Below are 53,949 nucleotides of genomic sequence, written 5' to 3' on the forward strand. Positions count from 1 at the left end.
CGCCGGGCTCGTCGGGCGCCTCGCCCGCCGGCTGCCCTCCGGCAGCCACGTGGTGATCTCCCATCGCGTTCCAGCACGACCGTCCGGTCGGCGCCGATGAGCCGGGCCGGCTCCGGCGCCTTCGGCCAGTGCTCCAGGACGAGCTCCAGCAGGTGGAGCTGCTCGTCGTAGGCGTTCTGGCGGCCGGCGCGGTCGGCGGCGTGCCACGCGGCGGGCAGGGCCCGCGCGAACTCGCCCGCGGCGGTCCAGTGCTCGGCCAGGGCCGTGCCGCCCGCGGCGGGACCGGCGGGCGCGGCGCGGGCGGCGAGCGCGGCCGCGTACCGGGCGTGCATGCGCCGGCGGCGGGGCGGCGGCAACGCGTCGTAGACCGCCTCGCGGATGAGGTCGTGGCGGATCGCGTACCCGTTCTCCCGCGCCACCACCAGCTCCCGCTCGGTCAGGTCGCCGAGGGCGTGCCCGAGGTCGCGGCCGGGCCCGCCGGCGACCGCGCTCACGAGGTCGTCGTCCAGTTCGGCGCCCGCCACGGCCATGGCCTCCAGCGCCTCGCGGGCCGGGTCCGGCAGGTCGGTGACGCGGGCGAGCAGGAGCGTCCGCAGGTCGCCCGGCGGCGTCTCGCCCGCGGTGCTCAGGGCCTCGACGAACAGCGGGTTCCCGCCGCTGCGCCGGTGGATCCGGACGCTGCGCGCCGGGTCGGGCGGCCGCCCGTCCGCGGCGGCCAGCAGCGCGGCGACGTGCCGGTGCTCCAGCGGGCCGAGGTCGACGCGCGACACCGCGTCGCTGCGGCCGAGCTCGGCCAGCGTCCGCCGGTTCGGATGCCCGGCGGCCAGCTCGCCGGTGCGGACGGTGCCGACCAGCAGCACCGCGACGCCCGCCAGGTTGCGGGCCAGGTAGGCGAACAGCTCGCGGCTCGACGCGTCCGCCCAGTGGAGGTCCTCGACGAGCACGACGACGGGCCGCGTCTCCGCCGCCCGGCCCAGCAGCGTCAGCATCTCCTCCAGCAGCCTGGCCGGGCCGTAGCGCGCGGGCGCCGGGCCGAGGTCCGGGAGCAGGTCGCCGAGGGCGGCCCCGCCCGGCGGGAGCAGCGCCGCCACCCGGTCGCGGCCGAGGCGGCGCACCAGATCGCGCAGGACGGCGACGAACGGCACGTACGGGGTGCCCTCCGAGCCGAGCTCCAGGCATCCCCCGGACAGCACCAGCGGGTCGCCGGGCAGGTCCCCCACCGCCGTCGCGACCAGCCGCGACTTGCCGATCCCCGCCTCACCCGAGACCAGGAGCGTCGCGGGGATCCCGGCCCGGGAACGCTCGTAGGCCGCCCGCAGGACGGCGATCTCGTCGTCCCGTCCGATCAGGACGGGGCTGACGACGGAACCGGTCATCGCCCCCTCCAAGCCCGGACCGGATGTCACCAACTCTGACGACGACAGCCTGCCATCGGTGCCGCCACTGTGAGGGGTATTGCCCACGACCGAAAAGGAACCGTCCGATGACCGGACAGAACGCCCGCCGCACCGTCACCGCCAACATCACGCTGTCCCTGGACGGCCGCGTCAACGGCGCCGGCGGCGAGTACGACATGAGCTGGATCGTCCCGCACGCCATGGCGTCCGCGTCCCGCGACCACATGGTGGCGGTCACCGGCGCGGCCACCACCGCCCTGCTCGGCCGCAAGAACTTCGAGGGGTTCGCCGGGTTCTGGCCCGCCGTCGCCGACGACGAGAGCGCCGACCCCAGGGACCGGGAGTTCTCCCGCTGGCTCAACGCGGTCGAGAAGGTCGTCTTCTCCACCACCCTCAGGGAGGCCGCCTGGGACAACGCGCGCCTCGCCGACACCGACCCCGTGACGGCGGTCAAGCGGCTCCGCGAGGAGGAGGGCGGCGACATCATCGTGCTGGCCAGCGCGAGCGTGATCCGCGGCCTCCTCCAGGCGGGCGAGGTGGACCGGCTGAGCATCACCCTGTGCCCCGAACTCGTCGGCGGCGGCGCCCGGCTGTTCCCCGACGGCCCCTCCGCGTCGTGGACGCTGGCCTCCAGCCGGGTCACCGAGAGCGGCGCGATCTGCCTCCTGTACGACCGGGCCGAGCGCTGAGCGGCCCCGACCGGACGGACCAACCGATGATCAACGAGGGGGACACATGAGCAGGGTCGTCAGCGCCCACGCCGTCTCGGTGGACGGCTACATCAGCGGCCGAACGCCCGACGGGGAGGAGGAGCTCGGACGCGGACTCGGCGACGCGGGAACGCTCTTCGACTGGTACTTCGACGGCGACACCCCGAGCCGGGAGTTCGGCGGGTTCAAGCTGAGCGAGGAGAGCGCGCGCGTCTTCGACACCGCCGCGGCACGCGTGGGAGCGGTGGTGGCGGGGCGCGTCACCTGGGAGCACTCCGGGCGCTGGGGCGGGGGCGGCCCCCACCCGACGGCGCCGCTGTTCGTCCTCAGCCACCGGGCCGTTCCCGGGATCGGCGAGCGGCAGACGCTCGTCACCGGCGGGATCGAGGAGGCGGTCGCGGCGGCACGCGAGGCGGCCGGGGACAAGGACGTCGCCCTCATGGGCGGCGGGGTGCTGACCTCCGCGCTGGAGGCGGGCCTGGTCGACGAGCTGATCCTCCACCAGGTGCCCGTCCTGCTCGGCGGCGGCCACGGCTACTTCCGCGCGTTCCCGAAGCACGTGAACCTGCGGCTGCTGGAGGCCGTCCCGGCGCCCGGCGTGACCCACCTGCACTACGAGGTGATCCGATGATCCTCGTCACCGGCGGGCTGGGCATGATCGGCGCCCACACCGCACGCGCGCTCGCCGACCTCGGGCACGACGTCGTCGTCACCTCGCACCGGCGGAGCGAGGTCCCGTCCTTCCTCGCCGGACGGGTCACGGTGGAACGCCTCGACGTCACCGACCGGGACGCCTTCCTCTCCCTCGGCGACCGCCACGACATCGGCGACATCGTCCACCTCGCCGGCAGCGTCCCCGGCGAGGACCCGGTCGGCTACTTCCGCACGGACATGTCCGGCCTGCTCAACGCGCTGGACGCCGCCCGCTCCTGGGGCGTCCGCAGGTTCGCCGTCGCGAGCAGCCTCGGCGCGTACATCGGCCGCCCGGAGATCCCCTGGCGGGAGGAGCTCGCGCTCCCCACCGCGGACCTGCCGCACCTGATCATCGCCTTCAAGAAGGCCGTGGAGCCGCTGACCACGCACGCCCTCCAGGGCAGCGGCGTGCAGCCGGTCGTCCTCCGGATCGGGACGATCTGGGGACCGCTCGTCGACCCGGAGTCCCCGTTCTTCCACGTCCCGCCGTACGTCAGCGCGGTGCTCCGCGGTGAGCGGCCGCCGCCGCTGCACGCCGAGGACGGCGGCGACTGCTGCTACGCACCGGACGCGGGGCGGGCGATCGCCCTCCTGATGACCGCGAGGACGCTGGGGCACGACACCTACAACGTCTCCAGCGGGCGGCCGTTCACCAACCGCGAGGTCGCCGACGCCCTGGAGGCGATCACGCCCGGCCTGCGGCTCGACCTGCTGCCCGGCAGGCGGAACGGCCCCGGCGAGGACCCCTACCTCGACATCGGCCGGCTCACCGGCGACACGGGGTTCACGCCGGAGTTCGACGTCGCCAAGGCGGTCGCCGACTACGTCGCCTGGCGCGCCGGCAACCCCCGCTGACCGGGACCTCCCGCCCCTCCCGGCCCGCCCCCGCTCGCGCGGGGCGGGCCGGTCAGGCGTCTCGGGCGAGGGCGTCGACGGCGGCGACGTCCTCGTCCGTGAGGGCGAACCCTTCGAGGTCGAAGTTGGCGGCGATGTGCTCCCGGCGCGACGACCTCGGAAGGATCACGATGTCGTGCTCCAGATGCCAGCGGAGGACGACCTGGGCGGGCGTGACTCCGTGCCGCCGGGCGATCCCGGTGAGGACGGGGTCGCGCAGGTCGGTGTTCTTCAGACCGCTGTAGCCCTCGACCACGATCCCCCGGCGCCGGTGCTCGTCCAGCAGCGCCGGGTCGTGCTGCGCCGGGCTCCACGAGATCTGGTTGACCGCCGGCCGCCGCCCGGTGGCCTCCGTCAGGCCGTCGATCAGCGCCGGGCTGTAGTTGCTCACCCCGGCATGGCGGACCAGTCCCGCGTCCTGGGCGTCCAGCAGCGCCCGCCAGGTCGGGACGAGCTCGTCCGCGCCGGTCGGCCAGTGGATCAGCCAGAGGTCCACGTAGCCGGTGTCGAGCAGGCGGAGGCTCGTCTCCAGGGTGCGGCGGGCGTCCCGCGCGTCCTGCGGGCGCAGCTTGGTCGTGACGAAGACCTCCTCCCGGTCGACGCCGCTGTCCTTCAGGGCCCGGCCGACGTCCGCCTCGTTGCGGTACAGCGTTGCGGTGTCGACGTGCCGGTAGCCGATCTCCAGCGCCTCCCGCACCGATGCGTACGCCGCCTCGGGCCGCAGCTGCCAGGTCCCGAAACCGATCATCGGCAGCGCGCCGCCGCCGGGCAGAGTCACAGTCCGCGTCATGCATCGCATTCTTCCCCGCGATCAGCGTCCCGCAACGATTTCCGTTTCCTGACGCCCGGTGCCCCGGAGGGGCCTTCCGAGCCGGGCGTCCCGTCTGTCAGATCGTGTCTACGTCTGTACGGAATCTCCTGGCGGACAGGCTGACAACAACGATCTTCTTGTGAACACGTGAGCAGCCGGGCGACCGTGGAATCCGCCGCGGGCTCTGCGCCCAGTCCCCTCCCCAGGAGACCCGATGAAGCTGCCTTCGTACGCCGCCGCCGTCGTGACGGCGACCCTGCTCACCTCGTTCACCGGCCCGGCCGAGACGCCGGCGGCCCGGGCGGCCGGCGGCCAGGCGCCCGGCGTCCGGGCCCTGCCGAGCGTGAACATGGAGGCCACCGTCAAGGCCGCCCAGATCGACCCGCGGCGGGCGGACGACACGCTCACCCCGGGCGCCAAGGCCAGCGTGCTCCTGGTCGAGCAGGCACTGCGCGACCGGAACCTGCTCGACGCCGCGTGGGTGGACGGCTACTTCGGCACCACCACGGTCGCCGCCTACGCGAAGTACCAGAAGTCGCTCGGCTACACCGGTCTCGCCGCCAACGGGCTGCCGGGCAAGACGTCGCTCGCCAAGCTCGGAACCGGACGCTTCACCGTCGCCGACGTCATCGAACCGGGTGCGCGCGTGCCCGCCGACGGGGCCGTCGTCAACACCCGGACGCGGAGCATGCTGGCCGAGGCGGAGCGGCTGCTCGGCCGCGACCTCGTGCTGGACCAGGGCTCCTACAACCCCGGCGGCGACCCCACCTCCGCGGGCACCCACGACGGCGGGGGCGTCGTGGACGTCTCGGTGCAGGGGATGGACTCCGCCACCCGCACCGCGGTCGCCCGCACGCTGCGCCGTGTCGGCTTCGCCGCATGGGTGCGCAGCCCCGCGCAGGGCGACTGGCCGTGGCACATCCACGCCGCCGCCATCAGCGACACCGACCTCTCGAGCCAGGCCCAGCACCAGACCGGCGACTACTACCTCGGCCTGGACGGCCTCTCCGGCCGCGGCCCCGACGACGGCCCGAAGGTGACCATCCGCACCTGGGAGGAGTACCAGCGCACCTGACCCGTCCGTACCCCCTGACAAGAGAACCGAAGGAGAGAACGGCATGAACAAGCTCACCAAGGCCATCACCGCCACGGCGACCGGCGCGGTCACGCTCGGCGGGATCGCGTCCGTCTACGTCCTGCCCGCCTCGGCGGCGGCCCGCGACGGCAAGTGCGACAGCGGCGAGTTCTGCTACTACTACAACAGCGACAACCAGGGCTCGATCTCGGACTTCACCGGATCCATCGCCGACTACGGCACCACACAGCCCTCCTGCTACGACTTCAAAGGCGACGGCAACGGCAAAGGCCTCTGCGTCAAGAACAACGCCGCCTCCGTCTGGAACAACACCGGCAAGACCGTCCGCGTCTACTACAACAGCAACTACGGCGGCAGCTACCAGGACTTCAGCGCCGGCGCCAAGGGCAACCTGAACGCCACCCTCAAGAACCAGAACGCCTCCCACGAGTTCTCGCCGTCGGCGCGCACGAACATGTCGTACGGGCTGTACGCGGCGAGCGGCGGGAGCATCACCTGCGGCTTCGACGGCTACACCACCACGCCCGGACGGCACGAGGGCATCGACATCGCCCGCGGCATCGGCTCCGACGTCCACGCCCTGGTCGCCGGTAAGATCATCTACATCGCGCGCGGGGCGACCGGCAGCTCGGGGCTCTCCACCATCTCCGTCTACAACGCCTCGCTCGACAAGACGGTGATCTACCTGCACTCCGCTCCGCGGTCCTCGCTGAGCGTGGGGCAGTCGATCAGCCGCGGCCAGGTCATCGCCGACGAGTCGTGGCACGGGGTGTCGTCCAGCTCGGGCGCCCACACCCACGTCGAGATGCGTCTCGGGCAGCAGACGCACGCGGCCAAGAGCGTCAACGACCCGACCCTGGACAACCCGAACCCGACCACGTTCTGGAACTCCCAGGGCTACAACGTCCGATAGAGCGCAGCGGCCTCCACCAGAGGGGAAGACGACTGTGTCGAAACGAAGCGTGCGGCTGATCTCGCGGGTCACCGCGACGACCGCCGCGACGGCGCTCGGCGGGATCGCCCTCGTCCCCGCCTCTCCCGCCTCGGCCGCGGCCCGCGACGGCAAGTGCGACAGCGGCGAGTTCTGCTACTACTACAACAGCGACAACCAGGGCTCGATCTCGGACTTCACCGGATCCATCGCCGACTACGGCACCACACAGCCCTCCTGCTACGACTTCAAAGGCGACGGCAACGGCAAAGGCCTCTGCGTCAAGAACAACGCCGCCTCCGTCTGGAACAACACCGGCAAGACCGTCCGCGTCTACTACAACAGCAACTACGGCGGCAGCCACCAGGACTTCAGCGCCGGCGCCAAGGGCAACCTGAACGCCACCCTCAAGAACCAGAACGCCTCCCACCAGTTCCTGGGCTCGACGCCGCCGCCGACCGGCTGCAAGACCGACGGCACCGACAGCAGGCTCCCATCGACGATCCTGGTGTACCGGGTGTCGCTCGGCCGGGTCGACCGGGTGACGTTCAAGAGCTACGTCAAGGACGTCCTGCCCAACGAGTGGGTGCCGAGCTGGCCCGCGGAGTCCCTGAAGGCCGGCGCGATGGCCGTCAAGAGCTACGGCTGGTACTGGGCGCTGCACTCGACCCGCACGACGTCGGGCGGCCAGTGCTTCGACGTCTACGACACCACGTCGAGCCAGGTCTACAAGCCCGGATCCGCGAAGGCGTCGACGAGCGCCGCGGTGGACGCGACGTGGGACACCCGCATGACCCGCGGCGGGAAGATCCTTGAGGCCCACTACTGCTCCACGACGACGGCGTGCGGCGGCTGGGTCACCGGGGACTGGATGTCGCAGTACGGCTCCCGCGACAAGGCCGAGGCCGGCTGGAGCTACTCCAGGATCCTCAACGCCTACTACACCGGGATCACGCTCTCCTGATCCCCCGACCGTTCGACCGGCCCCCGCCGTGCCCCTCGCGGCGGGGGCTACGGTCCTTCGACGATGACCTGGAAGTTGACCGGACGGCTTCCGGGGAACGCGACCTTTCCCTCACCGTCCACCATCTTGAACCGCACGTAACATAAGCCCGGCTTCCGCGGCGTGGTGATCTCGGCCCGGACGTCGACCGTGCGGCCCGGCTCCGTGTCGGCGATCGGCACGTCGGAGATGGTCTGGCAGTCGCCGGCCTTCTGCGGGAGGTCGAGACGGCGCAGCGAGTAGCCGTCCCATGGGACCGTTCCGGTGTTCTTGAGCCGCCAGACCTTGGTGATGTTCTGGCCGGCGCCGACGCGCGTGCAGTCGGGCAGGGTGATGTCCGCGACGAAGCTGGCGGCGTCGCCCTTGTGCCTCGGCGAGGCCGGCGCCGGGTTGGTCGGCTGCACCGGGCAGTCGGCAGGAGTGAGCGCGTTCTTCGCCCGGTTCCCGTACTCCTCCATGCCGTCCTTGCCGGAGTCGTGGTCGACCACGATGAGGACCACGGCCCACGTACCGATGACCGCCGCCGCCAGCGCCACCGCGCCCGGGCTGCTCAACCGGTATCTTCCCCGGCGTTTCGGGGCCGGGTAGAGCGCCCGCACGTCCCCCGCGCCATGCCCGGGCACCGGCGCGGCGGACCGGGGAGCCGAGGTCTCGTCATGCTCCGAGGGCCCCGGCGGCTCCAGGGCGATGTGCAGGGCCTGGGCCTCGGCCGTCTTCGGGACGGAGGCTTCGAGCGCGGCGGACGCGGGCCTCTCGGCGTTCGCCGACCTGACCGCCTGGTTCGCCCTCTCCCAGCGTTCCCGGTACGCGGCCGGATCCCCGCCGCACGCCTTGACGAACTCGACGGTGGTCCCCCAGCTCGGGAGGCGGTTGCCCTTCGTGGCCTCGTGCAACGTCGTGTGCGAGATGGCCCCCGACCTTCCGGACATCTCACGGAAAGGCGGGTTGCCGACCGATTCCCGCAGTTCTCGTAGAACCGCCGCGAAGTCCTCGATCGCCTCCGCCTGTGCACGCATGTGGTCCACCGGGTGAAGCTAACAGCGCCCGGTCCTCCCCTCAAGCACATGTTTTTATCGGTTTTCTACCGTTCCGGTCGCTTCGTCGTGACCTGTGCGCGGCCCCACCGCGTCCACGGGCTGGAACCGCACGCGATGATCATCGGGCGCCGCGACCACACCGCGACCGCCCGCCCCGGCGACGCCCCAGAAAAAGTTCGGCCTGGTAAACGAAGGCAAAGGCCGACCTATCTAAATTTGTCCGGAGGCACTCCTCCGGAGCGTTTCACATGCTCGCCGCTGCCCATACCTCAATGGTGTCGCCTTAAGCCAGGAGTTGATGCATGAGTTTTGGGTTGAATACCGGCGATTCAGCATGGGTGCTCGTCAGCTTCGCCATGGTGCTGCTCATGACGCCGGGACTCGCCCTCTTCTACGGCGGCATGGTCCGGGCGAAGAATCTCGTCAGCGTCCTCTACATGAGCTTCGTCTCGATCGCCGTGGTGACCGTCGTCTGGTTCGCCTACGGGTACGGCCTCGCGTTCGGTGACGACGTGGGAGGGGCCGGCCTCATCGGCTGGGGCAGGTGGCAGTTCCTCAAGACCACCCCGTCGGTCCTGAGGGGCGTCATCCCGGAGTACGTGTTCTCGATGTTCCAGCTGGTCTTCGCGATCATCACGCTCGCACTGATCAGCGGCTCGGTCGCCAACCGCGTCCGGCTCGGGCCCTGGATGGTCTTCGGCGTGGTCTGGGTGACCCTCGTCTATCTGCCGGTCGCCCACTGGGTGTTCTCCAAGGGGGGCTGGATCAACCGGTGGGGCGCGCTGGACTTCGCCGGCGGCCTGGTCGTCGAGCTCAACTCCGGCATCGCGGGCCTGGCGCTGGCGCTGGTGCTCGGGCCGGGCCTGCGCTTCCGCAGGGAGGGGCCTCCCGAGCCGAAGAACATCCCGCTGGTGATGGCGGGCATGGGGCTGCTGTGGTTCGGCTGGTTCGGGTTCAACGGCGGATCGGCGCTGACGGACGGCGCCCTCGCGGCCAACGCCGTGGTCAACACCATGATGTGCGGGTGCGTCGCGATGCTGGCCTGGATGCTGCTGGAGCGGGCCCGGTTCGGGCGGTTCTCCAGGCTGGGGGGCACGACCGGCGCGCTCGCCGGCCTGGTGGCCATCACCCCCGCCTGCGGATACGTCAACCTGTTCGGCGCGACGGTGCTCGGGATCGTCGTCGCCGTCGTCTGCACGTACGCCGTCGAGGTCAAGACGTCCGTCGGATACGACGACACCCTGGACGTCGTGGGCATCCACGGCGCCGGCGGCATCGTCGGCGTGGTCCTGCTCGGGTTCTTCGCCACCGGCAAGTACGGCAGCCCCACCGCCGGGCTCGTCTACGGCGGCTCGATCTCCCTGCTCGGGAAGCAGATCGTCGCCATTCTCGCCGTCGGCTGCTACAGCTTCGTGCTGACCTACGTCATCGGCAAGGTCGTGGACGTCCTGCTGGCCTTCCGCCCGAGCGCCCGCGAGGAGGCCGAGGGCCTCGACACGGAGCTGCGGATCGGGTGAACGCGCCCGGCCGTCACAGCGGAAGGGTCCTGTGCAGACGGCGGATCTGGACGGCCGCCTCGCCGAGGACGCCCTCGCCGGACGGGCCGGGCAGGCGCGGTGTCCGCGGCGGCCGTCCGTCGCGCACCGCCGCCGCCATCTCCCGGAGATCCGCCGAGATGGCCCGGGCCGCCCGCCGCGGCGGCGGCTCGGCGCCCCCGCGGACCTTGACGGACGCGGCGGTGACGGTGTCCACGAGCGCGTCGAGGGCGCCCAGGACCGGCCACCAGGCGGCGCCCGCGCGGCCGGCCGGCGGGGGTTCGGACTGCACCTCCCGCAGGTCGGCCCGGACGGCGTCGAGGCTGCGGTGCAGGGCCCTCCGGTCCCGGGCCCGGACGTTCCGGGGGCCGGTGAAGGCCTCGTCGAGGTAGTCGGCGAGCGCCCCGAACCCCGCGGTGAACCGCTCGCCGATCCGGACCCGGCGGCTCCACGGCCAGAGGGCGTATCCGAAGACCATGACGATCAGGCAGCCGAGGAGGGTGTCGGACAGGCGGGCCAGCACGAGCTCGTCGGACGGCTGCGGCGAGGTCATGTCGAACAGGAAGAGCATCAGGGGGGTGACCGCGACCGTCCGCATCGCGTAGGACCGTGCCTTCAGCACCGGGATCAGCCCGCCGAACAGCGCCGCGAGCGGGACCGCGGCCCAGCCGCGCGGGACGGCCACCAGCACCAGCAGGGTGGGGACGGCCGCCGCGACCGTGCCGACCGCGCGCAGCAGGGACCGGACGAAGACCGAGCCGAAGTCGGGTTTCAGGACCACGGCGACCGTCAGCGGAAGCCAGAGGGAATGCACCGTGGGGATCCAGAGGTCGTGGAGCACGCCCGGGAACTCGACGAACGCCGAGGCGATCGCCATGCACAGGGCCAGCCGGAGCCCGTACCGCCAGGCCGCAGCGGAGGTGAGGGCCATCCGGGCGGCCCGGTACGCCCGGGCCGGCAGCGGTCTCGGCAGCCCGAGCCAGTCGGGGTCCTCGGGGTGCGCCTCCGACAGCCGCCGGCGGGCGAACTCGACGGGCCGGGCGAACGCCGGGTCCCCCCGGAACGGCGCGGTCCCCGCGTCCCGGTTCCCGCTCCGGACGGCGTCCGCGATCCGCCGCACCGCCTCGGCCAGTCCCGGCGGCGCGGGCCGCGCGGACCGGATGAGCAGGGTGAGCGCCTCCAGGAGGGGCGTGGCCGCGTTGAGCATGGCGACCAGCCACCGCGTCTCCTCGCCCCAGTGCTCCTTGTCGCGGACGCGATGGCACATCAGCGCGTCCTGGGCGGTGTCCACCGCCATGCTGAGCGCCGTCCGGGCGCCGCCCGGATGGGGGGCGGCGTCGACCAGGTCGGCGGCCCTGCCGTAGACGTCGGCGACGGCCCGGTGTTCGGGGCCGGGGCGGCGTCTCCACGGCCGCCAGCTCAGCACCGCCAGGACGATGTAGAAGGCTCCGCCCGCGAGCTGGAAGAGCAGGGGGAGCCACCACTCCCCGGGCCCGGGCAGGCCGGTACCGATCACGTTCATGAACAGCAGCGCCAGCGAGGCCCCCGACGCGATGGTGCCGATCGAGCTGACCAGCCCGGACAGCAGCGCGACCGCCGTGGTCGCCGTGACCGTCCCCCAGCCGTGCCCGTGGGCGAACTGGCCGACGACCAGGCCGGCCGCGCCCGCCAGTTGCGAGGCGGCGAGGCCGAGCGCCCTCGACCGGTAGGGGCCGGTGTCGGGCCGCATCGTCGCCAGCACCATGCCGGCCGCCGCCAGCAGTCCGGCGCGGGGTTCGTCCAGGGCCAGCGCCACCGCGGTCACCGTGCCGAACGCGACCGCCGCGCGGGCGGCGCCGAGCCAGGGCAGGGGCTCCCTGGACGGCGCGAGGGCCCGGCTCAGCCAGTTCCCGGCAGCGGCCCGCGTGGCGCCCATCGGCAGGGACGGCCCGCGTCAGACCGCTTGGAAGGCGGCGTACAGGAGGCTGAACACGCCGATGCCCAGCCCCAGGGAGAGGAGCACGTTCGCCGCGCCCCTGGCGTACTCCCCGTCCTGGAAGAGATGGACGGTGTCCAGCTCGAAGGTGCTGAACGTCGTCAGCGCACCGCAGAAACCGGTGCCGACCAGGCCGTCGGGTCCCGCGCTCGTCGTCACGCCGTGCAGCGCGCCCAGGATTCCCGTGCCGAGGAGGTTGACCGTCAGCGTCCCCCACGGGAACGCCTTCCCGAACCGGTTCTTGACCGTCGTGTCGAGGACGAAGCGCAGCATGGCGCCGCACGCTCCCCCGATGAGCACCAGCAGAGCGATCATGTCGGCGCGCCGCCCTCCGGTCCTGCGGCGCGGTACGGCAGGAGCCTTCCGCCCCAGAGGCCGGCGGTGACCGCGATCCACCCGCCCACCACGCTGACCACCGCGTAGACGGCGCTCTGGTCCCAGGCGCCGGCGCGGCCGAGGGCGTGCACGCCGTCGATGAGGTGGGAGAACGTGGTGAACCCTCCCAGGTACCCGGTCACCAGCAGCGGCCGGGCGACGGGGTGCGGCCTGCCCTTGAGCAGGTACGTCGTCAGGATCCCGATGAACAGGCAACCGAGCATGTTCACGAGGAGGGTCCCCCAGGGGAACCCGTGCCGCGCCCCGGGCATCGCCTTGATGAGCAGGTCACGGGCCAGCGCCCCGACCGCCCCTCCGATCGCGACGTCGAGGAGCGCGCGCGGCCTGATCCCGGGGTGGCGGGGCGGCCCCTTCCTGCGCCGGTCCAGGACGGTGGCCTCGGCCGCCTCGCGGCGGAGCAGCCGCCCGGCCCGCCTTCGCGGATCCCCCATGGCCGGTGTCACCATCTGCGCCGCTCGGGGGCGGGCACGCCGAGCAGCAGCCGGCGGACGGCATCCCAGACGTGCATGAAGGCGGTCTCGACCTCGGGCGACCGCTCCCCCAGGACGCGCGCCCAGGCGCCCCGGTCTCCCGGCAGGACGCTGGCTCCGGCCCGCAGCCCCGTGCGGGCGAGCGCCTCGTGCATCGTGTCCGCCACGGCCTGCGCGGGTCTCCGACCGGTGACGACGTACAGGGACGCCAGGACCCCGAAGTCGTCCATCACCGCCGGGCCCGTCACCGCCCGCTCCCCTGGCACCAGGTGAAGCGGATCCGCGAACAGCAGCCGTCCCGCGGTGTCGTGCACCTCGACGTCGCTGCAGTACGCCGTGTAGGCGTGCCGTTCCCCGCGGGCGAGCCGGCCGGCCAGCAGCGTCTCGCCCATCAGGACAGTGGAGTCGGGAGGGGCAATGACGGCGATGTGCTGGTAGAAGCGGGCGCCCCCGAAGGGGATCGTCGTGTCCGGCATGTACTCCAGGTAGCCGCCGGGGCCCACCGCGAGCCGGACGAGCTGCGTGGCGTAGTCCTGCTCCATCCGGTAGAGCCGGGTGGCGCCCTGGGTGGTCACGTGCACGGACGCCCCCGCACCGCAGGAGACGTCGACGCGGTAGCGGTCCCCTTGGAGGACACCGCCTCCGGACGACATGAGCATGACGTACGGCAGGTCCGGCGCCCCGGGATCGGGGCGGAGCGGGCGGGTGATGTGCAGCGGCGCCTTCTGGTAGTGGCCGGTCAGCTCCGTCCGGTCGCCGACCAGCTCGAACTCCAGGTCGAGGACGCCGACCTTGCCGGGGCTGCCGGCCGGGAGCATGTCCACGGCGCGGGCGTGCCGCCGCACGGGCTCGGGCACCCAGCGGGGCAGGTACCGCTCGGGCGAGAGGCGGTCGGTCCCCCCTGCGCCGCCCGCCGCCCCTACACCGGCGAGGTACACGCCGCCCCCGCCCGCGCCTCGATGAAGTCGACGACCTCCGCGACGCCGGTGCCGGCGAGGCAGTCGGTCAGCGCGACCGGGCCCTCGCCGCGCACCGCCCGCGCGTCCCGTTCCATGACCGCCAGGTCGGTGCGGACGTACGGGGCGATGTCGATCTTGTTGATGACCAGCAGGTCGGAGTCGGTGGTGCCGGGGCCGCGCTTGCGCGGCATCTTCTCGCCCTCGGCGGTGTCCAGGACGAAGATGTACACGTCGGCCAGCGCCGGGCTGAAGGTGAGCGTGAGGTTGTCGCCGCCGCTCTCGAACAGCAGGAGGTCGAGTTCGGGGAAGCGGTCGAGCATCTCGGCCGCCGCCGCCAGGTTCATGGTCGGGTCGTCGCGGACGGCGGTGTGCGGGCACGCGCCCGTCTCGACCCCCACGATCCGCTCGGGGTCGAGCGTCCCGGCCAGGGTGCGGCGGACGTGCTCGGCGTCCTCCTGGGTGTAGATGTCGTTGGTGATGACGCCGATCTCGTGGCCCAGCGTCCGCAGCCTCGGCACCAGCGCCTCGATCAGCGCCGTCTTGCCGCTTCCGACCGGGCCCCCGATGCCCACCTTGAAGACCTTGTCGAGCTCCATCCCGCCTCCTTCGTGTCAACGGATCAGGTGACGAACAGGCGGGCGTCCGCCCGCTCGTGCGCGGCCGAGACGACGTCGGCGACGGGCACCGAGCCGTGCAGCTCCCGCGGGTCGCGGACGGCGAGCGCCGCCCGCGCGACCCGGGCGAGGTCCGGGCGGACCTCGCACAGCAGCCGCTGGGCGCGGCGGAAGTCGGTGCGCCCCAGCCGCACCGCCGCCGCCGTCCAGCTCGCGGCGAAGGCGTACAGGTCGGCGGCGACCGCGTGCGCCGCGGACACGCCGAGCCCCGCGTAGAGCGCGCCGACCACGACCGCGTGGTTGCCCGGCGTGGTCCTGTCCGCCACCAGCTCCGCCAGCCGGGCGGTCTCGGGCGCGGGGAACGCGAAGGCCGCCGTGTCCAGGACCTGCCGTCCGGTCCGGGTCGAGGCGGCCCGCTGCTCGCGGTTCAGCTTGATCGCGTGCAGCCGCCGGTCGACGCGGACCAGCTCGTCCCAGCCGGCCTCGCGGGCCGCGCGGTGCGCCAGGACCAGGGCGGCCGCGTCCGCCGGGCCGACCGCGTTGTCCAGCAGGTCGGTCAGCAGCTCGCGCAGGTTCTCCGGCCCGGTGATCTGGAGCTGGACGTACCCCTCCAGACCGTGCGACAGCGTGTACATCCCGCTCGGGAAGCCGGAGTCGGTGAGCTGGAACTGGGCCAGCAGCGGATCCAGGTCCGCGGTGGCCGGACGTGCGCTCATGCCAGGAAGAAGAGCCGGTTCAGCGGCAGCTTCGTGGCCGGCTCGATGTGCGCGGGCTCCCCGTCCACCGTCACCTTGTAGGTCTCCGGATCGACCTTGATCTCGGCGAGCGTCGAGTTGCGGAGCATGTGGCGCTTGTCGACGGTCCGGCACTGGCGCACCGGCCGGATCAGCCGCTTCAGTTCGAGGCGCTCGGGCACGCCCGCCTCGATCGCGGCGCCGGACATGAAGGTCGCGCAGGTGCTCGACAGCGCCCTCCCGAAGGCCCCGTACGTCGGCCGGTAGTAGACGGGCTGCGGCGTCGGCAGGGACGCGTTCGGGTCGCCCATCTGCGCCCAGCTCACCATGCCGCCCTTGACGACCATGGACGGCTTGGCTCCGAAGGAGTGGACCGGCCACAGCACGATGTCGGCGAGCTTCCCGTCCTCCAGGGAGCCGATCGTGTCCGCGATCCCGGAGGCGCGGGCCGGGTTGATGGTCAGCTTGGCCAGGTAGCGCAGCACCCGGAAGTTGTCGTTGCGGGACGAGTCCTCGGGCAGCGCGCCCCTCTTGTCCTTGTTGTGGTGGGCGACCTGGAAGGCGCGGGTGAACGACTCTCCCACCCGGCCCATCGCCTGGGAGTCCGAGCCGATGATGCTGATGACGCCGAGGTCGTGCAGCACCGTCTCGGCCGAGATCGTCTCGGCGCGGACCCGGCTGTCGGCGAACGCCACGTCCTCGGGTACGTCGTAGCTGAGGTGGTGGCAGACCATCGTCATGTCCAGCAGCTCGTCGACCGAGTTGGCGGTGTAGGGCAGTGTCGGGTTCGTGGAGGCCGGGAGCACGTTCGGCTCGCCGGTCACCCGGAGGATGTCGGGGGCGTGCCCGCCGCCCGCGCCCTCGGAGTGGTAGGTGTGGATCGCGCGGCCGTTGATCGCGTTGATGGTGTCCTCGACGAAGCCGGCCTCGTTCAGGGTGTCGGTGTGGATGTTGATCTGGATGTCCAGCTCGTCGGCGACCGACAGCGCGCAGTCGATGACGGCCGGGGTGGCGCCCCAGTCCTCGTGCACCTTCAGCCCGGCGGCGCCCGCGGCGATCTGCTCCTCCAGCGGGCCCGGGAGGCTGCTGTTGCCCTTGCCGTAGACGGCGATGTTGATCGGGATGTCCTCGTAGGCCTGGAGGATGCGGGAGATGTTCCACGGGCCGGGGGTGGTGGTGCAGCCGCGGCTGCCGTCCGCCGGACCGGTGCCGCCGCCGACCAGGGTCGTGATCCCGTTGCTCAGCGCGTGCTGGGCCTGCTGGGGCGTGATGAAGTGGACGTGGGTGTCGATCCCGCCGGGCGTGGCGATGAGGTTCTCACCGGAGATCACCTCGGTCGTCGCGCTGATGATGAGACGCCGGTCGACGCCGTTCTGGGTGTGCGGGTTGCCCGACTTGCCGATTCCGGCGATCTTCCCGTCCTTGATGCCGATGTCGCCCTTGACGACGCCCAGCACCGGGTCGAGGACCACCGCGTTCGTGATCACCAGGTCCAGGGCGACCGACCGCCCCGACGCCGGGTCGGCCGACATGCCGTCGCGGGCGGTCTTGCCGCCGCCGTACTGGGCCTCGTCCCCGTAGTGCCCCTCGGTGTGGTCCTTCTCCACCTCGACGACGAGGTCGGTGTCCCCGAGGCGGAGCCGGTCGCCGACCGTCGGGCCGTACATGGACGCGTACTGCTGACGGCTCATCGTGGTCATGGCGACTCAGCCCTTCTTCCCGGAACGGGAGGATTTCGTCTTCCTGGACGTCTTCTTCGGCGGCTCGACCGGCTCGTCGAGATAGCCGCGCTTGTGCATCCGCCGCAGCGCCGTGCGGTGGGCCTCGCTCGACCGGACGCTGCCGTTGAGCAGGCCCCCGAACCCCACCAGCCGCAACCCCCCGCCGTACTCGACCAGCGTCACTTCCTTGGTGTCTCCGGGCTCGAATCGGACCGCGGTTCCCGACGGGATGTCCAACCGTTTCCCGAACGCCTTGTCGCGTTCGAATCTCAGCGCCCGGTTGGTCTCGAAGAAATGGAAGTGCGAACCGACCTGGACGGCGCGGTCGCCCGTGTTCTGCACCAGGATGGTCTCCCTGGGCTGACCGGCGTTCAGTTCGATATCGCCCTCGCCGTACATGTAGACGTCATCCGACATGGACCTCTCCTTTCATGTCCGCCATCACCCGACGTGGATCTCCCGGAGATGACCGTGATCCTGCTCATGGCCGTGCCCGTGGCCGTGGCCGTGGCCGTGCCCGGGAGCGGCGGGCGCCAGCCCGTCGTCGCCGTCGCCGCTCCACCGGCGTTCCGCTTCGGCCACCCGTGCGCGGACCAGCGCGGCGAGCGAGGCCGGTCCGAGGAGCGGGCCCGCTGTCCGCACGCCGTCCCGCCGGGGCGCCGGCACGAAGGAGGCGGGCACGAGGACGACGTCGTCCGCCCCGAGCCGCCGGCAGCGCTCGACGCCCTCGTCCACGTCCGGCTCACCGCCCGTCAGCGCCACCTCCACCCACCGGACGGGCGTGTACTGCCACACCAGCCGCGCCACCCTGAACAGCTCGGCGTCGGGCTCGGGCCCGGCGGCGGGCGCCACCAGCAGGACCGCCCGCTCCCCCGGTCCGTCGAGCAGCGTCCGGGTGACCTCGCCCCTGATCCAGCCGACCAGGTGCTCGGCCGTGCCCAGCGGCCGGGCCAGCAGCAGGTCTCCCGGCGCCCGCTCCCGGGCCGCCCACCTCAGGGTCTGCGCGGTGACGACCGGCAGGTCCGGGTCGCGCCCGAGCGTCATCGGCACCGCCACGAGGCGGTCGCCCGGCCGCAGCGCCGAGTGCAGGTCCCGTCCCGCGGCGCGCACGCGCGGGCCCCCGGGACCGGCCAGGTCCGGAAGGCACCGGCCCTGGCGGCTCTCGTGCCCGCCGACCAGGACGACCCGGCGGCCGCCGGACACTATCTGCCGCCGACCGGGTCGTGGCAGGAGACCAGCTTGGTGCCGTCGTCGAAGGCGGCCTCGATCTGGATCAGCTTCAGCATCGCGCGCACGCCGGGCAGCACGTCGCCGGGGCCGACCACCCGCTTGCCGAGCTCCATGCACTCGGCGACGGTCCTGCCGTCCCGGGCCGCCTCCACGATCGCGGAGCTGATCAGCGCCACCGTCTCGGCGTAGTTCAGCTTCAGGCCCCTGTCCCGGCGCTGCTGCGCCATCTGAGCGGCGGTGAAGAGGACGAGCTTGTCCATCTCCCGCGGGGTGAGGTTCATCGGTTTCCCTTCCGCGCCCGACCGCCGCCGGCGGTCACCCAGCGCGCTCGATCTTGTTGAACATCGGGACGGCGGCGAGGAACACCCAGGTCACCAGCACGAACGGCCAGGTGAGGGTGTGGCCTCCGACCACCTCGAACAGGGTGCCGACGCCGGCCGTCAGGCCCGCCGCCGCCACCGTGCCGACCACGGCGTAGGCGGCGCTCAGCGAGGTGACGACGACGAAGGTGCCGAACAGCGCGAGCCCGGTCAGCACGGAGTTGTAGCCGTACAGGCCGGCCCCGAGGTCGGCGGCCTGCGCCCCCAGCGCCCAGCCGGTGAGCAGGCCGATCAGGCTGGAGACCAGGGCCACCAGCCCCGTCACCCAGCCGGCGACGACCAGGCCGGCCAGGAAGATCAGGCCGACGTACCACTTGTCCTGGAAGAACACCTGGCCGACGCCGTTGAACGTGCCCTTCCAGAAGTAGGTCCAGGTCATCGCCGTGCCCGGAGCGGACGCGGACGGCGGGGCCGAGCCCGCGTGCTCCGCCCACACCCGGCCGAAGGACGGCCCGCCGATGACCATCACAGACGTGATCACGCAGAAGGGCGCGGTGAACGTGGGCAGGTCGTACGGGGCGAGGACCGCCCGCAGCGCCGAGGTGAGCACGCTGCCGGCGATCGCGCCGCCGATGACCAGCAGGACCGTCATCCACCGGGCGTTCAGGTAGAGCACCAGGCTGACGCCGATCAGCGTGCCGCAGAAGCCCTCCAGGCCCAGCGAGGTCCGGTCCCGCCAGGAGACGCCAAGCAGGTGGGCGGTGAGCGTGGCGACGACCGTCCCCAGAAGCCCGTAGGCGCCGAACTGCCAGCCGCCCGCGAACAGGGCCGCGAGGAAGATCAGACCGGTCCAGTGGTTCGGCTGGAAATCGACCTGCGCGATGCCCCTCGGAATGGTGAGAAGGTAGTCAAGGCCTCGCCGTCGCTCCGGTTCCGCTTCCGGTTCCGACGGATCCGGTGCCGAGGACAAGTGCACTCCCTAATGGCCCGCGCACGATCGCGGAGCGTGGATTCCCGTACGCCTCGCCTGATTCCCGCTGCCTCGATCGACTAGCTCAAGGGAGTGCACGTTTTGGGTCAATCACCGCGCACGCGATCGGGTCGGATCCCGCCGCCGGCGTTTCACGGGGACGGTGACTCCCGGCGATTCCTCGGCGCCTCTGACTCAGGCGTCGCGGCGCAGGACGATGAGGGCGACGTCGTCCTCGCGGTGGCCGAACTCGGTGATGATGCGGTCGCTGTAGGCCTCCAGGTCGTCGTCCACGTCGGTGGCGAGGACCCGGAGGCGTTCGAGGTTGGCGGCCAGGGAGACCGTGCGGTCCTCGACCAGCCCGTCGGTGATGAGCACGACGGTGCCGCCCGGCGGGACGGTCGTCTCCTCGAGGCCGAGACGCTCGGCGGGGAAGCCGAGCAGGAGGCCGCCCCGGCCGCCGTACTCGGCCTGCCCCCCGGCGATGTGGAGGGGCGGCAGGTGGCCCGCGTTGGCGACCTGGAGCCGTCCCGTGCGCGGGTCCAGCGACATCAGGCACATCGTGGCGGTCTGGTCGTCGTGGTAGCGCTGCATCACGGTGTTGAGCAGCCTGAGGATCTCGGTGATGCCATGGCCCTCCGCGGCGAACGCGCGCATCGCGTGCCGGAGCTCCGCCATGACGGTGGCCGCGTGCAGGGAGTGCCCCTGCACGTCGCCGATGGCCACCAGGACGTCCTCGCCGCGGTCGATGACCTCGTAGAAGTCGCCGCCCACCTCGGCCTGGTCGCTGGCCGGCTCGTAGCGGACGCTGAACGCCCAGCCGGGCATGGCGGGGTGGACGGCGGGCAGCAGGCTGCGCTGGAGCGTCAGGGAGATCATGTGCTCCTCGGTGTAGGAGCGCAGCGCCTCCATCGCCAGCGCCACCGCCTGGCCCAGCTGGCGCAGGAGGTGGGTGGCGTCCTCGTCGGAGGCGCCGCCGGCCTCGATCGCCACCCCGATCGCGGGGCGGCCGGGCTTGGCCCGCGAGGTCACCAGCAGGACCTCGCCCTTCGGCTCGCTGTCGGGCAGCAGCTCGCGCCAGCGCGCCACCGGCACGGCCGCGATGCGGGTGCCGGTGTCGTCGCCGAGGCCGGTCGCCGCGGCGAGCCGCGCGGGCACGTCGGGAGGGCAGGGCCGGTTCCACGGCTCGCCGCCCAGATTGGCCGTCCTCCTCACGTGGCCGTCCGGGGGGAGGATGTACACCGCCGCGGGGGACGAGAAGATGTCGAACGCGCCGCGCGCCGCCACCGCCGCGAGCCCGTCGAAGGTCGTGGCGGCGTTGATGGCCAGCGAGGTGCTGGTGAACGCCGCCATCCGCTCGGCGATCCGCTCGGCGCGGCGCCGGGCCTGGTAGTAGCGCAGGACCGCCTCGGCGGTGGCGATGAACTCGCCCGGGTCGATGGGGTCGGTCATGTAGGCGTCGGCGCCGCGCCGCAGCCCGTGGGTGCGGTCGGTGGCCTCGACGGCCGTCGCGGAGATGTGCACGACGGGCAGCGACGCCGTCGCGGGGGCGGCCTTGATCTGCTCGCAGACCTCCATGCCGTTCGCGTCCGGCAACTGGACGTCGAGGACGACCAGGTCGATCTGGTGCTCGGCGAGCCGTTCCCAGCACTGGGCGGCGGTGGCGGCCTCCACGACGATGTGCCCGGCGCGGCGCAGCCAGCTGCCGATGATGTAGCGCTTGGTCTCGTTGTCGTCGACGACCAGGGTGGTCGCGGTGGGGATCACGTCGGTCATGGCGTCCGCGCCGTTCGCCGGGCCCGGGCCCGCGCCACCGCGTCGGCGAGCATGACCGGGGCGAGCTGGGCCTGGTCGAGGACGGCGTCGACGCGCTCGGGCCGCGTCCCGTCCGAGGCGGCCGCGTCCGACGGGGCGATCTGCACGACGGCGGTCCCGGCGGGCGGCCCGCCGGGCCCGCCGACCGCGTCGGCGGCGGAGATGCCGGGACCGAGCAGGATCAGCTCGGGCGGGTCGGAGGAGGCCGCCAGGTCCTGGACGGTCTCCGGGTCGCCGGCCTCGCTGACGCGCTCGGCGGCGTCGCCGATCATGTCCCGCAGCAGCCGGCGCGCGGCGCCGTCCCCGTCGGCGACCAGCACGTGCGCGAGGCGGAGCTCGGCCAGGCCAAGGTATGGAGGAAGGCGCAGCGTCACCGTCGTGCCCGCGCCGACCTCGCTCTCCAGCGTCAGATCGCCGCCGAGGGCGTGGGCGAGACGGCGGGAGTAGGTCAGGCCGAGCCCCGTTCCCCCCGGCTTGCCGCCCGGTACCTGGTAGAACTCCTCGAAGACGCGTTCCTGCTCGCCGGGCGGGATGCCCATCCCGGTGTCGGCGACGACGAACTCCAGGTGGCCGGGTGCGCGCCGGGTCGTCAGGCGCACCTCGCCCTCGTCGGTGAACTTCAGCCCGTTGGCCACCAGGTTGCGCAGGATCCGGGTCAGCATCACCTCGTCGGTGACCAGGGTGAGGGCCCCCGCCTCGGCGGCGTCCACCTGGAGCCGCACTCCCGACTGCTCGGCCATGGGCGTCATCAGGTCCGCCAGCTGCCGCAGCATCAAGGAGACCTCGACGAGGGTGCGGCGCGGCGCGAGCCGCCCCTGTTCGGCCTTGGCCATGTCCAGCAGCTCGTTCACCAGGGAGAGCAGGGTCTCGCTGGCGCCGGCGATCAGCGAGACCTGGTGCCGCTGCTCCTCGGTGAGGGGTTCGGCCGCGGGGTCGAGGAGCAGCCGGGCGAGCCCGATGACGCCGTTGACGGGCGTGCGCAGCTCGTGGCTGATGTTGGCCCAGAAGCGGTTCTTGGCCTCGCCCGCCTCGCGGAGTTGGTCGGACTTCTCCTCCAGCTCGGCGTACAGCGCGACCACTCCCCGGTTGGTCTCCTCCAGCTCGGTGGAGAGTTCGTTGTAGAGGGCCATCACGCCCTGGTTGGTCTCCTCCAGCTCGGTGTTGAGCGCGCGGAGCTCCTCGCTCTGCCGCCGGACGTCCTCCAGCGCCTCGACCAGCTCGGCGTTCTGGGTCCGCAGCTCCTCCAGCGCGGTGGCGGGCTGCAGGCGCGCCAGCCGGGCGCGCAGGTCGGCCAGCGTCGCTCCCGCCACCGCGACGGCGTCGGCGGGCAGGTCCTTGGCGAGGCGGACGGTCCGCTTCGCCTCCAGCCCCGTCTCCTCCACCAGGTCCATGAGGCGCGCGGCGGCGGCGTCGCCCTCCATGGGACGGCGGTCGCCGCGCGCGGGCGCGTACTCCAGGTCGATCAGCAGCCGCGGCACGGGACGCACGTCGAGGCAGAAGACCACCGCGACGCTGCCCGAGTGGGCCACCAGCTCCCGGCCGACCTCGCTGAGCGCGGTGGCGACCCGCACCTGGTCCTGGACGTCCAGCCGGACCGCCGCGGCGACCTGCCGGCCGGCCTGGCGGAGGGCGAAGACCCCCTCGTCGTCGGCCACCCGCAGGCGCAGCAGTTCCTCCGGCATCGGCTCACCTCCGTCCGGCGGTGGTCACGGCCAGCACGCAGCGGTCGTCGTGCCGCACCCCGGCGGAGCGCAGCAGGTCCGCGGCGATGAGCAGCGGCTCGCGGGAGGGCCCGGGACGGCCGGCGGGGCCCCACTTGTCGGTCAGCCCGTCGGAGTGCAGCACCACGGCGGCGCCCTCCGGCAGCTCGTAGGCGTGCTCGCGCAGCGTCCGGGTCTTCGCGCCGGCGATGCCCGGCACCGAGATCATGCCCTGCCGGCGGTCGGGACCGACGATCCATCCGGCGACGTTGCCCAGGCCGGCGAACCGCACCGCGCCCGCCGCCGGGTCCACGGCCGCCACCGCGACCGCGCCGCCCCGGGTCGCCCCGAGGCGCTGGTGCACCTGGCGCAGCAGGTCGAGGGGGCGCGCCGGCAGCACGGCCTCGCGCATCGCCGTGACGGCCTCCCGGCCGGCCCGCGCCGCCATCGGCCCGTGCCCGAGGCCGTCGCAGACCATCGCGTAGACCGTTCCGCCGTCCAGCCGCGCGGCGTAGGCGTCGCCGCACTCCTCTTCCCCGTCGATCGGCCGGGTCAGCCCGGCGAAGGGCGGGCCCGGCGCCGGGCCGGCCTCCCTGTCGGCGGACCGCGTGAACCCGGCGTACAGGACGGTGCCGGCACCCGGGAGCGAATGCATTCCGGTGCGGTCGGCGAGCCGCTCGATCGACCCGAGCCCCAGGCCGAGCGTGCCGGACGTGGAGTGCCCGTCCAGGCGGGACGCGCGGACATCGGTGATGCCGGGGCCCCGGTCCAGGCACACGAGCTCCAGCGAGGCCTCCTCACCCGTCCGGACGATCCGTACGAGCATCTCGCCCTGCACGGCGTGCTTGGCGAGGTTGGTGGCCGCCTCGGTCACCGCGAGCTGGATCTGCCCGAGGCGCTCCCCCGCGAAGCCGAGCCTCCCGGCCAGGCGGGCGGCGTGGCGCCGGGCGCCGGCCGCCGCGCTGGGCTCCTCGGCCCGCAGCCATACCGCGTCACCGGGCGGCGGGCTGGTCATCCATCCGGTGCCGGTCAGCGGATCCACTTGGTCACCGTCACCGTGGTGCCCCTCCCGACCTCGGTCTCCAGCTCGAACTCGTCCGCGAGGCGCCGCGCGCCCGGCAGGCCCAGGCCGAGGCCGCCCCCGCTCGTCCACCCTTCGGTCAGCGCCTGCGCCACGTCGGGGATCCCGCCGCCCGAGTCGGTGAACACCAGCCGCACCCCGGCGCGTCCCCGCGCGTTGACGACGGACTCCACGCGCGCGGAGCCGCCTCCGCCGTGCACGAAGGTGTTGCGGGCCAGCTCGCTGGCCGCTGTGACGATCTTGGTCTGGTCGACCAGCGACATCCCCGCCGACGCCGCCGCGGCCCGCACGAGCTGCCGCACCCGGACCACGTCGTCGTTGGAGGTGATGGGGACGGAGTCACCCGCCGGAGTCGTCACCGAGCGTCCACGGCGCCGGGGGCGATGGCCGGCAGCGGCGCGCCGAGCAGGCGCATGCCCTTCTCCAGGTCCAGGGCGGTGCGGACGCCGCCCAGCGACAGCCCCAGCTCGACCAGGGTGATCGCCACCGCGGGCCGCATGCCCACCACGACCGTCTCGGCGTCCATCAGCCGCGACATCGAGGCGATGGTGGCGAACATCCTGCCGATGAACGAGTCCACGATGTCCACCGCGGTGATGTCGATGATCACACCGCGTGCGCCCGTCCTGACGATCCGGTCGGCCAGATCCTCCTGGAGCGCCAGCACGGTCTGGTCCTGCAGGTCGATCTGGATCGACACCAGCAGGACCTGGCCGATCTTCAGAATCGGCACGCGCTCCATCAGGCCCCCGCCCCGGCGACGACCCGGGTGCCGTTGCGCTCCAGCGCCCATTCCAGGGCGTCGGCCAGGGAGGCCTTGGTCGGGATGTCGCCGAACTCGATCCCGAGCGCCACGATGGTCTGGGCGATCTGCGGGCGGATGCCGGAGATCACGCAGTCGGTGCCCATCAGCCTGGCCGCCATCACGGTCTTCAGCAGGTGCTGGGCCACCTCGGTGTCCACGGCCGGGACGCCGGTGATGTCGATCACCGCGAACTGGGAGCCCGTCTCGACCAGGCGCTCCAGCAGGGTCTCCATCACCACCTGCGTGCGGGCGGAGTCGAGCGTGCCCACCAGCGGGACCCCGAGGATCCCCTCCCACAGCTTCACCACGGGCGTGGACAGTTCGAGCAGCTGCTCGGTCTGGTCGGCGATGACCTGCTCGCGCGCGGCGGCGTAGGTCTCGAAGGTCAGCAGCCCCAGATCGTCGATCTCGGAGGAGAACGCCGCGAACTCGGCGTACGCCGCCACGTCGCCGAGGGCGCCGACCTGCTCCAGGACCGCCTGCTTGATCGAGAACACGCTCACCGCGGTCTCGCTGGGGCTGAATCCCTGCCGGGCGCGGGTGCGGGAGATCTCGGTCAGCGCGGCCCGGAGTTCCGCGGCCGCCTCCCGCTCTCCGCCGGTCGCCTTCTCGATCAACCCGTACAGCTCGGAGAGCTCGGCCCGGAGCTCACTCTCCGTGATCCGGCCGCGCACCCCCGCGACGACCAGGTTGACCCACCGGTTAAGAATGACATCCCGCCGGGAGCGCAACATCTCGGGGAGATGTGCATCGCCTGTTCCCTTGCTCAACTGCCGTGTCCCTCTCTGCCCGCCGCACCTTCATCACGCATGAACGCTGCGGGAAGAGTACCGCCCATATCAGAGAGAAACGGACCAGGCGCCATGATCATTCAGAGCGGGCGGCGGCGTGGCTCCGGCCCGGGCCGCGTCCGGCGAGCGGGCCGTGGACCATGAGGCGACCGACCGGCGGCCCGCTCCGCCGGTTACCGGCCGTGACCGAGGGTGCATGGCCGCCATCGGCCGCGCCCCGTGCGGGCGCGAAGCGGGCACGCCGGAGGGCGGGCCGGGCACTGGCCCGTCCAGGACGGTCGACCATGGATGAAGGTCCACCCGACCTCTACAAGCCTGGATGAAGCTCTATGGCCAGGGCGGTCCGGCCGGTGGTGTGCTGTCCGGCATGGTGACGATGGGACGGACGATGGTGCCCGCCGGAGAAGGCCGGGCGGTGCGGGTGGGCGCCGGGCGGCGGGTGCGCGTGGTGGACGTGGAGGGCGGCCAGGTCGGCGACCTGTTCGCGTTCGCCGCGGACGACCCGCGCGAGCATCTGAGCGCCGCGCACACCCGCAGCGTGACGAGCCGGCTCTTTCCCCAGGTGGGTGAGTCGTTCGTCACTGATCGGCGCAGGCCGATCCTGACCCTGGCGGACGACACCTCCCCCGGCTCGCACGACATGCTGATCGCCGCGTGCGACCCCGCCCGGTACGAGGGGCTCGGAGCGCCGGGGCACGCCTCGTGCGCGCGGAACCTCGAATCGGCGCTGGCGGGGATGGGGCTGTCGACCGCCACCGTCCCGCAGCCGGTCAACGTGTTCATGCGGATCCCGGTGGAGGCGTCCGGACGGCTGCGGTGGCTGGCCGCCGAGAGCCGGGCCGGGGACGCGATCACCTTCGAGGCGGTCATGGACTGCGTCGTCGTCGTGTCGGCGTGCCCGCAGGACCTGGCCGGGATCAACGCCGACGGCCCGACCCCGATGGCGATCGACGTCCTGTGAGACGGACCGGCCCCGACCCGGTCCACGGAACGAGAAGGAGAGCGAAGATGACCGTGAAGATCGCGCATCCGGCGCTGGAGCCGGGACGAGCCGGCGGGCTGCGCACGTCCAACCGCCTGGTGGTGGCGCCGATGACACGCGTCTCGGCCGCGCCGGACGGCACCCCGACCCCCGAGATGGCCGAGTACTACACGGAGTTCGCGCGCGGCGGCTTCGGCCTGGTCATCACTGAGGGGACCTACACCGACACCGTCTACAGCCAGGGCTACCTCAACCAGCCGGGCCTGGTGTCGGAGCGGCACGTGGCCGCTTGGCGAGAGGCCACGGCCGGTGTGCACGAGGCCGGGGGCTCCATCGTGGCCCAGCTGATGCACGCGGGCGCGCTGTCGCAGGGGAACCCCTACCGCGACGACACCGCGGGGCCGTCCGCGGTGGTGCCGCAGGGCGTCAAGATGCCCGAGTACGGCGGGCACGGCCCCTGGACGGCCCCCAAGGAGATGAGCCTGGACGACATCAGGCAGGCCGTGGACGGTTTCGTCGCCTCGGCGGCGAACGCCAAGCGCGCCGGGTTCGACGGGGTGGAGGTCCACGCCGCCAACGGCTACCTGCTGGACCAGTTCCTCACCGACTACACCAACCTGCGCGAGGACTCCTACGGCGGGCCGGTCGCCTCCCGGGTGCGCCTGGCGGCGGAGGTCGTCGCGGCGATCCGCGCGGAGGTGGGGCCGGACTGGAGCGTCGGGGTAAGGGTGTCGCAGACCAAGGTGAACGACTTCCGGTACCGCTGGCCCGGCGGCGCCCACGACGCGGAGGTGATCTTCGCCGCGCTGGCCGAGGCGGGCGCGAGCTACCTGCACGTCGCGAGCGAAGGGCGCAACTGGCTCGAATCCGCGCGGCTGGACCGGGGGCTCACCGTCACCGGCCTGGCCCGCCGGGTGAGCGGCCTGCCGGTGATCGCCAACGGGGGGATGCACGATCCGGACCTGTCGGCGCAGGTCCTGGCGGACGGCCACGCCGACCTGGTCTCGGTGGCCAGGGGCGCGCTGGTGCACCCCGACCTGCCGCGCCGCCTCGCCGAGGGCACGCCGTCCGAGCGGTTCGACCATGCGATGCTGTCGCCGATGGTCACCCTGGACAACGTCCGGCGCTGGCGGCTGGCGGCCGGTGCGGACGCCTGATCCGGCGGCGGAGGGCGAGGAGAGGGGCGGGGACATGGCCGGAAGCTGGCACGGCGGGGCCGCCGCGGTGGTCGCCCTGGGCTTCGACGTGGACGCCGAGACGCCGGTCCTCGCCCAGGGCGGCCGGTACGCCGCGCACGCGAGCACGATGTCCCACCAGGCCTACGGGCCGGACGTGGGGCTCCCCCGGATCCTCGAACTGCTGGACGACCTGGAGGTCCCGGCGACGTTCTTCGTGCCGGGCTGGGTGGCCGAGCGGCGCCCGGGGCTGGCCGCCTCCATCGTCGAGCGCGGGCACGAGGTGGCGCACCACTCCTACTCCCACCGTCCGCCCACGTCGATGTCCCCGGAGGGGGAGCGCGCGGACTTCGAGCGCGCCCTGGAGGTGTTCGCCGGGCAGGGCATCGAGATCACCGGGCACCGGGCGGCGCTGTGGGAGGCGTCCTGGACGACGGCGGAGCTGGTGGCCGAGCACGGGCTGCGCTACGACTCGTCCCTGATGGGCGACGACCGGCCCTACCGGGTGCCCACCGCGGCGGGCGAGATCGTCGAGCTGCCGGTGCACTGGTCGCTGGACGACTGGGAGCAGTACGCCTACCTGCCCGAGCCGCACGTCGGGGCGGTCATCGAGTCGCCGGGCAAGGTGCTGGAGCTGTGGCGGGCGGAGCTGGACGGCATGCGGCACTACCGGTGCCTGTTCAACCTGTGCGTGCACCCGTTCCTGTCCGGGCGGCCGGGCCGGGCGCTGGCGCTGCGCCGGTTCATCGAGTACGCGCGGGAGTGCGGTGACGTCGCGTTCGCCCGCTGCCGGGACGTGGCGGAGGCGGCGCTCGCCGATCCGGACGTCCGGCCGCGTCCCCACCGCCCCCCGCGGGTGGACCCGGACGTCCACCCCCACTGAACGCCCGCGCCGGGTCAGGCCATGTCGGCGGCCCGCAGGGCCAGGAACAGGTCGACGCGGTCGGCGGTGCGGGCGGTGTCGCGGCCGGTCAGCTCGGCGATCTTGGCGAGCCGGTTCCGCAGCGTGTTGACGTGCACCCGCAGGGCGGCGGCGGTGGCCTGCCAGTGCCCGTCGTGGTCCAGGAACGCGCGCAGCGTGGCCTCCAGCTCGCCGCCCCGCCGGGCGTCGTGCTCGCGTATCGGCGCGAGCACGCCGTCCGCCAGGGTGCGCAGGGCGGCCGCGTTCTGCGTCCCGAGCAGGAGCCGGTGGGGGCCGAGCTCGGCGAAGGTCCGGACGGCGGGCCCGGCGCCGCCCCGCCGCAGGGTGCGGCAGACCTCGCGCGACCTGATGAGCGGTTCGCGCAGCCCCGCCGGCCCCCGGGCGGTCCCGCCGAGGCCCACGACGGCGCGGTGGCCGGGGAAGCGCTCCCCCACGGCGGCGGCGAGGCGCTCGGCGAGGGGCGCCGCCTCCCGCTCGCCGTGCCGCCACGACAGGACCGCCACCACGTCCTGCGACCCGGCCGCCACGACGACCGGGACGCCGGCGGAGACGAAGAACTCGCCGACCACCTCCGCGAGTCCGGGCAGGGTGGCCTCCGCGCCCGCGAACGCCGTCGTCCACACCGCGAGCGGCCCCTCCGGGTCGACGCCGAACGCGCGCAGCCGGCCGGGGACCTCGGCGTCGCGGCTGCCCCCCGACAGCACCATCTCCAGCAGCTCGCTGGCGAACCGCAGCTCGATCGCCTGCACGGCCTGCTGCTTGGCGACCTCCAGGCTGAGGAAGCGCGCCGCCTGGTCCAGCGCGTCCTGCTCGGCGCGCGTCAGCTCGCTCACCGGGCGCAGGCAGATCAGCGCCGCGTCGACGTCGCCGACCGCGCCGACCAGGTACAGCGCGGCCCGTCCGGCGGCGCCGAGGTCGAGCTCCAGGGGCGGCGGACGGCGGGTCAGCCCCGTGGCGACCGCGTGGAGCTGGGCGGCGTCCAGCTCCGTCCCCGCCGAGGCCAGCAGGCGGCCCATCCGGTCGACGACCGCGAGCGGCAGCTCGTGGTCGCGGCGCAGCACCCGCAGGACGCCGGACGCGCCCGCACCCCGCGAGATCGCCGTGGCCAGCGCGTCCCCCCGGCGCACCATGCCGACCAGCGCGCCCTGCCGCTCCTCGCTGTAGCGGGTGGCGACGGCCTCGGAGATCGCGGTGAACGGCACCGCCGCCGCGATCTCCAGCAGGGGCACGCCCGCGTCACGGCAGGCGTCGACCAGGTCCTGCGGGGTGGCGGGGCGCTCCGGGCGCAGGCCGAAGACGATGCCGGCCGCCCGGGCCCGCCGGACGTTGGCGACGAACCCGGAGGCCGCGATCCGGTCGTCCCACAGGCCGTTGGTCAGCACCAGCTCGCGCCGCCGCACGTAGCCCGAGGGGTCCGGCAGCTCGGTGTTGTGGACCCAGGCGACCGGCTCCTCCAGGGCCCCTTCAGGGCCCGGAACCAGGACCCTGAGGCCCAGCGACTCGTCTTCCAGCAGGGACGCCAGCGTGAACACCCTGTAAATCTATCCATCCCCTGGGTTCGACGATAGAGGTTTCTCTACTTCTGGACGGGACGGCGCAGTGCTTTGGTGTGCTGTACGTCACGGACGGAGGAACCCATGTCCAGCAACGAATCCGCATACCGAGGCCCGGCCGCCGAACCGGTTCGCTTGGAAGATCAGGTTCGCTTCGACGAACACGGCATCGAGCCCATCCCGGCCTCCGCCCGCGACTCCACGCCGTGGCAGCAGTTCTGGATCTGGTGCGGGGCCAACATCGCGCCGATCAACTGGGTGCTCGGCGCGCTGGGCGTCACGCTCGGCCTGAGCCTGGTGGAGACCCTGGTGGTCGTCACCCTCGGCAACCTGGTGGGCTGCGCGGTCTTCGGGCTGTTCAACGTGATCGGCCACCGCACCGGCGTCAACCAGATGGTCCTCGGGCGCGGGCCGTTCGGCCGGCGCGGCGCCCTCGTCCCCGGCCTGGTGCAGGGGCTGCTGACCATGGGCTGGGTCGGCGTCAACACCTGGGTGGTGCTGGACCTGGTGATCGAGATCCTCGCCCAGGCGGGGGTGCACGGCGGCACAGGGCTGCGCTACCTGGTGGCCGGGCTCATCATGGGCGCCCAGCTCCTCCTGGCCCTCTACGGGTTCTACGCGATCCGCACGTTCGAGAAGTACACCGTCCCGGCCACGGTCCTGGTGATGGTGGTCATGACCGGGCTGGCCCTCGCGCAGGCCGACCTCCACTGGACGGCCTCCACCGCGACCACCGCGGGCGACAAGTTCACCGCCGTGACCCAGCTGCTCACCGCCATCGGCATCGGCTGGGGCATCAGCTGGCTGCCCTACTCCGCCGACTACAGCCGCTTCGTCCGCCCCGCAGCCTCGGACCGGTCGGTGTTCTGGTCCACCGCGCTCGGGATGTACGTCCCCACCGTGTGGCTGGCCGCACTCGGCGCCTGCCTCGCCAGCGCGGGCGACGGGGGCGACCCCTCCAGCCTCGTGACGGGCGCGTTCGGGGTGATGGCCGTGCCCGTCCTGCTGCTGATCATGCACGGGCCCGTGGCGACCAACATCCTGAACCTGTACTCGTGCTCGCTCGCCGCGCTGTCGGTCGGCATCCGGGTCGCCCGGTGGAAGGTGACGCTGGTGGCCGGGACGGTGGCGTCCCTGGTGCTGGTGGTGTTCGTGCACGCCGACAGCTTCGCCCAGGCGTTCGACCACTGGATGGCGTCCATCCTGGTGTGGATCAGCCCGTGGGCGGCGATCGTCCTGGTGGACTTCTTCGTCCTGCGGCGCGGCCGGATCGACGTGTCCGCCCTCTACCGGGACGGCGGCGCGAACGTCCGGGCCCTGGTCAGCCTGGCGCTCGGGCTGCTGGCGGCATGGGCGTGGCAGTTCGGCACGGTGCCCGCCCTGCAGGGCCCGATCGCGCGGACGCTGGGGAACACCGACTTCTCGTGGCTCTCGGGCGCCCTGGTCGCGGGCGGGCTGCACTACGCCCTGGCGCGCCGAGCCCACCGGAAGGCCGCACCGATCGGGACGGCCGCCTGACGGGAGTTCCGCGCCCTCCACGGTGAGCCGCCGACGCCACGGCGCCGGCGGCTCACCGTGCGCGTCCGCCCGGATGCGGACCGCCGAGCTCGACGCATCCTCAACGGGCCAACCATGTCTCCTGCACGACAGGTCGGCGCATGGCGGCCCCCCTCCACTGGGAATGATGCAGGCGCCCTCGCTCGTCGAATTTTCGCTCGCCCGACCCTGAAATCGAACATATGATCGAGTGAGTGAGACGCGCAGGGACCGGCCCGGGGCGCCCGCCGGGCCGGTCGGACCTTCGACGTAAGGCGGACATGCCGATGGCCTTCTCCTCCGAGGTGCTCCCAGCCGCCGTCCAAGCGATCAGCAGCGCCCCCTCCCGCCAGCACCCCGTCGTTATGATCACTTGCGCCCCGGACGGGCGGCCCCGGGTCTGCGTGCCCGACTGGGGAGAGCTCCGCGTCCTCGACGACCGGCGCCTGCGCGTGGCGGTCTGGCCGTCCGACCCCACCGCGGCCGACCTGGACCGCGGCACGCCCGTCCTGTTGATCGTCACCGCCCTGTCCGAGGTCTACCTGGTCCACGCCACGCCCGGCCGCCTGGAGAACGCCGCCATGGTGTGGGCCCACTACGAGCTCACGATCACCTCGGCGCGCCTCGCCGACCGGGGCACCGCGCCGCCCCTCCCCCGGGACGCCGAGGACGCCACGGAGTACCTGACCCAACGCCCCCCGAGGCGGGCCAGAACCCACCACCGCCACCCCGGCCAGCGCTCTCCCTGGGCCCGCCCGCCGGAACCCGAGGGAAAGGCAGACCACCGCCACACCGAACGCGCCCACCCCTGACCGGACGAGAGCCGGCGGCCGCGGCACCCGACCGCGGCCGGATCAGGTGAGGTTGGAGGGGCGGGATTCCCAGTAGGGGGCGCGGAGTTGGCGTTTCAGGGTCTTGCCTGAGGGGTTGCGGGGGATCTCCGCGAGCCGGTCGAAGCCTCTGGGGGTCTTGTAGGCGGCCAGGTGCTCCCGGCAGAAGTCGCGGAGCTCGTCGTCCGTGGCGACGGCGTCCGGTGCCGGGACGATGGCGGCGTGGACGGACTCGCCCCATTCGTCGGACGGGACGCCGAACACGGCCGCGTCGGCCACCGCCGGGTGGGCGGTGAGGACGGCCTCGATCTCGGCCGGGTAGATGTTCATCCCGCCCGAGATGATCATGTCGGTGCGGCGGTCGCAGATGTAGTAGAAGCCCTCCTCGTCGCGGTAGGCGATGTCGCCGACGGTCAGCCAGTCGCCGCGGCCGGCGTCCCGGAACTTGCCCTCCGCCTTGTAGTAGGCGTTGAAGGTGCCGGCGCCGCGCACGTAGAGGTCGCCGGGGACGCGCGGCTCCTCGACGGGGCGGCCGTCCTCGCCGAAGAGCGCGATCTCCACGCCGGGCGCGGCGCGGCCGCAGCTTCCGGGCTTGCGCATCTGGTCCTCGGGGCGCAGGACGGTGTCGACGCCGAGCTCGGTGGAGCCGTACACCTCGAACAGGGAGCCGTCGCCGATGCGGTCGACGTACCGGCGCTTGAGCTCGAACGGCCACGGGGCGGCGTTGGCGATGACCCGCCGCAGCGAGGAGAGGTCCCTGCGACGGATCGCCTCCTCCGGCAGGTCCACCACGCGGCGGATCGGGGTCGGCGCGGAGAACGTGGTGGTCACCCGGTGCCGCTCGACGAGGTCCAGCCAGCGTTCGGGGTCGAAGTCGCGCATCACGACCACGGTCCCGCCCATGAGCTGGACGATCAGCATGAAGCTCATCGGGCCCGAGTGGTAGAGCGGGCCGGTGGTGAGGTAGACGTCGCCGGGCTCGAAGCCGATCTCGCCGACCAGCCCGAGGACCAGGGCCGGGTCGGGCTCGCCCCGCACGACGCCCTTCGGCTTGCCGGTCGTCCCGGAGGTGTAGAACATCGAGGTGCCGGCCGCGGGGTCGGCGCCGCGGGCGACGGGCTCGGTTCCCGGGCTCCGGTCGGCCAGGGCGTCGAGCGAGGACGCCCAGTCCGGCGGCGCGGAGCCCCAGGCGAGCCAGGCGCGGACGCCGGCCGCCAGGCCGCGGGCCGCTTCGAGCTGGGGGGCCTGCTCGGCGTCGAACACCACCAGCGCGGCGTCGGCGTTCTCGACGACGTAGGCCGTCTCCTCCGGTGTGAGGCGGTAGTTGAGCGGGACGCCGACGGCGCCGCACTTGCGCAGGGCCGAGATCAGCGCGACGACCTCGGTGCTGTTGCGGCCGCACCACACGACCTTGGTCCCGGCCCGGACGCCGTGCTCGACCAGCAGGTTGGCGTACCGGTTCACGAGGGTGTTGAACTCCGGGTAGGTCAGGCGCCGCTCGCCCTCGACGACCGCGATCTTCGAGGGGGCGGCGGCGGCCGTCGCCGCCAGCGGGTCTTCGGCGGGCATGGTGATCGACCTCCTGCGGGGGGGGTTCACATGGGCCGGTGCGCCAGGGCGCGCTCCAGCCGCTCCTGGGCGCGGGCCGCCTGCCGGGCGCGGTAGGCGATCGGCATGTACCGGACGGCGCGGGCTCGCCGCGGCGCTCCCGCCCGTCCGGCGGGCTCGCGGGCGTCCCCTCGGTCACCGTCATCGGCGCGACCTCCTGACGAAACGACTCCTGTAAGCTAAACCCGAATAAGGAGTCGCTTACAAGTCGCGCCCCCGCCGCTAGGCGCCGACCGCGGCGCGGAACCCCTCCCGCCAGCTCGCGTACCGCGGCTCCCAGCCGAGCTCCTTCTTCGCCTTCTCGTTCGAGACGCCCCGCGCGCTGGTCATCTGGGCCACGACGAACTCTCCGGCGAGCAGCCGCCCGAGCCACGCGGGCACCCGCAGCGGCGGCTTCGCGCCCGCCACCTCGGCGAGGTGGGGCAGCCACTCCGCGACGGGCGCCGGGTCGTCGTCGGCGACGTTGTACGCGCCCGGCTCGCCGCGTTCGATCGCCGCGAGCGTCGCGGACGCGGCGTCGGCGCAGTCGATGAACGACCAGACCCCGGCCCCGCCGCCGACCACCGGCATCTGCCGCTTCCGCACGAGCTCCACCATGGAGTCCGAAGCGCCCGGCCCGTAGAAGGTGCCGTAGCGCAGCACGATCCCCTCCGGCGCCTTGAGCCGCACGGTCTCGTCCACGTACCTGATCGCCGCCACCGTCCGCTCGGCCGACGGGACCGGCCGCGTCTCGACCGGGTCGTCCTCGGTCTTCACCGGGCCACCGGAATGCCCGTAGAGGAAGTTGTGGCCCTGCGCGACGACCCGGCGGACGCCCGCGGCGTCCGCGGCCTCCAGCAGGTTGCCGGTGCCCCGCGTCCGCAGCTCGTTGGTCGCGGCGAACACCCGGTCGACCCTGCGCAGGCTCCGCATGTCCGCCAGCGCCGTCATCTGGTGGACGATCACGTCCGGCGCCGCGGCCCGCACCGCCGCGACCACGGCGTCGCGGTCCAGGCCGTCCAGGACCACCGGCTCGGCGCCCGTCCCGCGCAGGACCGCCGCCCGGGCGGGCGACCTCGTGGCGGCCGTGACCTGGTGGCCCGCCGCGATCAGCCCGGGGACGAGGTGGCGCCCCAGCGCTCCCGTCGCTCCGGTGACGAAGACTCGCATCCTCTTCTTCCTTCCCTGGAATGCCTCTCCCCTCAAGACGCCCCTCCCTCCGGGTCTGTGACATACCGGCACCGCCTTTCCGCGACGGGCCTGGGAGAACGCCGCGGGCGGCGGTCATGGTTGCGATCCTCCCCGCCGGGCAGGGCACGTCCGTGAGCACGAGCGCACTGATCGTCATCGACATGCTGAACCCGTACGAGCACGAGGACGCGGACGCGTTGATCGAGAGCGTGCAGGAGATGGTCGGCCCGCTGCGGCGCCTGCTGGACGACGCCAGGCGGCGCGACGACGTGCGCGTCCTGTACGTCAACGACAACTACGGCGACTTCTCGGCCGACCGGAGGGACCTCGTCGACCGCGCGTTGAAGGGGCGGCGGCCCGACCTGGTCGAGCCCGTCGTCCCGGAGCCCGGCTGCGGGTTCATGTCCAAGGTCAGGCACAGCGCCTTCTACGGGACCGCGCTGGAGTACCTGCTGTCCCGCGAGAAGGTGGAGCAGGTCGTCCTCACCGGCCAGGTCACCGAGCAGTGCGTCCTCTACAGCGCGCTGGACGCCTACGTCCGGCATTTCCAGCTCCGGGTGGTCCGGGACGCGGTGGCGCACATCGACGCCGGGCTCGGCGACGCCGCGCTGCGCATGATGGAGTCGAACATGCGCGCCGAGATCGTCACCGCCGACCGCTGCTTCTGAAAGCGGAGAACGCCCCGCCGGACGGGCGGGGCGTTCTCGTTTTCCGGACCGGTCAGCGCACGTCGACGAAGTCGTCGGCGGACTTCTGGCGGTCGAAGTTGCTCGTGCCGGGGAAGTAGGCGCGCCAGTAGCCGTCCTGCTTGGCCGTGAACGCCTTCTGGAACCGGCCGTCGCGGGCGGTCTTGGCCGATCCCATGTACGTCCAGGACGCGGAGCCCTGGGGACGGAAGTAGACGCGGATCGTCTTGCCCGGGTACACGGTGTATCCGGTGGCGAAGTCGTTGAGCCGCTTCAGGCGGCCGGACACGGCGATCGGGCGGCCCGCGCGCACGGGCTCGGGCGCGGCGTTGTAGCTCTGGATCGCCGTGTCGAACTTCTCGTACCAGTAGTCCTCGCGGCTTCCCAGTGCCTTGCCGCTCGCGTTGTAGGCGACGACCCGGACGCGCCAGCGTCCGAGGTCCTCCACGTGGCCGGGGCAGCCGACGGACCAGCCGACCTGGTCCTTGGCCAGGACCCGCTTGTAGACGCGGCCCGCGGGGATCCGCCCGTCGGGGTCGATCAGATAGGCCCTGGAGTAGGCGACCGAGGGACCCTGGGTGCCCCACACCCACACGTCCATGGCGCAGGACGCGTTGTAGTCGCCCTTGCCGACGGAGAGGCGCTTCGGCACCTCGACGCGGAACTGGAGCGACTCGGCTTCGGCGGCGGTCGCGCCGCCGGCGAGCACACCGGCGGCGACGGCCAGCGCGGCGGCGGCGGAAACGGTTCTGGGGGGCATCGACGCACCGTTCTGTCAGGGTTCGAGATTCGACGATCATGCCAGCGCCCTCCGCCGCCCACCAGCGGATCCGCGGGGGCGCGCGGCCGGACGGACTTTCCGGGGTCCGACCGGCCGGTTCGGTCCGGGAGCAGGGGTGGTCGGACGGGCGTCCGGGCGGGCCGCGATCGGTGTGCGCCAGGGTCTTGCGGGGCGGCGGGCGGGTGGTTACGGTGCATTCGAGTTTTATAGGAAAGTTTCCTATCAGATCGCGCGCGACCGACTCGGGGTTCGGGGGATTCCCGCTCGTCCACGTCTCCTACCCGGGAGTGACATTGCGAAGAAGAAGGCTTCTCCCCGGTTTCCTGCTCACCGCCCTCTGCTCCCTCGTGCTCGCCCTCCTCGTCCCCGTCCAGGCCGGCGCCGCCGCCTCGGTGACGGCGACCTTCGCCAAGGCCTCCGACTGGGGCTCGGGGTACGAGGGCAGGTACACGATCAAGAACGGCACCGCCTCCGCCGTCACCGGCTGGAAGGTGGAGTTCGACCTGCCGTCCGGCTCGTCGGTCGGGACCTACTGGGACGCGCTGCTCACCAAGTCCGGGCAGCACGCCGCGTTCGCCAACCGCGAGTACAACGGGAGCGTCGCCGCCGGCGCCAGCGTCACGTTCGGCTTCATCGTCAACGGGGCCGGGGCGCCGCAGAACTGCACGGTCAACGGCGCCTCCTGCACGGGCGGCGACACGCCTCCGCCCGGCACCCCCTCCGCCCCCGGGACGCCGACCGTGACGGCCAGGACCGACACCTCGCTGACGCTGTCGTGGCAGGCCTCGTCCGGCACGGTCACCGGCTACCGCGTCTACGAGGGCACGGCGGTCAGGGCCACCGCGACCGGGACCGGCGCCACCGTCGGCGGGCTGACCGCCTGCTCGGACCACACCTACACGGTGAAGGCGTACAACACCGCCGGCGAGTCGGCGGCGAGCGGCCCGGTCACGGCCACCACGACCGGCTGCACGGAGCCGCCGCCCGCCAGCCGCCGCGCCGCGCCCTACCTGTACATGGGCTGGGGCGACCCGCCGAGCCCCTCCACCGTCATGAGCGCCACCGGCATCAAGTGGTTCACGATGGCGTTCATCCTGTCCAGCGGCGGCTGCAACCCCGGCTGGGACGGGCAGCGCCCGCTCAAGGGCGGCGTGGACGAGCAGGCGATCTCGCAGATCCGCGCGGCCGGCGGCGACGTGCTGCCCTCCGTCGGCGGCTGGTCGGGCAACAAGCTCGGCCCGAACTGCTCCACGCCCGAGGCGCTGGCCGGCGCGTACCAGAAGGTCATCGACGCCTACGGGCTCAAGGCCATCGACATCGACATCGAGAACAGCGACGAGTTCGAGAACGCCGCCGTGCAGGACCGCGTCCTCGGCGCCCTGAAGATCCTCAAGCAGAACAACCCGGGTCTGCAGACGATCCTGACGTTCGGCACGACCACCACCGGGCCGAACTACTGGGGCAAGCGGCTCATCGACCAGGCCGCGGCGCTGCAGGCGAACGTGGACGTCTTCACGATCATGCCGTTCGACTTCGGCGGCGGCGCGGACATGTACGGCAGCACCGTCAACGCGTCCGAGGGCCTGAAGACGGCGCTGAAGTCGGCGTTCGGGTGGTCGGACGCCACCGCCTACTCGCACATGGGGATCTCCGGCATGAACGGCCTGTCCGACCAGCAGGAGCTCACCTCGACCGCCACCTGGACGAAGATCCGCGACTGGGCGAAGTCCAAGGGCCTGGCCAGGCTGGCGTTCTGGTCGGTCAACCGGGACCGGCCCTGCCCGGGCGGCGGCGTCGCCGAGAACTGCAGCGGCACCGACCAGCAGCCCTGGGAGTTCACCAAGATCACGGCCGGTTTCTGACCGTCCCGCCGGCGGCCCGCGTCCCGGCTCGGGGGACGCGGGCCGCGCCCGCCTCCGGCCCGCCCGGCTAGACTTGCCTCATTTGTTGTCTTAAACGATTCGCGTTTACGAGGAGGGTTCGGCGCCATGACCGCGTCCCAGACCCCGTCCGCCGCCGAGGAGCTGCGCGGCGCCGGACTTCGGGTGACGGCCGCCCGCGTGGCCCTGCTGGACACCGTCCGGGCCGGGGACCACCTCGGCGTCGAGGCGCTCGCCTCGGGCGTGCGCGACCGCGTGGGCCACATCTCCCTGCAGGCGGTGTACGAGGCGCTCCACGCGCTCACCGCGGCCGGGCTGGTCCGCCGCATCGAGCCGGCCGGAAGCCCCGCCCGGTTCGAGGGCCGCGTCGGCGACAACCACCACCACCTGGTGTGCCGGAACTGCGGCGCGATCAAGGACGTCGACTGCGCCGTGGGGCACCCGCCCTGCCTGGACCCGGTGGACGACGCCGGCTACCTCATCGACGAGGCCGACGTCACGTTCTGGGGCCTGTGCCCGGCCTGCCGGACGGACGCCGGCTGACCCGGGCCGCGCCCGGGCCGCGCCCGGCCCGCACAGCCCCGTGACGGCGTCCGGGCCGGCCGCCGAAGCGACCGGCCCGGACGTCCCGGACGTTCCCGATCAGGTGAGGTCGTACCGGTCGAGGTTCATCACCTTGTCCCACGCGGCGACGAAGTCGAGGACGAACTTCTCGCCCGCGTCGTCGCTCGCGTAGACCTCCGAGACGGCGCGCAGCTCGGAGTTCGCGCCGAACACGAGGTCGGCCCGGCTGCCGGTCCACCTGAGCGCCCCCGAGGCGTCGCGCCCCTCGAAGGTCTCAGAGGTCATCGGGTCCTCGCCCGTGCCCTTCCACACCGTGCCCATGTCGAGCAGGTTCACGAAGAAGTCGTTGGTCAGCGCACCGGGGTTGTCGGTGAGGACGCCGAGCGACGACCCGTCGTAGTTCGCCCCGATGGCGCGCAGGCCGCCGACGAGGACCGTCATCTCCGGCGCGGTCAGCGTGAGCAGGTTCGCCCTGTCGACCAGGAGGAACTCGCCCGGCAGGACGTTGCCCTTCTGGAGGAAGTTGCGGAACCCGTCGTGCGTCGGCTCCATCACCTCGAAGGACTCGACGTCGGTCTCCTCCTGGGAGGCGTCGGTGCGCCCCGGCGTGAAGGGCACCTCGACGTCGTACCCGGCGGCCCTGGCGGCCTCCTCGACCCCGGCGCACCCGCCGAGCACGATCAGGTCCGCGATGGAGATCCGCTTGTTGCCGGTCTGCTCGGCGTTGAACGTCTCCTGGACCTGCTCCAGGGTCCGCAGCACGTTCCGCAGCTCGTCGGGGTTGTTGACCTCCCAGCTGCGCTGCGGCTCCAGCCGGATCCGGGCGCCGTTGGCGCCGCCGCGCTTGTCGGTGCCGCGGAACGACGCGGCCGACGCCCACGCGGTGGTGACGAGCTGGGCGACCGACAGCCCGGAGTCCAGCAGGCGGCGCTTGAGCGCGGCGACGTCCTCGGCGTCGACGAGCTCGTGGTCCACCGCCGGGACCGGGTCCTGCCAGATCAGCCTCTCGGACGGGATCTCGGGGCCGAGGTAGCGGCTGACGGGGCCCATGTCGCGGTGGGTCAGCTTGAACCAGGCGCGGGCGAACGCGTCGGCGAACTCGTCCGGGTTCTCCATGAAGCGCCGCGAGATCGGCTCGTAGATCGGGTCGAAGCGCAGCGACAGGTCGGTCGTCAGCATCATCGGCTGGCGGTTCAGCGTGCCGTCCTCCGGGTCGGGGACGGTGTTGGCCCCCGCGCCGTCCTTCGGCCGCCACTGCTGCGCCCCGGCGGGGCTCTCGGTCAGCTCCCACTCGTACCCGAAGAGGACCTCGAAGAAGGTGTTGTCCCACTTGGTGGGGGTGGGCGTCCAGGTGACCTCGAGGCCGCTGGTGTAGGAGTCGCGGCCCTTGCCGGTGCCGTGCGTGCCCTTCCAGCCGAGGCCCATGTCCTCCAGCGGGGCGGCCTCGGGCTCGGCGCCGATGCTGTCGGCCGGCGCGGCGCCGTGCGTCTTGCCGAAGGTGTGGCCGCCGGCGATCAGCGCGACGGTCTCCTCGTCGTTCATCGCCATGCGGCCGAACGTCTCGCGGATGTCGCGCGCCGCGGCGACCGGGTCCGGGTTGCCGTTCGGGCCCTCCGGGTTGACGTAGATGAGGCCCATCTGGACCGCGGCCAGGGGCTTCTCCAGCTCGCGCTCGCCGCTGTAGCGCTCGTCGTCGAGCCAGGCGGTCTCGGGGCCCCAGAAGACGTCCTCCTCGGCCTCCCAGGCGTCGCGGCGGCCGCCGGCGAAGCCGAAGGTCTTCAGGCCCATCGTCTCCAGGGCGACGTTGCCGGCCAGGATCATCAGGTCGGCCCACGAGATCTTGCGGCCGTACTTCTTCTTGACCGGCCACAGCACGCGGCGGGCCTTGTCGAGGCTCGCGTTGTCCGGCCAGCTGTTGAGGGGCGCGAAGCGCTGCTGGCCCGCGCCGGCGCCGCCGCGGCCGTCGCTGACGCGGTAGGTGCCCGCGCTGTGCCACGCCATGCGGATGATCAGCGGCCCGTAGTTGCCGAAGTCGGCGGGCCACCAGTCCTGGGAGTCCGTGAGGACGTGCGCGATGTCCTGCTTCACGGCGGCGAGGTCGAGGCTCTCGAACGCCTCGGCGTAGTTGAAGTCCTCGCCCAGCGGGTTGGCCATGGGCGGGTTCTTGGCGAGCAGTTTCAGGTTGAGCCGTTCCGGCCACCAGCCGCGGTTGCCGCCCCCCTGGGTCGGGTGGGGAGCGCGCTCGTGCGCGACCGGGCAGCCGCCACCGGCGGCGGCTTCGTTCTTCTCGGACATGTGATTCCTTCCAGGGCGACCGTGGGTGAATCAGGAACTGTGGGCGGTTGAGCAGTCGGGGCAGAGGCCCCAGTAGACGACCTCGGCCTCGTCGATCAGGTAGCCGCGGTCGTCGGAGGCCGTCAGGCAGGGCGCCGCGCCCACGGCGCAGTCGACGTCGGCGATGGCCCCGCACGAACGGCAGACGACGTGGTGGTGGTTGTCCCCGATCCGCGACTCGTAGCGGGCCACGGAACCGGACGGCTGGATGCGCCGCAGCAGGCCCGCCGCCGTCAGCGCGCGCAGCGAGTCGTAGACGGCCTGGTGGGAGACCTTCGGGAGTTCCTCGCGCACGGCGCCGATGACCGACTCGGTGTCGGCGTGCGGGTGCGCGTTGACGGCGCTCAGCACCGCCAGCCGCGGGCGGGTCACGCTCAGGGCGGCCGCACGCAGCATCGCGTGGAAGTCCAAGGAGCTGGCCACGACCCCAGACTGTCCCATTTTCTGGAATCAGTCAAGATATTGAATCAACCATGTTCAGGAAGATCGTTTCTTTACCCGCGACCGGCCGCGCACGGGGTCCTCGCGAGCCTAGATCGGGCGGCCGGGCCGGTCACCTGGCGATGTTCGCCGTCGATCGCCGCGAGTTCCGGCGAGAATTGCCGATTTCCAAGATCGCGGGAGCTGGTTCGGTGCGCGAGCTGGGGTGATCCCGGACGCCGGCACGGGGCCCGCACGGCGCCCGCACCAGGGTCTTGCCGACGCCCCGGCCGCTGGCTACCTTGACCCTAAATAGATAGGAAACCTTCCTGTCTAATACGTGAACGATCTCGGGGTTCGGGGGAATCCGCCAGCCTGCCTGAAGCGATGGAGTGAGCCCTTGCGCCCCCGCTCTGCCCTCGGCGTCCTCGCCGCCCTGCTCCTCGTCCTCGCCCTCGCGCCCGGCGCGCACGCCGCCGGCGCCGCCGCCGCGACCTTCACCAAGCCCTCCGACTGGGGCTCGGGCTGGGAGGGACGCTTCACCCTCACCAACGGCACCGACACCGCGATCAACGGGTGGCGGGTCGAGTTCGACCTGCCGTCCGGGACGTCCGTCGGCTCCTACTGGGACGCGCTGCTGACGAAGAACGGCCAGCGGAACACGTTCCAGAACCGCGAGTACAACGCCGTCCTGCCGCCCGGAGGGTCCGTCACGTTCGGCTTCCTCGGGAACGGTCCCGGGAGCCCGCAGAACTGCACGTTCAACGGGCGGCCCTGCGCGGGCGGGCCGACCGATCCCCCGGGCGGGCTCGGCGCCCCCGGCACGCCCACGGTCACCGGACGGACCGACACCTCGCTGACGCTGGCCTGGCAGCCCGGAAGCGGGACGCCCACCGGGCACCGCGTCTACGAGGGCCCGGACCTGAAGGCGACGGTCACCGGGACCTCCGCCACGGTCGGCGGGCTCGCCAAGTGCTCGACGCACACCTACACGGTCAGGGCCTACGACGACAAGGGCGAGTCGCCGGCCAGCGCGGCCGTCACCGGGACGACCGGCGGGTGCGCGACCGGACCGCTGCCCAAGCACTTCCTGACCGGCTACTGGCACGACTTCGTCAACCCGGCGCAGGAGATCAGGCTCTCGCAGGTCCCGGACCAGTACGACCTGGTCGCCGTGGCCTTCGGCGAGGCGACCGGCCGGTCCGGCGAGGTCTCGTTCCGCCTCGACCCCGAGCTCTCCACGGCCCTCGGCGGCTACACCGACGCGCAGTTCAAGGCCGACATCGCCGGCCTGCACGCCAGGGGCAAGAAGGTCATCCTGTCGGTCGGCGGCGAGAAGGGCGCCATCCGGGTCGCGGACGGCGCGTCCGCGCAGCTCTTCGCCGACTCGGTGTCCGGGCTGATGACGCAGTACGGGTTCGACGGCGTCGACATCGACCTGGAGAACGGCCTCAACCCGACCTTCATGGAGCAGGCGCTGCGGGCGCTGCGCGCCAAGGCCGGCGCCGACCTGATCATCACGATGGCGCCGCAGACGCTCGACATGCAGTCGACCGGCGCGTCGTACTTCCAGCTCGCGCTGAAGATCAAGGACATCCTCACCGTCGTCCACATGCAGTACTACAACTCGGGCGCGATGCTCGGCTGCGACCAGAAGGTGTACGGGCAGGGGACGGTCGACTTCATGACCGCGCTGGCCTGCATCCAGCTGGAGAACGGGCTGCGCCCCGACCAGGTGTCGCTCGGGCTCCCGGCCGGGCCCGGCGCGGCGGGCGGCGGGGTCGTGGCCCCGTCGGCCGTCAACAACGCGCTCGACTGCCTCGCCAAGGGGACCGGCTGCGGCACGTTCAAGCCGTCGCGCACCTACCCCGACATCCGCGGCGCGATGACGTGGTCCGTCAACTGGGACGTCACCAACGGCGGCGGCTTCGCCGGGACCGTCGGCCCGCACCTGGACACCCTGCCGTAGGGAGGCCGCCATGAAGAGGATCTGGGTTGTGGCGGCCATGGTCGCCGGGCTGCTGACCGGGGTCACCGCCCCGGCCCACGCGGACAACATCCTGGCCAACGCCGGGTTCGAGAGCGGTTCGCTCAGCCCCTGGACGTGCGACGGCGGCTCGGTCGTGACGAGCCCTGCGCGGACGGGCGGGCACGCGCTCGCGGGCGGGGTGTCGGCCGGGAGCACCGGCCAGTGCACGCAGACCGTGAGCGTGAAGGCGAACACCGCGTACACGCTGTCGGCCTGGGTGCGCGGCAGCTACGTCTACCTCGGCGTGACGGGCGGGACGTCCGCGTGGACGCCGTCCGCCGCCGACTTCACCAAGCTGTCGCTGACGTTCACGACCGGCGCCGACCAGACGTCCGCGCAGATCTACCTGCACGGCTGGTACGGCAACGGCGCGTACTACGCCGACGACGTCGCCCTCGACGGTCCCGGCGGCGCGCCGCAGCCGGGCGTCCCGGGCGCGCCCGGCGCCCCGAGGACCGGCGCGGTCACCGACGGCTCGATCGCCCTCCAGTGGGGGGCGTCGTCCGGGACGGTCACCGGCTACCGCGTCTACGAGGGCACCGCGGTCAAGGCCACGGTCACCGGGACGGCCGCCACCGTCTCGGGCCTGGCCGCGTGCAGCTCGCACACCTTCACGGTCGCCGCCTACAACGACGTCGGCGAGTCGGTGAGATCAGGGCCCGTCAGCGCGCGGACCAGCGGCTGCACCGACACCGGGCTGCCCAGGCACGCGCTCGTCGGCTACCTGCACGCGAGCTTCGCCAACGGCTCCGGCTACGTGCGGATGGCGGACGTCCCGGACGCGTGGGACATCATCGACCTCGCGTTCGGCGAGCCGACGTCGCCCACCTCCGGCGACATCCGGTTCGCCCGCTGCCCGGCGAGCGAGTGCGCGAACGTGGAGAGCGACGAGGAGTTCGTCGCCGCGATCCGCGCGAAGCAGGCGCAGGGCAAGAAGGTGCTGATCTCGATCGGCGGCCAGAACGGGCAGGTGCAGCTCACGACGGCGGCCGCGCGGGACGCGTTCGTCCGGTCGGTGTCGGCCATCATCGACAGGTACGGGCTGGACGGCCTCGACGTCGACTTCGAGGGCCACTCGCTCTACCTGAACGCGGGCGACACCGACTTCCGCGACCCGACCACCCCGGTCATCGTCAACCTGATCTCGGCGCTGAAGTCGCTGAAGGCGAAGTACGGGGCGAAGTTCGTCCTGACGATGGCGCCCGAGACGTTCTTCGTGCAGGTCGGGCACCAGTTCTACGGCGGCGCGGGCGGCGGCGACAACCGGACGGGCGCGTACCTGCCGGTGATCGACGCGATGCGGGACGACCTGACCGTCCTGCACGTCCAGGACTACAACTCCGGGCCGGTGATGGGCCTGGACGGCCAGTACCACACGATGGGCGGCGCCGACTTCCACATCGCGATGACCGACATGGTGAAGGCCGGGTTCCCGGTCGCGAACACCGGCCGCACGTTCCCCGGGCTGCGCCCCGACCAGATCGCGGTCGGCCTGCCCGCCGCGGTCAGCGCCGGCAACGGGCACACGCCGCCCGCCCAGGTGCAGCAGGCCGTGAACTGCCTGGTCAAGGGGCAGAACTGCGGGTCCTACACGCTCCGCGGCGGGACGTCCCCCGATCTGCGCGGCCTGATGACGTGGTCGATCAACTGGGACCGCTACTACGGCTGGGAGTTCATGAACAGCCACGAGCCCTTCCTGAACGGCCTGCCCTGAGCCGCCCTCCCCGACCGGCCTTCCGGACCGGCCTCCCCCTGACCCGCCCCCCGCCTCCTTCACCGGACCCCACCCCCACCGGAAGGAAACCCATGCGATCGACCCGCAGGAAGGCCGCCGTGGCGGCGGCCGCGGTGCCGGCCGCGTCCGCGCTGGCCGTGCTCGGCACGGCGACGGCCGCGAGCGCGCACGGCACGATGTCCGATCCGCCCAGCCGCGTGTACGTGTGCAACCAGGAGGGCCCCGAGAGCCCCAAGTCGGAGGCGTGCAAGGCGGCCGTCGCGGCCAGCGGCGCGCAGGCCTTCTACGACTGGAACGAGGTGTCGCTGCTGGACGCGGGCGGGCGGCACCGGGAGATCATCCCGGACGGGCAGCTGTGCAGCGCCGGACGGGCCAAGTACCGGGGCCTGGACCTCCGGCGCGCGGACTGGCCCGCCAAGCCGATGAGGGCGGGCCAGCAGACGATCACCTACCGCGCGTCCGCGCCGCACGGGGACAGCAACTTCGAGTTCTACCTCACCCGCGAAGGCTGGGACCCGACACAGCCGCTGCGCTGGGGCGACCTCGTCCCGCTGGCGAGCTTCACGCACCAGAACCCGTCCGAGTACACCAACTGGACGCTGAACATCCCGCCGCGGACGGGCCGCCACATCCTGTACTCGATCTGGCAGCGGGTGCTGGGAAGCCAGGAGGCGTTCTACACCTGCTCCGACGTCGACTTCGGCGGGACGAACAACCCGACCCCGACCCCGACTCCCACTCCGACCCCCACGCCCACCGAGACGCCGACGCCCACGCCGACTCCCACGCCGACCGGGACGCCGGGCGGGACGTGGAAGGCGGGGACGGCCTACGCCGCGGGCGACCGGGTGACCTACGGCGGCGCGACCTACGCGTGCCGCCAGGCGCACACGGCGATCGCCGGCTGGGAGCCCCCGACCACGGCCGCGCTCTGGCAGCCGGTCTGACGAGCCCGCGACGATGAGGCGCGGCCTGACGACGTCCGGCTCGCTGGCGCTTGTCGCCGCGTGCGTCGTCCTGCTCGCGGTCCAGTGCGGGGCCGGCGGCGGTCCGCCGTCGCCGGTCCCCGTGCAGGCGCGCGGCGGGACCGGATTCAACTCCACCGACGTCATGTTCCTGCAGATGATGGTCCCGCATCAGGGCCAGGGCGTGAAGCTGGCCCGGACGGCCCGCGGGCGTGCCGTCCGCCCCGAGGTCGCGACCCTTGCCGCGGCGATCGAGACGACGCAGCTCGCCGAGATCAGTGACATGGCGGGACGCCTGAGGGCCTGGCACCGGCCGCCGACGGCGGACCCGCACTCCCACGAGCACGACCTGCACGGCGGAATGCCCGAGACCACCGACGCCGAGCTGGAGGCGCTGGCGAGGACGCCGCCGGACCGGTTCGAGCGCGCCTTCCTCGACCTGCTGATCGCCCACCAGGACGACGCCGTCCAGCTGGCGCGGCTGGAGACCGGCAGGGGCGAGGACGCCTGGACGAGGCGGCTCGCGCGGCGCGTCGACAGCTCACGCTCGGCCGAGATCGACCGGATGCTGGCGCTCCTCGGTTCCCCGACCCCGAAGAACCACCCCCAGAAGTAGGTGTTCGCGCATGCGCAGATTAATCGGAATCCTTGTCGCCTTCGTGGTCGTGGCGGCGCTGGCCGCCGCGCCCGCGCAGGCGGCCGACCGGCTGACGGCGACGTTCAGCCTGTCCGGCACGACGGGCAAGTACGTGGTCGGCAACCCCGGGACGGCCGACGTCAGCGGCTGGAAGCTCGTCTTCGAACTGCCCGCCGGGGTGACGGCGAGCAACCCGCAGAACGCCGCGCTGTCGCAGAACGGCACGAAGGTGACGCTGACCCCGGCGTTCTACATCAACACCGTCAAGGCGGGCGGGACCACCGAGCCCTACAGCCCGACGTTCACGCTCAGCTCCGCCGCCCAGCCGACGAGCTGCACGCTGAACGGCGCGAACTGCGACGGGACGGGTGAACCGCCGCCCGCGCCGGCCGGGATCACCGCCGAGTACACGGTCAGCGGGACCCAGGCCAAGTTCGTCGTCGCGAACCACACCAGCGCGTCGATCAGCAACTGGTCGGTCGTGTTCGACCTGCCGGCGGGCGTGACCGCGAGCGGCGCCGACAACGGGACGGTCAGCCAGAGCGGCACCACGGTCACCCTCAGCCCCGTCTACTACAACTCCACGATCGGGGCCGGGCGGACGACCGAGCCCTACAGCCCGACGTTCACCGTCAGCAGGTCCGGCGCCGAGCCGACGAGCTGCCGCGTCAACGACGTCAACTGCGACGGCGCCGCCGACGTGCCGCCGGGCGCGCCCGGCGGCCTGAAGTCCACGGTCAGGACGACCAGGACCGTGTCGCTGGCCTGGGACGCGGCGAAGGCGGGCAGCCTGCCGGTCACCGCGTACGAGGTCTACAACGGGTCGGCTCTCGCGACCACCGTCCCCGAGACGAACGCCACGGTCACCGGCCTCACCCCGAACACCGAGTACACGTTCACGGTGAAGGCCCGCGACCGGAAGGGGAACCTGTCCCCCGCCAGCGCGCCCGTCACCGTCAGGACCAACGACCCAGCCGCGGACACGCAGGCGCCGTCCGTCCCGACCGGGCTGCAGAGCACCGGCAAGGACTCCGCCAGCGTGAAGCTCGCGTGGACGGCCTCGACCGACAACACCGGCGTCGCGAACTACGACGTGCTGGTGGACGGGAAGGTCGCCACGACCGTGGCCGGCACCAGCGCCACGGTCGCGGGGCTCTCGCCGTCCACCGAGTACGCGTTCGCCGTCCGGGCGCGCGACCTGTACGACAACGTGTCGGCGGCGAGCGCGGCAGTGAAGGTGAAGACCGACGACGTGGTCAGCGGCGGCTACGCGCGCGTCGGCTACTTCGTCCAGTGGGGCATCTACGGCCGCCAGTACTTCGTGAAGAACCTGGACACCACCGGCAACGCGGCCCGCCTCACCCACATCAACTACGCGTTCGCGAACGTCGACCCGGTCAACATGACGTGCCTCCAGGGCGTCACGAAGGGCACCACGGCCGACCCGCAGGACCCGAGCCAGGGCGACGGAGCGGGCGACGCCGAGGCCGACTACGGGCGCCCGTTCAGCGCCGCCCAGTCGGTGGACGGCGTCGCCGACACGGGCTGGGAGAAGCTGCGCGGCAACTACAACCAGCTGAAGAAGCTCAAGGCCAAGTACCCGAAGCTGAAGGTGCTGATCTCGATCGGCGGCTGGACGTACTCCAAGTACTTCTCCGACGTCGCCAGGACCGACGCGTCCCGCAGGAAGTTCGCCGCGTCCTGCATCGACACCTACATCAAGGGCAACCTGCCCGACTACAACGGCGCGGGCGGTCCGGGCACGGCCGCCGGGATCTTCGACGGCATCGACCTCGACTGGGAGTGGCCGGGCGCCGAGGGCCACGCGGGCAACCACGTCAGCCCGGACGACAAGCACAACAACACGCTGCTCATCGCCGAGTTCCGCCGCCAGCTCGACGAGCTGACGAAGTCGACCGGCAAGCGCTACCTGCTGTCGGCGTTCACCCCCGCCGACCCCGCGAAGATCGACGCGGGCTGGGAGCTGGCGGAGGTCGCCAAGTCCATGGACATCTTCAACGTCCAGGGCTACGACTTCCACGGCGCGGGCAGCGACAACTCCTGGGAGCCCAACCGGACGGGCCACCAGGGCAACCTCTACGCCGATACCGACGACCCGTACCCGTTCCACTTCAGCGTCGAGAACGCGGTCAAGCCGTACCTGGACGCCGGGGTGAACCCGCGCAAGCTCACGCTCGGCCTCGCCTACTACGGCCGCGGCTGGCAGAACGTGACCGACGGCGGCAAGAGCGGCGAATGGCAGGCCGCCAAGGGCGCGGCGCCCGGGCAGTTCCAGGAGGAGGCCGGGACGCGCGGCTACAGCAACCTGATCGCCAGCGTGCCCAACTGCCGGGTCGTCCACGACGAGCAGGCGGTGGCAACGTCCTGCTACACCGGCGACAACGGCCAGTGGTGGACCTTCGACGACGCCTGGTCGATCCAGAAGAAGACCGCCTGGCTGCGGAGCAAGAACCTGCTCGGCGCCATGATCTGGGAGATGTCCGGCGACCCGGGCGTCCTGACCAAGGCCCTCGACGACGGCCTGAAATGAGCGGGCCCGAGATGACGGCCTGAGATGACGGCCTGAGCCCGTCCCGTCCCCGATCCCAGGGCCGGCGTCGCTGCCCGCTCGCGGCGCCGGCCCTGTTCCATGCCCGGACGCCGTCCCCGGGGCCTCCCTCTCCGGTCCGGAAGCCGGCGGTCCCGCGTGCGTCTGGCGCGTAGACGGGGATCACGCGGGGCCGCCGGTGTCTCCGGGGCGCACTCCGGATCCTAGACGCTTATTGGCGCTGCGACAATAAGCTCTCACCAGCGGTCGAGGTGGAGGATCTCCTCCAGCGGGACCCGCGGGGCCGGGCGGAAGGTGTCGCCGGTGTAGTAGGCGGTCGGGATGAGCGCGCCCTGGCGGACGTCCTCGGGAAGGCCGAGCAGTTCGGCGACCTCCCGCTCGTAGACCAGGTGCAGGGACGTCCAGGCGGTGCCGAGTCCGCGGGCGCGCGCCGCGAGGGCGTAGTTCCAGACGGCGGGCAGCAGCGAGCCCCACAGGCCCGCCTGGTTGCCCTCCGGCAGCCGTCCGCCGGGCACGCGCAGGCACGGGATCAGCAGGACCGGCACGTCGCCCATGCGGTCGGCCAGGTGGGCGGCGCTCTCCCCGACGCGGCGCTGCACCTCGGCCCGCTCCGGGTCCCCCTCGTACTGCGCGCCGCCGGCGCCGCCGGCCTGCGCGTAGGCGGCGAACGCCCGCCGATAGTGCTCGCCGATCGCCGCGCGGGTCCCGGGATCGGTGACGACGATCCACTGCCAGCCCTGCCGGTTGCTGCCGCTCGGCGCCTGCACGGCGATCTCCAGGCACTCGCGGACCAGCTCCATGGGGACGGGGCGGTCGAGGTCGAGGCGCTTGCGCACGGTGCGCGTCGTGGTGAGCAGCTCGTCCGGGCTCAGCGGCAGCGTGGTCTTACCCTGGTCGGTCGTCATGCCACCATCGTCCCCCGGCGGCCCCGGGTTACCCGGGAGGGCCGCCGTCAGCCGGTGTCGACGACCGGGTTGAGGAAGACGTCCTTCGCCTCCCGCGGGGTGAGGTCCGTGCGGCCGGTGAGGTCGTTGCGCGCGTCGGTGAACCGGAACCGGTAGCCGCCGGGCGGCAGGTGCCCGATCTCCCACCAGTTGCCGTCGAGGTCCTTGATGTAGAAGGAGTAGACGCCGTGCTGGCGGACGGGCTTGTTGAGCTCCCTGACCCCGTACTCCTCGCCGGTCTCCGCTATCGCGCGGTAGGCCTCGTCCACCTCCTCGTCGCTGCCCACGTCGATCCCGTTGTGGTAGAGCAGCGGCATGTCGGGGCGGTCCGGCCTGGACTCCACGCACACGTAGGTGTGGTCGCCGCCGAGCCGGACGTAGAGGACCGCCGTCATCGGCTGGACGACCTCCAGGCCGAGCACCTCCTCGTAGAAGCGCCGCGTCGCCGCCACATCAGTGATCTTCAGCGTGCCGTGCGAAAGGAAACGCGGCTTGATCGCGGGTTCCCTGGTCGAGCGATGCGTGATTCCCGGCACTTCTCCTCCGATCCGCCGCATTCGGCGCGGCGAGCGAGAAACCTTTCTCGTCCATTTCACGGCAGATATTCGATTAAGGGAAGGCCTGAGCTGGATGGTGGAGATGAGACGAGAGCTACTAGTCTGTCGGAATGCTTCCCGCTTTGGGTGTTTCCCCCATATCGTCCAGGCTTGGGTGGCTCGATGCGCTGCGGGGGGCCGCGGCCCTGGCGGTGGCGCTGCACCACGCGAGCTACGTGTACCTGCCCGAGCTGCGGGTGCGCCTCGCCGACTGGTTCGACCCCGGCCTGTTCGGCGTCCTGGTGTTCTTCCTGGTCAGCGGGTACATCGTGCCCGCCTCGCTGGAGCGGCGCGGCAGCGTGCGCGGGTTCTGGGTCGGCCGGTTCTTCCGCATCTACCCGCTGCTGGCGGTGACGTGCCTCCTCGCCGTCCTGCCTTTCCTGCTGGGCGTGCTCGGGCTCCGGGCGGGGCTTGAGCAGTACTCCCCCGCGACCGCCGTCCTCGCGCACATGACGATGCTGCAGGACGTCCTCAACGTCCCGAACGCGATGAACGTGCTGTGGACGCTCTCCTACGAGATGGCCTTCTACCTGCTGGTCGTCGCCCTGTTCATCGTCGGCGGGCACCGCCGCTCGGCCCCGGCCGCCGTGGTCCTCACCGTGGTCGCGCTGGCGGCGGTCGCGCTGACCGCCTGCGGCCTGCTGACCGGCGCGTACGCCCCCGCCGCCCTGCTGTCGCGCACCGCGGGGACGGGCCCGGTGGTCGCGGTGACGGTGGCCGCCCTGGCGGTGGCGATCCCGGCGGCGTCGTCCCGGCGTCCCGCGCCGCGCCTCGCGGGCGGACTGCTCGGCGGGCTGCTCGCCCTCGCGCTGGTCGCGGTCAACGGCCGCCTCGGCGCGTGGGAGGGCCTGCTCATGCTGGCGGCCATGTTCACGGGCACCGCCGTGCACCGCGCCGAGCACGGCCAGATCTCCCGGCGCGCGGCCGGAGCGACGGGCGCGGCGGTCCTGACGGGCGCGCTCGCCGCCGGGACGTGGAACGCCGCCCCCTACGGCCGCAACGCCCAGCTCGTGTGGTGCGGCGCTGTCCTGGCGGCGTCCGCGACGTTCGCGGCGGGCTGGCGGCTGCGGAACCGGAGCTTCCCCGCCTGGGCGACCGGTCTCGGCACCATCAGCTTCTCGCTGTACCTGCTGCATCCGCTGCTGCTCATGGTGGCCGCGCAATTCCTCGGCGCTTCCGGACGCGAGGACGCGGCCGGCCTCGCACTGTTCCTTCTCGTCCTGGTGGCGGCGAGCTGGGCCTCGCAGCGCTGGATCGAGGCGCCCGCGCAAAGGCTGGGACGGCGCCTGGCCCGCTCGCGCACTCCGGACGCGCGGCGGGAACAGCACGCCCTCGCCTCCTGATCGGCTCACTTAATAGCGTGCAGTGATTTATGGCGCTCTGTCACCATGGCGCGGTGAACATCTGGCTTGAGGCATTGGTCGTCCGGAACACGCATCGCATTCCCGCGCCGTCCGGTCCGTCCGGAGAAGGGGCGACGGTGGCGCGGCAGTTCGACGCCGCCCTGATGTCGGTCGGCTTCAAGCTCTCCGCGGACGTCCTGCGCGCGCTGTCGGGGCTGTCGGAGCAGACCGTCCGGAGCGTCGCGGTGCGCACGCTCGCCACCGTCCGCGAGATGGCGGGCGACCACGTCCGGCACAACTCCTACTTCCGCGACTTCCCCCGCAACGTGCCCGACACCCTGGACTTCTGGCTCGGGCTCCTCCACGAGACGCTTCAGGACGCCGCGCTCGCCCCGGCGGCGCGCGGCGCCCTGCGAGACGGCGTTCTCGACCTGCTCACCCTCAAGGGCTACGGCCGCTACCAGCACACCTACGAGGAGATGCTGGCGGCGCAGGACGAGCTGGTCACCGCCGCGGGCGACCGGGTGACCGTCCTGCACCTCGGGCGGGCCCTCGCCGAGGAGGCCGCGGAGCTGTACCTGCGGCTCGCCGAGAGCACCACGCCGCTGGGCGAGGAGGACCTGGAGACCCTGGAGAAGCTGGCCGCGCACCACGCCTCCGGCCCCCATCCCGAGCGGATCCCCGTCCGGGAGAACCGCGCCGTGATCAACCGGGTCCGCCTGGCGCTGGGCGCCGGCCTGCTCGTCGACACGGTCACCGACGTGCTGCGCCTGGCGTGCGCGCTGTCGGACGGCGACGTGACCCTCCAGGAGCCCACGCGGTTCGTCTCGATGCCGCGCCCCACGCGCCGGGCGCTGCTCGCCGCGCTCGACGGCGTCGTCCGCGACGACCCCGGCAAGCTCGGCGACCGAAGTTCTGGAACTGCTCCGCCTTCAGAGTGGCGTCGATCAGCGGGATCGCCTCCTTCTCCTCGTGCGCGAGGTGCGCGGTGAGGGCGGTGGC

At 72.6% G+C, this 53,949-nt stretch carries 51 protein-coding genes; 23 read left to right on the forward strand and 28 right to left on the reverse strand.

The genetic code is table 11. From position 1 onward, the window contains the following. On the reverse strand, nt 1–1,376 hold a 1,376-nt coding region (locus tag ABWI04_RS17415), incomplete at its 3' end, for an ATP-binding protein (RefSeq protein WP_353833048.1). Between the two features lie 107 nt (nt 1,377–1,483). On the opposite strand from ABWI04_RS17415, the gene ABWI04_RS17420 reads away from it, so the two are divergent. The 3 genes from ABWI04_RS17420 to ABWI04_RS17430 are packed head-to-tail and all read left to right on the forward strand — an operon-like array spanning nt 1,484 to nt 3,655. After that, complete coding sequence (locus ABWI04_RS17420; protein ID WP_345179418.1) at nt 1,484–2,086, forward strand: dihydrofolate reductase family protein; 603 nt, start codon at nt 1,484–1,486, stop codon at nt 2,084–2,086. Between the two features lie 46 nt (nt 2,087–2,132). After that, on the forward strand, nt 2,133–2,738 hold the full coding sequence (locus ABWI04_RS17425) for a dihydrofolate reductase family protein (protein ID WP_345179419.1): 606 nt from the start codon (nt 2,133–2,135) through the stop codon (nt 2,736–2,738). Continuing rightward, nucleotides 2,735–3,655, forward strand: coding sequence for an NAD-dependent epimerase/dehydratase family protein (locus ABWI04_RS17430; RefSeq protein WP_353833049.1), 921 nt, complete (start codon nt 2,735–2,737; stop codon nt 3,653–3,655). The genes ABWI04_RS17425 and ABWI04_RS17430 overlap by 4 nt, the downstream gene beginning before the upstream one ends. A 52-nt stretch (nt 3,656–3,707) precedes the next feature. Here the strand turns inward: ABWI04_RS17430 and ABWI04_RS17435 are convergent, their stop codons facing one another. Then, on the reverse strand, nt 3,708–4,484 hold the full coding sequence (locus ABWI04_RS17435; protein ID WP_353833050.1) for an aldo/keto reductase: 777 nt from the start codon (nt 4,482–4,484) through the stop codon (nt 3,708–3,710). 235 nt (nt 4,485–4,719) lie between these two features. Between ABWI04_RS17435 and ABWI04_RS17440 the strand changes: the two genes are divergently transcribed. Genes ABWI04_RS17440 through ABWI04_RS17450 form a run of 3 tightly spaced genes read left to right on the forward strand, consistent with a single transcriptional unit; the run spans nt 4,720 to nt 7,496 of the window. Next, nucleotides 4,720–5,580 (forward strand): peptidoglycan-binding domain-containing protein, encoded by an 861-nt coding sequence (locus ABWI04_RS17440; protein ID WP_353833051.1) that lies wholly within the window; start codon nt 4,720–4,722, stop codon nt 5,578–5,580. 43 nt (nt 5,581–5,623) lie between these two features. Then, the gene (locus ABWI04_RS17445; RefSeq protein WP_353833052.1) at nt 5,624–6,514 is read left to right on the forward strand and encodes a peptidase inhibitor family I36 protein; all 891 of its coding nucleotides are present in this window, start codon (nt 5,624–5,626) and stop codon (nt 6,512–6,514) included. Between the two features lie 34 nt (nt 6,515–6,548). Continuing rightward, complete coding sequence (locus tag ABWI04_RS17450) at nt 6,549–7,496, forward strand: peptidase inhibitor family I36 protein (RefSeq protein ID WP_353833053.1); 948 nt, start codon at nt 6,549–6,551, stop codon at nt 7,494–7,496. Nucleotides 7,497–7,543: 47 nt separating this feature from the next. Here ABWI04_RS17450 and ABWI04_RS17455 read toward each other — a convergent pair whose 3' ends face one another. Then, nucleotides 7,544–8,551, reverse strand: a complete 1,008-nt coding sequence (locus ABWI04_RS17455; protein WP_345179611.1) for an NBR1-Ig-like domain-containing protein — start codon at nt 8,549–8,551, stop codon at nt 7,544–7,546. Between the two features lie 323 nt (nt 8,552–8,874). Between ABWI04_RS17455 and ABWI04_RS17460 the strand changes: the two genes are divergently transcribed. Then, nucleotides 8,875–10,089, forward strand: coding sequence for an ammonium transporter (locus ABWI04_RS17460; RefSeq protein WP_345179427.1), 1,215 nt, complete (start codon nt 8,875–8,877; stop codon nt 10,087–10,089). A gap of 13 nt (nt 10,090–10,102) precedes the next feature. Here ABWI04_RS17460 and ABWI04_RS17465 read toward each other — a convergent pair whose 3' ends face one another. From ABWI04_RS17465 to ABWI04_RS17545, 17 genes are all read right to left on the reverse strand, one after another. After that, the gene (locus tag ABWI04_RS17465) at nt 10,103–12,022 is read right to left on the reverse strand and encodes an FUSC family protein (protein ID WP_353833054.1); all 1,920 of its coding nucleotides are present in this window, start codon (nt 12,020–12,022) and stop codon (nt 10,103–10,105) included. Between the two features lie 18 nt (nt 12,023–12,040). Next, nucleotides 12,041–12,397: a fluoride efflux transporter CrcB gene (gene crcB / locus ABWI04_RS17470; RefSeq protein ID WP_345179431.1), complete on the reverse strand. Its 357-nt coding sequence runs from the start codon at nt 12,395–12,397 to the stop codon at nt 12,041–12,043. After that, a complete protein-coding gene (locus ABWI04_RS17475) occupies nt 12,394–12,909 on the reverse strand; it encodes a FluC/FEX family fluoride channel (protein ID WP_345179433.1) in 516 nt (171 codons plus the stop codon). The genes crcB and ABWI04_RS17475 overlap by 4 nt, the downstream gene beginning before the upstream one ends. A gap of 8 nt (nt 12,910–12,917) precedes the next feature. Next, on the reverse strand, nt 12,918–13,886 hold the full coding sequence (locus ABWI04_RS17480; RefSeq protein WP_345179435.1) for an urease accessory protein UreD: 969 nt from the start codon (nt 13,884–13,886) through the stop codon (nt 12,918–12,920). Then, nucleotides 13,868–14,503: an urease accessory protein UreG gene (gene ureG / locus ABWI04_RS17485; RefSeq protein WP_345179437.1), complete on the reverse strand. Its 636-nt coding sequence runs from the start codon at nt 14,501–14,503 to the stop codon at nt 13,868–13,870. Before ureG ends, ABWI04_RS17480 begins: the two co-directional genes overlap by 19 nt. Nucleotides 14,504–14,526: 23 nt before the next feature. Then, nucleotides 14,527–15,237 carry an urease accessory protein UreF gene (locus tag ABWI04_RS17490; protein ID WP_345179438.1) on the reverse strand — a complete coding sequence of 237 codons (711 nt, stop codon included), beginning with the start codon at nt 15,235–15,237 and terminating at the stop codon, nt 14,527–14,529. Continuing rightward, nucleotides 15,234–16,955, reverse strand: coding sequence for an urease subunit alpha (ureC, locus tag ABWI04_RS17495; protein WP_345179441.1), 1,722 nt, complete (start codon nt 16,953–16,955; stop codon nt 15,234–15,236). Before ureC ends, ABWI04_RS17490 begins: the two co-directional genes overlap by 4 nt. A 6-nt stretch (nt 16,956–16,961) precedes the next feature. Further along, a complete protein-coding gene (gene ureB / locus ABWI04_RS17500; RefSeq protein ID WP_425550312.1) occupies nt 16,962–17,393 on the reverse strand; it encodes an urease subunit beta in 432 nt (143 codons plus the stop codon). 24 nt (nt 17,394–17,417) lie between these two features. Next, entirely contained in the window at nt 17,418–18,179 is a 762-nt protein-coding gene (locus ABWI04_RS17505) for a sirohydrochlorin chelatase (protein ID WP_353833055.1), read from the reverse strand. Next, on the reverse strand, nt 18,179–18,487 hold the full coding sequence (locus ABWI04_RS17510) for an urease subunit gamma (protein ID WP_345179443.1): 309 nt from the start codon (nt 18,485–18,487) through the stop codon (nt 18,179–18,181). The genes ABWI04_RS17505 and ABWI04_RS17510 overlap by 1 nt, the downstream gene beginning before the upstream one ends. 34 nt (nt 18,488–18,521) lie before the next feature. Further along, nucleotides 18,522–19,496 (reverse strand): urea transporter, encoded by a 975-nt coding sequence (locus ABWI04_RS17515; RefSeq protein WP_353833056.1) that lies wholly within the window; start codon nt 19,494–19,496, stop codon nt 18,522–18,524. Between the two features lie 195 nt (nt 19,497–19,691). After that, nucleotides 19,692–21,272 (reverse strand): SpoIIE family protein phosphatase, encoded by a 1,581-nt coding sequence (locus tag ABWI04_RS17520; RefSeq protein WP_353833057.1) that lies wholly within the window; start codon nt 21,270–21,272, stop codon nt 19,692–19,694. Beyond that, nucleotides 21,269–22,993 (reverse strand): sensor histidine kinase, encoded by a 1,725-nt coding sequence (locus ABWI04_RS17525; protein WP_345179449.1) that lies wholly within the window; start codon nt 22,991–22,993, stop codon nt 21,269–21,271. The genes ABWI04_RS17520 and ABWI04_RS17525 overlap by 4 nt, the downstream gene beginning before the upstream one ends. Nucleotides 22,994–22,997: 4 nt before the next feature. Beyond that, nucleotides 22,998–24,053 carry an ATP-binding protein gene (locus ABWI04_RS17530; RefSeq protein ID WP_353833058.1) on the reverse strand — a complete coding sequence of 352 codons (1,056 nt, stop codon included), beginning with the start codon at nt 24,051–24,053 and terminating at the stop codon, nt 22,998–23,000. Further along, entirely contained in the window at nt 24,041–24,451 is a 411-nt protein-coding gene (locus ABWI04_RS17535) for an anti-sigma regulatory factor (RefSeq protein WP_345179452.1), read from the reverse strand. Before ABWI04_RS17535 ends, ABWI04_RS17530 begins: the two co-directional genes overlap by 13 nt. Beyond that, nucleotides 24,448–24,834 (reverse strand): STAS domain-containing protein, encoded by a 387-nt coding sequence (locus ABWI04_RS17540; RefSeq protein ID WP_345179454.1) that lies wholly within the window; start codon nt 24,832–24,834, stop codon nt 24,448–24,450. Before ABWI04_RS17540 ends, ABWI04_RS17535 begins: the two co-directional genes overlap by 4 nt. Then, entirely contained in the window at nt 24,834–25,631 is a 798-nt protein-coding gene (locus tag ABWI04_RS17545; RefSeq protein ID WP_345179456.1) for an STAS domain-containing protein, read from the reverse strand. The genes ABWI04_RS17540 and ABWI04_RS17545 overlap by 1 nt, the downstream gene beginning before the upstream one ends. A gap of 376 nt (nt 25,632–26,007) precedes the next feature. Here ABWI04_RS17545 and ABWI04_RS17550 point away from each other — a divergent pair, with 376 nt between their 5' ends. Genes ABWI04_RS17550 through ABWI04_RS17560 form a run of 3 tightly spaced genes read left to right on the forward strand, consistent with a single transcriptional unit; the run spans nt 26,008 to nt 28,728 of the window. Further along, entirely contained in the window at nt 26,008–26,649 is a 642-nt protein-coding gene (locus ABWI04_RS17550) for a DUF1989 domain-containing protein (protein WP_345179459.1), read from the forward strand. A gap of 47 nt (nt 26,650–26,696) precedes the next feature. After that, nucleotides 26,697–27,827, forward strand: a complete 1,131-nt coding sequence (locus ABWI04_RS17555; protein WP_345179460.1) for an NADH:flavin oxidoreductase — start codon at nt 26,697–26,699, stop codon at nt 27,825–27,827. Between the two features lie 34 nt (nt 27,828–27,861). Continuing rightward, the gene (locus ABWI04_RS17560) at nt 27,862–28,728 is read left to right on the forward strand and encodes a polysaccharide deacetylase family protein (RefSeq protein WP_353833059.1); all 867 of its coding nucleotides are present in this window, start codon (nt 27,862–27,864) and stop codon (nt 28,726–28,728) included. 14 nt (nt 28,729–28,742) lie between these two features. Here ABWI04_RS17560 and ABWI04_RS17565 read toward each other — a convergent pair whose 3' ends face one another. Continuing rightward, nucleotides 28,743–30,299, reverse strand: a complete 1,557-nt coding sequence (locus ABWI04_RS17565) for a PucR family transcriptional regulator (protein WP_353833060.1) — start codon at nt 30,297–30,299, stop codon at nt 28,743–28,745. A 156-nt stretch (nt 30,300–30,455) separates the two neighbouring features. On the opposite strand from ABWI04_RS17565, the gene ABWI04_RS17570 reads away from it, so the two are divergent. Beyond that, nucleotides 30,456–31,838 carry a cytosine permease gene (locus ABWI04_RS17570; protein WP_345179465.1) on the forward strand — a complete coding sequence of 461 codons (1,383 nt, stop codon included), beginning with the start codon at nt 30,456–30,458 and terminating at the stop codon, nt 31,836–31,838. Nucleotides 31,839–32,221: 383 nt separating this feature from the next. Next, nucleotides 32,222–32,668, forward strand: coding sequence for a hypothetical protein (locus ABWI04_RS17575; protein WP_353833061.1), 447 nt, complete (start codon nt 32,222–32,224; stop codon nt 32,666–32,668). A gap of 42 nt (nt 32,669–32,710) precedes the next feature. Here the strand turns inward: ABWI04_RS17575 and ABWI04_RS17580 are convergent, their stop codons facing one another. After that, nucleotides 32,711–34,255 (reverse strand): AMP-binding protein, encoded by a 1,545-nt coding sequence (locus tag ABWI04_RS17580; protein WP_353833062.1) that lies wholly within the window; start codon nt 34,253–34,255, stop codon nt 32,711–32,713. Nucleotides 34,256–34,293: 38 nt separating this feature from the next. Here ABWI04_RS17580 and ABWI04_RS17585 point away from each other — a divergent pair, with 38 nt between their 5' ends. Next, entirely contained in the window at nt 34,294–34,455 is a 162-nt protein-coding gene (locus tag ABWI04_RS17585; RefSeq protein WP_345179471.1) for a hypothetical protein, read from the forward strand. A 61-nt stretch (nt 34,456–34,516) separates the two neighbouring features. Here ABWI04_RS17585 and ABWI04_RS17590 read toward each other — a convergent pair whose 3' ends face one another. Further along, on the reverse strand, nt 34,517–35,443 hold the full coding sequence (locus tag ABWI04_RS17590; RefSeq protein ID WP_353833063.1) for an NAD-dependent epimerase/dehydratase family protein: 927 nt from the start codon (nt 35,441–35,443) through the stop codon (nt 34,517–34,519). Between the two features lie 152 nt (nt 35,444–35,595). Here ABWI04_RS17590 and ABWI04_RS17595 point away from each other — a divergent pair, with 152 nt between their 5' ends. Then, nucleotides 35,596–36,132, forward strand: coding sequence for a cysteine hydrolase family protein (locus ABWI04_RS17595; RefSeq protein ID WP_353833064.1), 537 nt, complete (start codon nt 35,596–35,598; stop codon nt 36,130–36,132). 52 nt (nt 36,133–36,184) lie between these two features. Here the strand turns inward: ABWI04_RS17595 and ABWI04_RS17600 are convergent, their stop codons facing one another. Then, entirely contained in the window at nt 36,185–36,910 is a 726-nt protein-coding gene (locus ABWI04_RS17600; RefSeq protein ID WP_345179478.1) for a hypothetical protein, read from the reverse strand. 314 nt (nt 36,911–37,224) lie between these two features. On the opposite strand from ABWI04_RS17600, the gene ABWI04_RS17605 reads away from it, so the two are divergent. Then, nucleotides 37,225–38,793, forward strand: a complete 1,569-nt coding sequence (locus tag ABWI04_RS17605) for a cellulose binding domain-containing protein (protein WP_345179479.1) — start codon at nt 37,225–37,227, stop codon at nt 38,791–38,793. A gap of 126 nt (nt 38,794–38,919) precedes the next feature. Then, on the forward strand, nt 38,920–39,354 hold the full coding sequence (locus tag ABWI04_RS17610; protein ID WP_345179481.1) for a Fur family transcriptional regulator: 435 nt from the start codon (nt 38,920–38,922) through the stop codon (nt 39,352–39,354). A gap of 99 nt (nt 39,355–39,453) precedes the next feature. On the opposite strand, the gene katG is transcribed toward ABWI04_RS17610, so the two are convergent. Together katG and ABWI04_RS17620 are read right to left on the reverse strand one after the other, a co-directional pair. Further along, nucleotides 39,454–41,670 (reverse strand): catalase/peroxidase HPI, encoded by a 2,217-nt coding sequence (gene katG, locus ABWI04_RS17615; protein ID WP_353833065.1) that lies wholly within the window; start codon nt 41,668–41,670, stop codon nt 39,454–39,456. 30 nt (nt 41,671–41,700) lie between these two features. Next, on the reverse strand, nt 41,701–42,105 hold the full coding sequence (locus ABWI04_RS17620) for a Fur family transcriptional regulator (protein WP_378190713.1): 405 nt from the start codon (nt 42,103–42,105) through the stop codon (nt 41,701–41,703). Between the two features lie 424 nt (nt 42,106–42,529). Here ABWI04_RS17620 and ABWI04_RS17625 point away from each other — a divergent pair, with 424 nt between their 5' ends. The 5 genes from ABWI04_RS17625 (at nt 42,530) to ABWI04_RS17645 (ending at nt 50,046) form a co-directional block, all read left to right on the forward strand. Further along, nucleotides 42,530–44,098 carry a chitinase gene (locus tag ABWI04_RS17625; RefSeq protein ID WP_345179487.1) on the forward strand — a complete coding sequence of 523 codons (1,569 nt, stop codon included), beginning with the start codon at nt 42,530–42,532 and terminating at the stop codon, nt 44,096–44,098. Between the two features lie 10 nt (nt 44,099–44,108). Next, nucleotides 44,109–45,872, forward strand: a complete 1,764-nt coding sequence (locus ABWI04_RS17630; RefSeq protein WP_345179489.1) for a chitinase — start codon at nt 44,109–44,111, stop codon at nt 45,870–45,872. A 92-nt stretch (nt 45,873–45,964) separates the two neighbouring features. Further along, entirely contained in the window at nt 45,965–46,840 is an 876-nt protein-coding gene (locus tag ABWI04_RS17635) for a lytic polysaccharide monooxygenase auxiliary activity family 9 protein (protein ID WP_345179490.1), read from the forward strand. A 13-nt stretch (nt 46,841–46,853) separates the two neighbouring features. Next, a complete protein-coding gene (locus ABWI04_RS17640; RefSeq protein ID WP_353833066.1) occupies nt 46,854–47,474 on the forward strand; it encodes a DUF305 domain-containing protein in 621 nt (206 codons plus the stop codon). Between the two features lie 10 nt (nt 47,475–47,484). After that, a complete protein-coding gene (locus ABWI04_RS17645; RefSeq protein ID WP_353833067.1) occupies nt 47,485–50,046 on the forward strand; it encodes a glycosyl hydrolase family 18 protein in 2,562 nt (853 codons plus the stop codon). 254 nt (nt 50,047–50,300) lie between these two features. Here ABWI04_RS17645 and ABWI04_RS17650 read toward each other — a convergent pair whose 3' ends face one another. Both ABWI04_RS17650 and ABWI04_RS17655 read right to left on the reverse strand, forming a co-directional pair. After that, a complete protein-coding gene (locus ABWI04_RS17650; protein ID WP_345179494.1) occupies nt 50,301–50,969 on the reverse strand; it encodes a nitroreductase family protein in 669 nt (222 codons plus the stop codon). Nucleotides 50,970–51,016: 47 nt separating this feature from the next. After that, a complete protein-coding gene (locus tag ABWI04_RS17655; protein ID WP_353833068.1) occupies nt 51,017–51,544 on the reverse strand; it encodes a VOC family protein in 528 nt (175 codons plus the stop codon). Between the two features lie 131 nt (nt 51,545–51,675). Here ABWI04_RS17655 and ABWI04_RS17660 point away from each other — a divergent pair, with 131 nt between their 5' ends. Then, a complete protein-coding gene (locus ABWI04_RS17660; protein ID WP_353833069.1) occupies nt 51,676–52,947 on the forward strand; it encodes an acyltransferase family protein in 1,272 nt (423 codons plus the stop codon). Nucleotides 52,948–53,000: 53 nt separating this feature from the next. Further along, on the forward strand, nt 53,001–53,939 hold the full coding sequence (locus tag ABWI04_RS17665) for a hypothetical protein (RefSeq protein WP_353833070.1): 939 nt from the start codon (nt 53,001–53,003) through the stop codon (nt 53,937–53,939). Nucleotides 53,940–53,949: the final 10 nt, after the last annotated feature.

The sequence above is a fragment of the Actinomadura sp. NPDC000929 genome, assembly GCF_040492065.1.
GTDB lineage: Bacteria > Actinomycetota > Actinomycetes > Streptosporangiales > Streptosporangiaceae > Spirillospora > Spirillospora verrucosospora.

What these genes read in the sequence shown, in the direction of transcription:
- ABWI04_RS17420 (WP_345179418.1), top strand. Translation starts at nt 1,484, where the DNA reads ATGACCGGACAGAACGCCCGCCGCACCGTCACCGCCAACATCACGCTG.
- ABWI04_RS17425 (WP_345179419.1), top strand. Translation starts at nt 2,133, where the DNA reads ATGAGCAGGGTCGTCAGCGCCCACGCCGTCTCGGTGGACGGCTACATC.
- ABWI04_RS17430 (WP_353833049.1), top strand. Translation starts at nt 2,735, where the DNA reads ATGATCCTCGTCACCGGCGGGCTGGGCATGATCGGCGCCCACACCGCA.
- ABWI04_RS17435 (WP_353833050.1), bottom strand. Translation starts at nt 4,484, where the DNA reads ATGACGCGGACTGTGACTCTGCCCGGCGGCGGCGCGCTGCCGATGATC.
- ABWI04_RS17440 (WP_353833051.1), top strand. Translation starts at nt 4,720, where the DNA reads ATGAAGCTGCCTTCGTACGCCGCCGCCGTCGTGACGGCGACCCTGCTC.
- ABWI04_RS17445 (WP_353833052.1), top strand. Translation starts at nt 5,624, where the DNA reads ATGAACAAGCTCACCAAGGCCATCACCGCCACGGCGACCGGCGCGGTC.
- ABWI04_RS17455 (WP_345179611.1), bottom strand. Translation starts at nt 8,551, where the DNA reads ATGCGTGCACAGGCGGAGGCGATCGAGGACTTCGCGGCGGTTCTACGA.
- ABWI04_RS17460 (WP_345179427.1), top strand. Translation starts at nt 8,875, where the DNA reads ATGAGTTTTGGGTTGAATACCGGCGATTCAGCATGGGTGCTCGTCAGC.
- ABWI04_RS17465 (WP_353833054.1), bottom strand. Translation starts at nt 12,022, where the DNA reads ATGGGCGCCACGCGGGCCGCTGCCGGGAACTGGCTGAGCCGGGCCCTC.
- crcB (WP_345179431.1), bottom strand. Translation starts at nt 12,397, where the DNA reads ATGATCGCTCTGCTGGTGCTCATCGGGGGAGCGTGCGGCGCCATGCTG.
- ABWI04_RS17475 (WP_345179433.1), bottom strand. Translation starts at nt 12,909, where the DNA reads ATGGGGGATCCGCGAAGGCGGGCCGGGCGGCTGCTCCGCCGCGAGGCG.
- ureG (WP_345179437.1), bottom strand. Translation starts at nt 14,503, where the DNA reads ATGGAGCTCGACAAGGTCTTCAAGGTGGGCATCGGGGGCCCGGTCGGA.
- ABWI04_RS17490 (WP_345179438.1), bottom strand. Translation starts at nt 15,237, where the DNA reads ATGAGCGCACGTCCGGCCACCGCGGACCTGGATCCGCTGCTGGCCCAG.
- ureC (WP_345179441.1), bottom strand. Translation starts at nt 16,955, where the DNA reads ATGACCACGATGAGCCGTCAGCAGTACGCGTCCATGTACGGCCCGACG.
- ureB (WP_425550312.1), bottom strand. Translation starts at nt 17,393, where the DNA reads ATGTCGGATGACGTCTACATGTACGGCGAGGGCGATATCGAACTGAAC.
- ABWI04_RS17510 (WP_345179443.1), bottom strand. Translation starts at nt 18,487, where the DNA reads ATGAACCTCACCCCGCGGGAGATGGACAAGCTCGTCCTCTTCACCGCC.
- ABWI04_RS17520 (WP_353833057.1), bottom strand. Translation starts at nt 21,272, where the DNA reads ATGACCGACGTGATCCCCACCGCGACCACCCTGGTCGTCGACGACAAC.
- ABWI04_RS17525 (WP_345179449.1), bottom strand. Translation starts at nt 22,993, where the DNA reads ATGCCGGAGGAACTGCTGCGCCTGCGGGTGGCCGACGACGAGGGGGTC.
- ABWI04_RS17540 (WP_345179454.1), bottom strand. Translation starts at nt 24,834, where the DNA reads ATGGAGCGCGTGCCGATTCTGAAGATCGGCCAGGTCCTGCTGGTGTCG.
- ABWI04_RS17545 (WP_345179456.1), bottom strand. Translation starts at nt 25,631, where the DNA reads ATGTTGCGCTCCCGGCGGGATGTCATTCTTAACCGGTGGGTCAACCTG.
- ABWI04_RS17550 (WP_345179459.1), top strand. Translation starts at nt 26,008, where the DNA reads ATGAAGCTCTATGGCCAGGGCGGTCCGGCCGGTGGTGTGCTGTCCGGC.
- ABWI04_RS17555 (WP_345179460.1), top strand. Translation starts at nt 26,697, where the DNA reads ATGACCGTGAAGATCGCGCATCCGGCGCTGGAGCCGGGACGAGCCGGC.
- ABWI04_RS17560 (WP_353833059.1), top strand. Translation starts at nt 27,862, where the DNA reads ATGGCCGGAAGCTGGCACGGCGGGGCCGCCGCGGTGGTCGCCCTGGGC.
- ABWI04_RS17575 (WP_353833061.1), top strand. Translation starts at nt 32,222, where the DNA reads ATGATCACTTGCGCCCCGGACGGGCGGCCCCGGGTCTGCGTGCCCGAC.
- ABWI04_RS17580 (WP_353833062.1), bottom strand. Translation starts at nt 34,255, where the DNA reads ATGCCCGCCGAAGACCCGCTGGCGGCGACGGCCGCCGCCGCCCCCTCG.
- ABWI04_RS17590 (WP_353833063.1), bottom strand. Translation starts at nt 35,443, where the DNA reads ATGCGAGTCTTCGTCACCGGAGCGACGGGAGCGCTGGGGCGCCACCTC.
- ABWI04_RS17600 (WP_345179478.1), bottom strand. Translation starts at nt 36,910, where the DNA reads ATGCCCCCCAGAACCGTTTCCGCCGCCGCCGCGCTGGCCGTCGCCGCC.
- ABWI04_RS17610 (WP_345179481.1), top strand. Translation starts at nt 38,920, where the DNA reads ATGACCGCGTCCCAGACCCCGTCCGCCGCCGAGGAGCTGCGCGGCGCC.
- katG (WP_353833065.1), bottom strand. Translation starts at nt 41,670, where the DNA reads ATGTCCGAGAAGAACGAAGCCGCCGCCGGTGGCGGCTGCCCGGTCGCG.
- ABWI04_RS17620 (WP_378190713.1), bottom strand. Translation starts at nt 42,105, where the DNA reads ATGCTGCGTGCGGCCGCCCTGAGCGTGACCCGCCCGCGGCTGGCGGTG.
- ABWI04_RS17630 (WP_345179489.1), top strand. Translation starts at nt 44,109, where the DNA reads ATGAAGAGGATCTGGGTTGTGGCGGCCATGGTCGCCGGGCTGCTGACC.
- ABWI04_RS17635 (WP_345179490.1), top strand. Translation starts at nt 45,965, where the DNA reads ATGCGATCGACCCGCAGGAAGGCCGCCGTGGCGGCGGCCGCGGTGCCG.
- ABWI04_RS17640 (WP_353833066.1), top strand. Translation starts at nt 46,854, where the DNA reads ATGAGGCGCGGCCTGACGACGTCCGGCTCGCTGGCGCTTGTCGCCGCG.
- ABWI04_RS17645 (WP_353833067.1), top strand. Translation starts at nt 47,485, where the DNA reads ATGCGCAGATTAATCGGAATCCTTGTCGCCTTCGTGGTCGTGGCGGCG.
- ABWI04_RS17650 (WP_345179494.1), bottom strand. Translation starts at nt 50,969, where the DNA reads ATGACGACCGACCAGGGTAAGACCACGCTGCCGCTGAGCCCGGACGAG.
- ABWI04_RS17660 (WP_353833069.1), top strand. Translation starts at nt 51,676, where the DNA reads ATGCTTCCCGCTTTGGGTGTTTCCCCCATATCGTCCAGGCTTGGGTGG.